This is a genomic window from Sphingomonas sp. GM_Shp_2 (assembly GCF_026540875.1).
GTDB classification, from domain to species: Bacteria; Pseudomonadota; Alphaproteobacteria; order Sphingomonadales; family Sphingomonadaceae; genus Sphingomonas; species Sphingomonas carotinifaciens.
Window position 1 is genome coordinate 114,254 of the sequence record NZ_JALNUQ010000001.1, and the last position, 56,191, is coordinate 170,444.

Genomic DNA, 56,191 nt, shown 5'->3' on the forward strand with positions numbered 1-56,191 from the left:
GAGGTTGTCGCCGAAAGTCTTCATGTCTTCGTCGGAAGCGAAGGTCAGTCGTCCGCCGGCGAAGATCACCGGTGTGCCCACTGGGGTACTCGCATCGCGGATCCGTTCACGGCGAGTCCGGAGAAAGGCCTGTCCGTCGATGATCGCCGAGGTGACGCCCAGCGAGATCCGATTGCCGGTCGACGGCACCCACGAGCGGCCCGTCTCGCGCATATAGTGCGATGCAGCGGTGTCGCGCATATGCTCGTAGCAGGTAGCCGCTTCCTCGATCTTCTTGGCGAGCTCGATCTTGTCCTCGAGATCGGTGCTGGAGACCTCGGAGCCGTCCTGCTCGGCAATCAGGAGGCGGATCTCATCGGTGAGACGATCGATCGTCGCGTGCTTCTTGGAGGCGGCACGGTGGAAGAGGTTCACCAAGCCCCAGCCCAGTTCTTCGATGTCGCGCTCGAGCGATGTGTTGAGGAGGGTTGCGAAAAGGTCGCTCCAGATGGCGGTAGTGGTCTGGTCAAGTGCTTCCGTTGAGGGTGGTGCCATTCCAGCCAGTTCGTCGGTCTTGGGTTCGAGATGCCCGAGCTCGAGAGCGGCAAGCGCTGCGGCGAGGGAAGTGGTCATGGGCGACAGCCTTTCATTGAAGGGCCGGCGGCCTTTCCGCCGGATGCGCACTCTCTGGGTCGCCGCATGAGATCGGCCCGCACCGACGCGTCAGCGGAGGGGAACCCGCGAAGTGCGGGGTGGAGCGGGCAGCCGCGGCACGCGGCAACTCGGCCCGGACTTCGGGGGTTGCGGGCGGATCGCGGCGGCCCATGTGCCGCATCCCTCTGGCGGAAGGTCCTGCTGGCCCGGCTTGTGAAATCGGCAGCGTAGATGACCATCCGACGCGTGATGTCGTAGCTTCGATGGATCGGAACCGTCAGACGACCTGCCCTGGCTTGGGGCACTTCGCCCGGTGGAAGCGCCAGAACGCACGATCATCCGATGGCTGAGCTGCAACTGGCAGCTGCACCGATCAGGTGAACTGAGGAAAAAGGCTGGTCGCCCTGCGACACATGCGGCGTGCGACAAAATGGTGCGTAGATGCTGGCGTCTCCTCCCGATCCATCCTAGCCTCCAACAGCCTGCCGAGACGCAGGTCGGGGCGTGGAAACCTCGAGTGTGAGGGTCGGTTGATCGATCGGATGGTCCGCGCCTGCGCTTGCCATGCCGGTGTTCCGCCGGCGTCGGATCGCGCGCCGTTTCCTGCGACCTCGTGCCTGAACCGAGATGTCGCGAGCCTGGCTCGCTGGCCATGTCTGGCTCATCGCCGGAATACGGAGAGATCGATGGACGAACCTGATAGCGCGGGTGCTCCAGCGACGGCGGCGACATGCAGTCGCTCTGCCGCGCGACGCCACATGGAGGCTGCGATGGCCTTGCTCGTCGAGGCCGGCGTGGCACCGCCGAGGATCTTTCTCGACCATGCGATCACGTCGCTCGACTGCGAATCCAGGACGAGCGGCAGCGCTGATGCAGATCCGAAGATCGTGGCGCCGCTCGACCCAGGTCTGGTTCGGGCAATAGGTGGCGGGTTTGCGATCATGGCGACGATCATGGCGCGGAGCGACCTCGTGTCGCTCGAGGAACTAGGTCGGCTGTTCGGCGAATTCGCAAGCATCTCGGCGCATGACGATGCGGCGATGGGCTCGATCATGGCGGGATGGGGCGGTATGATTCTCCACGCGGCCCGGGATGTCGAGGGCGCGGAGAGCGGTTGAGAGAAAGGCATGGCCGATTATGCCGACGACGTCCCGAAGAGCGTCGATTGCCAAAGCCTCTTCTATTTCCCGATTTTCCCAAAAGGTCGATCAGAGATCGAATTGCGGGGCGGCAGCTATGTTCAAGAATATCTTGGGGCTGCGACGGCCATTTGGCCGGCTATCTACGATTTGCTGGAATGCCGCGCTGGCGAACATCACTCTGATTGGGAATGGCGGCCCGAATCGACTGGACGGAACAAGCATCGGACTATGAAGATCGACGCGCGCGCGTAACGATGAGTGCCAAGCCAAGAATTTCGCTCATGGCTGAAGCTGTGCTGCAGCGCCACGTTCGTCATCGCGAAGCGCATCCGCAGCACGATTGAATTCTTCGAGCCAATAGCCGATCGGCGTCCTGTTCTCGACTGGTAGCGCGGCTTGAACCCTCTGGAACGCAAGAAGATCGAGCGGCGCGTCAGCGATGATCCGGTCAATCTCATCGGGCGGAAGCAGGCCGCGTTCACGAATGAATTCGGTGATGCTGCCGGGACGAGGGGTGGCGCCGCGACGTCCCAGCACCGGGCGGCGCCACAGGCCGTCGACATTCCGCAGCCTGGGCTTGGCTCGAGCTTCCATGAGGACGATCGTCCGGAGCTCGTCGGCCGCCAGCTCGATGACTTCGTCGGGTTTGATGCTGCCACAGAAGAAGCAGCTCGACTTCGGCGGCACAGGGAGCCCGGCATCCGCGATACGCTGTTCGCAGCGCGTACGATCCCAGCCCCACTCGCGCAGCGGGTAGCGATAGGCGAACCGCGGATCCTCGCAGCCGACGGCATGATGATAGCGCTGGGTATCCCGCGGTGAGGCGTCGTAGCCAATCAGTTTGACGACCCGGTCGCCGGCGTTCCAGCAACGCTGCGCCGGTTCCCACCCGGCCGTCCAGGTGTCCTGGGCGCTTGCCTTCCACTTCTGTGAGCAGGATCCGCGGTTGAAGACGATCGACGGCAGCGTCGCGTTCGTGAGCATGTTCTCGGCGATCGTCGCATAGGGTGGCCAATGTTTGAAGTTCCGGGGCTGGTACCGGACGATTTCCGAAGCGATCCCGCGATCGGCCATCCACCTGCGGAACACGGGAATGAAGGCGTAGGTGCCGCGCTTCTCGGAGCCCGGGTCGGCGAACAGCACCATATCGAGGGGCTCACCTCGATGTGCGAGTTCAACGATCATTGCGGTGGAATCAACGCCCGCGCCCCATGCTGCAATAACGGGTGCCCGCCTCACGGGAACGGTCTTCCCGTGACGGTGAAGGTGCAGCCATTTGCTTCCAGCGCGGCGTCGATCTGTTCGTCCGATGTTTGGTAATCATGCTCGCATTCAAGCTGACGATAGAGCCAGCGGGCGAGGTCCCGGAGGCATTCGATCAGGACGCTCTCGGCAGCTGGAGCCGGGGCTTGCCCAGTCGGACTGCACCGACCGACGGCGATCTGCATCGTGTATTCATGGCAATAGCGGCCTTGCTGACGGATCGCCGCGTCAAGCTGATAGATGTTGCGGCGCTGGATCGCGGAAAGCGCGTCGGCGATGCGGTGAAGTTCAAAGTCGGTTGGTGCATGGGCGCGCACTTTCGCCGCCGATCGACGTGCGTAGCGATAATTCCCCTCGAAGCTCGCACCATCGCCCTGGCTGGCGAATCCCGAGAAGTGGATCCTGGGTACCTGGCGAGTGCCCCCGCCGTACAGGCGCACCGACCGCGCCGCGAGATCGACGCCGATAATCGAGCATACCGTGGCGAAGTCATTGATGACCGGATCGAACCAGTCGTCGGAAACAATGTGTTGGCGCGCCCAATCACGAGCGGTGGCCTGGGCGGACGCGGCGAGTTCTTCAATGCGGAAAACTTGGGTGACGACGAAGTCAGGCATCTCGGCCTCCTGACGGGGGTGCGGACAACGAGGCGGGGGAGGGGAGGCGTCGATCAGGCGGCGACCCGAAGTGGCGTTCCGAGCACCCCGATCGTCATCGAGAGGCGTCGCAAAAATGCGGGTCCGTCGAGCAGCTCAGAGATCGGGGCGAGATGGATCTTGCTTGCCGGCTCGCCGCGTCGGCAACGATTGAAGCTGATCTCGCTGTCGGGGAGGAGGCCGCGGGGCCTGACACGGATGCCGATGTCAGGGTGGCGCAGTTCGCTTGTACCCTCCTCGTCGTCTCCGCCGAGGGCGCTGCCGATTTGCGTGTCCGCAGTTTCCAGCCCGATGGTCGTCGCAAGGTCGGCGAGGGCGCGACGAGCCTGGCGATGGAAGATGCGCTTCGCAGCGGGATCTCCATCGACATTGTGGCCAGCGATTTGCAGTAGCGCCGGTGACGCAAGAACGGATGAGCGGTCGGCGATACAGGCGAGGCGCAGATCGGCGGTAGCGGTGCGACGACCGGCGACGGTCGCCAGATTGCGAACCAGCAGGAGCACGGCGGGGTCGAGCGCAATTGGCTTGCCGGCGCGACGACAATCGTCGACGGCGGAAATCAAGGCGTGGAGTGCTGCAGGCAGCGTTTCGAGGCCCGATGGCGAAAGCGCCTGATCGTGACGGTAGATTGTGTCGTAGAGCATGATACAGCCTCCTCGGACGCAATCGCGCGCCCGATCAGGCCGAAGGCTTCCTCTCCTCTTTGCGTCAGCAGCGGGTCGGACCAGCTGGACCGCCGGTTCGTGCCGGTGCGGTCCGCTCCATCGCCGTTTAGCCGAACGGTGCGACAGGCGGGATGGTCATATCGATGCGCCGACGCGGAGCATTCCTTGTAAGGCCCGCCTCCGCACGTGAAGGTTGAAGCGGAGCTATCCATCGGATCGATCCGAGGGGGCTCGCGGGCCATGCGCTATTATGTCGGTCCGGCTGCGTCCCCGAATGCGCCCGCCGGAAGCATCCACGGATCCATTATGATGGGAAGATGCCAGGTTTCATCTCCGGCCTGCGCGAGTTCGTCGGGATGAGTCAGGGCGGCAGGATAGGGACGTCCACGATCTGCCCGCCGCGAGACGTCGAGGGCGCGGTGGATCGTCTTGCCGCTCACTTTCTCCCGATCACGGACAAGACCGAAGGCAGCTGGAAAAACGTGCCGGAGCGTCGCCCATTGGTCGGCCGATCCGAAAATGCAGGTACGGCAGGATAGACGCCCCCACCCGAGGACATAGGCCGGGTGGGGGCGGATCAGGCTCTCAGCGATAACTGCCCAGATCCTTTCTTCGGTCCAGTCGAGAACTGGCCGCCAGTGATCGACGATGCGCACGCGACTCGAGGTGCGATGGGGCTGAAAGGGCACGTAACGGGCACGCGCCGGACTTTCCTCGGCCCGCTCGCCGGTGACAACTAGGGTTGGACTGTCGTGGAAGCGGGCCTGATTGCGGATGGCGGCCGCGAGCACATCGATCTTGAGCGCTGCGCTGCACCAGCGCAATCGAAGATCGGCCGTTGTCTGGGGAAAGAGCCCGCGGGTACCCGCCGGACCGCTGCCGCCTGCCGTGCCGATGCCACCGGGCGTCTCGAACAATACCGGCGCCGTAGGTGACGAAGATCGTTCAAGTTCACGTGCGAAGCCGCCCTCCCGCCATGACAAGTAGAGCGGTACGCCGATGTGCGCGGCAAGCGCACGGACATAGCCTGCGGTGCAGGGCCAATCCATGAAGCTCGAACCGCGCCCGTCAACATCATGATGGTGAAGCTCTATGGCGTCCGCCGGGACGCCCAGCTCCAGGAGGTAGAGGAGGGCGGCAAGACTGTCCTTGCCGCCGCTGAACGCCACGACGAAGCGCCGGTAGGCGCCGAGGTCGGGGTAGGCGACCCCCGCGCTCATGCGGCTTCACGGATCGGCTCGTCGACGGCCGCAACCGGGCCGAGCCCGGTCGCGCGTAGCAGGAAGCTGGCTGCGGCCTCGGCCTTTGCGGCAGCGGTCATCAGCGCTCGGCTATCCGCCTTGAGGACCCGCAGCCATGAGTCGATATAGGCCGCATGGTCGTCGAGATGCGCAGTCGGAAGCTCGAGGTCTGCGCCCAGCAGCGCCGAGGTCATCTCTGCGCAAAGTTCTTCGAAGGCATAGGCGTCGTCTCCGAACCGCTTGCCGAACTGGCGATCAAGCCGATCGGGATGTCCCGTCCAATGTCCCGCCTCGTGCGCCAGCGTGGATGCCCAGTACGCTCGGCTCGAGAATTGCTCGGTAGCGGGCATGGTGATGCTATCCGCAACTCGGTCGTAATAGGCTCGATCGCCTCTGATATGTAGAGTGGCTGGCAACGCATCGACGAAGCGCGTCGCGCGCTCGGGAAGTTGGTCGATCGGAGACACGACGCGCAAGGGCGTCGGGCGGAAGCGGTCGGAGAGGCCGTCGATCTGATCAGCGTTGAAGACGGCATAGCTGCGCAGCACGCGGCGCAACTCGTCGGCAGGGGCGCCGGCGACGGTCGATGGGGCGGACTTGCTGTATGATTTGTAGAAGATCGCGATTTGCGAGCGCTCACCGGCCCGGACCTGGCCACCCAGCGCCTGAGCCTGCTTGTACGTCATCCAGGTGCGCGAGTTATAGCCGGCGCAGTCAGCAACGAGCCACAGCCAGAAGCAGTTGATGCCGCGGTAGGGCTCGCCCGTAATGCGGAGCGGTCGCCCGCCAAGGCCCGGTTGCCACGGCTTGACCCAGGGCCGCACCCCGGCCTCCAGGCGGTCGATGATGGCATCGGTGATGATGTCGGCGGGGGTGGGTTTGGGAGCGGTCGTGGCCACGGGTCTTCTCCTGACGGAATGAGGCGGACCAGCGCCGTCTCGGCATTGCGCCGTGCAGCGGGCTGGGTCACGACAAAGGGGGCGGCACTCCGCCGAGCGCCGCCCCAAGTCGCCTCGAACTTGATGTCAGGCGCTACGCCGCCTGTCTGGAATCCTCCTCACCGTCGGTCGATCGCTCGTCGTCGCCCCCCGCAGGCGCATCGGGCCCGGCCTCATCGTCTTCGGTTTCCGGATCCTCGACGGTCTCATCGTCGACGAACGTGGACCGCGTCGGGACGCGTTCGGGCTTTTCCACCGCGTCGAAGCGCATCGCCTCGGGCAGCCATGCGCTCGCCTTCTCGCGGATCTCGGCCTCCACGATGCCCTGCCCGTTACAGAGCGAGCCGCAGGTCGCGGCGAGTTCGCCCTTCTTGGCGTCCTTGTAACGACCACGCAGGATCGGGCCGCCGATCTCCTCCAGGGCATCGAGCATCACCCCCTTTTTCACCCGGCTGAAGTAGTTCTCCGCAGTGGGGCGCCACCAGTTGGCGACCTGGATCTCGAGAAGACGACCAAGATGGTCATGAAAGGCGTTCGCGCGACCGCCGTCGGGCACGTTGAGCGTTGCCTCGAGCGTATTTGCGATCGCGAACGCCGCCCACGCGCCCCGGGCATCGTCGGCGAGCGTACGAAACGCATCGAACCGAGCAGACATGGTCGTATGTCCGGCCCAGCTCGTATCGAGATGCTGACGCTGGTCCTCGATCGCCTGGGAGGCCATCGATCCCTCGTCACAAAACGCGAAAATCGGAAACGGGGCCGCTTCCGAACGCAGCGTCGAATGATTGCGGACGTAGCTGCTCGCGAAGACGACACTCTGCGCTATCAGGAAAATGGTCAGGTCCAGCGCGATCGCGGGATCACTCGCGACATGGGCAACGAGGATTTGTCGACGCTGGGTCGCCAGTTCCTCGGTCAGAGTTGCGCTGAGCCGCGGAGCAGGATCGACGTCGCCCCTGACATCCCCAGGCTCACCGTCCTCCTTGCCATCCGGGTCACCGGTGGTGACCCCCGACTTCGGATCGATCACAGGCTTTTCGCTGAACAGCCGCGTATGGACGCGGGGTTCGCCGTCACCACCGATGTAGACGAAGGTGCCCAGCTGCGCCTTCACTTCGGGATCGATGGCCTTGCGCGCTGCGTCGATCTCCTCCAGCTCACGCTCGATTGCGTCGAGCCGCTCGTTCGCCGCATCGGCTTCCGGAGTGCCGTCCGACAGCTCCGTCGCCAGCGCCTCGGCAAGGGCGTCGTTTTCGATCCCAAGCGCTTCCACACGGGCGGCCTCGTCGTCGCTCAGCATTCGGGCCGCGGCGTGGAATTCATGAAGCTGCCGCTCCATGTCATAGGGGACGTGCGTTGCAGCGATCGGCGTCACGAACGCGAGGCCCTCGGCTTGGGCGAGATCGGTTGCGGCCGCTTCCAGCTTCTTGGTGGCCAGCTCTTCGAGAAGGTCTACGTCGGTCCAGTTCTCGTCGCCGGTGTCTTGAGCGAAGAGGTCGCCATCGATGCGACCACCGGCGGCGATATAGGCCTCGCGGCCGACGAACCGGGCCTTCGCGTCGTTGGCCCTGACGGTCCCGTTGAGAATGGCGCGGCGAATATTATCCGGCTGCTTGCCATAGTAAGAGAGCTTCATCTGCTCGAAGACACGCGCCTGCCGGTCGACATCAGCGGTCACGGCATAGGCTTGTGCAACGCCCAGATCGATCTCGCCAGCGCCAAGCGCTTCGAAGATCGAGGGCGCGAGGTCGGCGAGCCGCAGCCGCTGTTCCACGAAGCGCGTCGTTACCGCCTGTTGGATCGCCACCGCCTCGACGGTCATGTCGTATTGATCGATGAGATGCTTGAATGCCAGGCAGTCATCGGCCGGATTCATCGGAACGCGCTGACGGTTTTCCGCCAGGCTGGCACCAACCGACGCGGCGCCATCGATCGCCAGGACGAGCACGGGCACCGCGTGGTCGGCCGGAAGCGTTCCCCGCTCGATCAGAAGCTGAAGGGCGCGCAGGCGTCGGCCGCCCGCCTTCACCGTGAAGGTTCCCGCCTTCTTCAGCGGGGTCACCACCAGGTTTTGCAAGAGGCCGTTCGCGGCGATGCTGGTGGCAAGTTCTTCGAGGCCGAATTCGAGGCCACGCTTGCGGACATTGTCGCTCGAGAGCGAGAGGTTGCTGACCTTCACAGACTTGATCATGGGTCTTCTCCGTTCGGAGTGGGCGCGCCATGTTCCACGGTCGCGCGAGCCTGTTCCCCAGGCCCACCAAGCCGAAGGCTTCCTCTCCTCTCCTTGGCGGCGCGTGTGCGCTTCCCATCGAGGAGAGCTGACTCACCTGCGCCAGTCTGGATGCGGCGCTTCCGGCGCTTCTCTCCTGACAGCCGGCGCTTCGGGCGTGAGGGACGTCGCGACACACACGACGCGGCGACCGGATACCGGGATATCCGGTCGGGTGCTCTCGCCACCTTCGCCGACGGCTGCCGCAAGTCGCAGGATATCCGACGGCACCTGGCGGGTAACCGTCGGCAGCGGAACACCATCGACGCCAGGCTCTCCCCTCGCGCGCAGGATCATTTTCGCCAGGGAGTCGGCAACTTCCTCGGGCTCAGGAACCGTGGCGACCCCGATATCCTGTCCGCGCATGAACATCATGAAGGATTGTTCGAAATCATCGGGGTCGGCGACCCGGCGAATCGAGGCCCAGGACGAAAAACAGAACATGCTGGTAAGCGGAAACATCAGGTCGTCCAGACGCTCCAGCGCCTTGAATTCGGCAGATCCCCGGCGCGGCTTGGAACGCCCCGCGGGTTGGGTACGCCTGCGCCATGCATCACGGCGACCCAGGACGATCCGTCGACGAACATCGTGCCCGTCGGCGAGCATCAGTCCCTTGATCCGACCGGATTTCTGAAAGATGTGTCCTGGGGTGTAGAAGGCGTAGAGCGGGTAGACGTCGCGCCCGGATCGCTCTGCTGCATGGGTGAGATCGCGGGCCTGAGTACCCTTGCGCCGTTTCTCGCCGGCGGCATGATCGAGCTCCTCGAAACGATGTCGCCGCCAATCGAGTTCGCACGCCGGACGCATGAGCACCTTGCCGCAATGCGACCTCTTGGCCTGGATGACGAAGCCGACACCGCGATCTCGTTTGGAGGACAGGAACCAGATCTCGAGATCGGCGCCAGTTTCCATTTCATCCGCGAGATCAACATGGAGGCCAAGCCCATTCAGGGCGACAAGCGAAGCAACCCACATGTCCGTGATGGTTTCCTCGCGCAGTCTGCGGCGAAGGCCCCATTCGTGGTCGAGGAACTTGCCCACGAATGTCGGAAAGGCATTGGCGAAGTCACACAGCATAGGGGTCCCATCATATCAGATAGCGGGCGGTCACGGACGAGGCGTGCCGGGCTTCTCACTGCGGACCTTACCCGGCAATCCTTTCAAGAATGGAGGTGGCCGAGCTGACCGGCACGAAGAGCCGGGTCTTGTGCTGGATGATCTCGGTAAAGCATCCCGCCGCCTTGAGTTCGGCGAGACGCGGATGGGGCCAATTGATCAGTTCGAGACGCTGTTGGCCGGCCACCAAGCTCCGCTTCAGGCAATAGTCACCGACCTTTGCCGTCTCGCCCGACTGGAGGACGTGCTTGGCCGTCTCCTCGCCCGAGACGGTGACCGTAGCGGCGATGCCGAAGGCAGCCGCGAGCTTGGGAACGATGGGGGCTGGTACGAGCCGACCGAGGAAGGACTGGCCATCATCCGTTGTCAGGCGCCAAACCTGAACATGGCCGTCGGGGAGGCGGTCCCAGACCGGGAGCAGCAGGCCTGCGACGAGGTAGATGGTGCTCGTGCGGGTCTTCCCCTGCATCTCGTCCACCTCGGACGACCAGAGGGCTGCAAACTCCGCTTCGCTGGCATCCTCCCACATCGTCTCGAGCAGCAGGTCCTGTCGCATGCGCTCGCGTCGGGTCGGCCGGACCAGCTCGAAGCGGCGAACGATCTCCCCATCGTCGTCAGTGAGCGAGTATGTGCTGCACCGGATCGCCGCCTTGCCGGACTTGCGGTTCACCATCGGGCGCGCATCCCCGCCGATCAACTGCAGGACCTTTTCGAGCGCGAGCGGCCTGTACCGTTCCTCGGTTTCGAGGCGGAGGATCTCCGTCTCGGCCCCGCTGACGGCATCGCGCCGGATGACCGTGCGGTCCAGGATCGTGATGCGTTCGGCGTTGATGCTCTCGACACCGATGTCGAGCGTGCCGGCCTCGCGGGCCGTTTCGATACGCGCCTCGATCAATCCGAGATATTCGTCGAAGATGGCATTCTGGAGGGAGATGCGCAGCGCGAGGATACGATTGAGCCACCGCTGTATCGAGGGCAGATCTTCCCTCAACCCGCCGCCCTCTCCCTCCAGTTCGAGGCCGGTGAGGCGCTGGAAGTCCGCGAACGTCGTTGAACGAAGCTTGCCGTCGGCGAGCAGACGGAACCATTGTTCGAGCGACTCCTTGGCATAGTCGCTTTCCAGATTGTCGCGCGGATCGAAAAGGCCTTGTCCGCCGGTCTGCCGCTGACCGCGCGTCAGAGCGCCGAGGCTGTCGAGGCGTCGTGCGATCGTGGAGATGAAGCGACGCTCGCCGCGACAGTCGGTAGAGACGGGACGGAACAAGGGCGCGCTTGCCTGATGGGTGCGGTGGGTGCGCCCAAGGCCTTGGATAGCGGCGTCAGCGCGCCACCCGGGCTCCAGCAGATAATGGTTGCGGCGCGACCGGTTGGCCGCTGTGAGGCTCGCATGGTAGCTGCGACCCGTGCCGCCGGCGTCGGAGAAGATCAGGATCTTCTTTTGACCGCGCATGAACGCGTCGGTTTCGGCGAGGTTGGTGCGGGACGATCGGCTCTCGACCCGCTGCCGCCCATGGGCGTCCATGATAATGCGCCTGCTGCGCCCGGTAACTTCGGCGACGGCTTCAGGACCGAAATGCCCAATGATGTGATCGAGCGCGGAGCCGATGACCGGGAGCGCGCAGAGTTGTTCGACCAGGTCGTCGCGCATAGCGAGCGCCTCTTGGCTAAGAACGGGACGGCCATCGGGGTGCGACATGGGTTCCGATCGCGTCTTGCCCGTGTCATCGACGAAGGTCTTCATTTGCCGCACGGGAAATGCTGCCATCAAGTAGGACATGAGGAACTCGCGAGGGGATAGCTCGATGTCGAGATTGGCACGTTCCTCGGCGCTGAGCGCTGCGAGCGCGCGGTTCAGCATCGCTTCGGATGTCGAAACGAGTTGGACGACGACGCTTTCGTCCCGGTCGATGTCCGCCCGGATCGCGGGGATCAACGCTGGGAGCTTCATGCCTAGCAGGAGCTGGCAAAAGAAGCGCTGCTTGGTGGATTCGAAGATCGACAATGCAGCCGCCTTGGCACCGCTGTTATAGGTGTCTTTGGAGAAGCTGTCGGTAACCCGGGTCGCATCCAGCGCGGCGCGCAGGTTCGCGTGGATGATGGCCCAGGCGTCCGCATAGGCGTCATACACCTCGATCTGATCGGTCGTCAGCTGATGCTCGAGAACGTCATACTCGACACCGGCGAAGCTAAGCGCACGCGCGACGTAGAGACCCTGCATCTTCAGATCGCGCGCGATCAGCTCCATTGCGGCGATACCGCCACGTCGCAGCGACTCCACGAACGCCCGCCGATCGGCGAACGCGGTGCCCGTACCCCAGAGGCCGAGCCGGGTGGCATAAGCGAGATTGTTGACGTCCGATGCGCCGGTGGCTGAGACGTACAGGACGCGGGCACGCGGCAACAGGTTCTGAAGCCGTACACCGGCAATGCCCTGATCCGAACCATCCTTGGTTCCAAATCGACCTTCGCCACCAGCGACGCCCGCCATTTCATGCGCCTCGTCGAACACGACCATGCCCTCATGGTTTTCACCGACCCAATCGAGGATCTGCTGGAGCCGCGTGCCCTTGTCGCCGCGGTTGGAGCGGAGCGTCGCATAGGTCAGGAACAGGATGCCTTCGCCGGCGCCGATTGGTGTTCCGAGCTTCCATTGGTTGAGGTGCTGGATATCGAGGGCGAGCCCGCCGACGGCAGTCCAGTCTCTGCGTGCGTCCTCGAGCAACGTCTCTGTCTTGGAAATCCAGATATGCTTGCGACGGCCACGCAGCCATTGGTCGAGAATGATGCTGGCGATCTGCCGCCCCTTGCCGACACCGGTTCCGTCTCCGAGGAAGAAGCCTGTGCGGTACGCTCGGCCTTCCGGATCCGGGATCACCGAAAGGCCTTCCTCGCTGGGACTGAAACGGCCGGCGGTGTCGCGTTCAAAGGCATCACCGGCGTAGATCAGCGTTTCGAGTTGTGCGTCGGAGAGCAGCTTTGCCTCGACGACCGTCTGCGAGAGGGTGGGGACATAGGTTGGACGAGGTGCCGTGATCGACCCCATCGCCATGGACTCGACAAGGGCGGTGGGATGCGCCGAGGCACAGGGGATCGCAACACGGCTCGGCCTGTAGGGAAGATACACGCCTTCGACCTCGCCGGTCGGTACAGGCTCAGCGAACACGGTATAGTCGATCGGTTGATGAGCCTGGCGGAGCGGTTTCGGCGCCGGTGCCTTCAGAACGGACTTGCTTCCCAGCGTGCCGAGCAGCGAGCGCGTTTCCGCGCGACGGGCGAGCCTCGTGGGCGCGCGAACGACCGACGCTGATGCTGGCGCTGGCGCTGGCGCTGGCGTGCATGCAGCGATCGCTACCAGGGCATCGGCAAGCGTTGTGCAGCGGATCAGCGGGGCTTCGCCGCCACGTCCCTTCTCCAGCACCATGATCTTCACAGGCTGGGCCGTGCCGTGCTTGGCATAGGCATTTGCGGGCAGCTCGAGGTGCAGGGTGAGGCTGCAACCCTCGGTCGCCTTTGCCCATGCGCGGCTTGAGGTATCGACGCGATCGGGCAGAATGGCGGCGCACCGGCCACCCGAACACAGTCGTGCCAGCGCGGCACGAAGGTGGCGAAAGGCGGCGAGCGGGTCTGCATGGCGGCCGATGCTGCGCGAAAAGGGCGGATTGATGAGCACGGCCGTCGGCTGGATCGCCGGCGCAAGCAGGTCGTGTATCAGTTCGGCGTCGTGGCGGGTGACGGCGACACCAGGGAAAGCCGCAGCCAGCATTGCTGCACGGGTTGGATCGATCTCGTTCAGGACAAGGCGCGCGCCCGCGCGATGGGCGAAGGTGGCCAGCAGGCCAGTACCTGCGGAGGGTTCGAGAACCAAGTCAGTGGGCGCGATCCGAGCTGCCAAAGTCGCAAGATAGGCGATCGGGGCAGGAGTGGAGAATTGTTGCAGCTCGATCTGTTCCTCGCTTCGCACGGTATGCGTCGGCAAGTTCGAAACCAGTTCGATCAATGCGCCGAGACAAGCGCCGGGCTGTGCGGGAAGATCGGCTTTTGCCAGGTGCAGGACCTGGGCGAGCTCGAGCATGTCATAGGCATCGCGCAGCGCCCAATGGCCATCCGCCGACGAGCCGCCATAGGCCTGTTCCATGACCCAGAGCAGCGTGTCGCGCTGGAGTGCGCCGTTTCGCGCGATCGCGTCGGCTACCGCTCGAGCTGCGGTGATAGAGGGCTCGGTGAAGTCGAGCTCGGGGGCTGCAAGGGTCGTGGTGGCGGCCGAAGTGCGCATCGCAATAGCTCCATTCTGTCATCCGATGCTCATCACCGGATCACGCGCCGCAGGCGTCCTCTCCTCCGCTTCATTGATGTGATCCGACCCGTCGCCGGTAAGCTCCCCTCCCGGAATGCGTTGTGGACGAAGCGGAATCTCGCTTGACCCAAAGGCGATCTTCACGGAACATAAAGGGAACAGTCAGAGTCTTGCCAGTATGTCCGTTCCCCTCACTCCCGCGCTCGCGAGCATCGCGACGCTCCGAAAGATCGTCGCGCCAGCAGCCGAATTCAGGGTGCTGCCCTTTGGCGTAGCAGCGCTCGACGCCCTTCTGGGGGCAGGGGGTTTACGGGCGGGCGCGTTGCACGAGGCGACTGCTCGCAGCACCTCCTTGGCCGACGATGCCGCGACGACCTTGTTCCTAGCGGGGATTGCGGCTCGCGAAGCGTCGGCGACGGGCGGACTCGTGCTGTGGGCAAGCTGTCGAGCGGACCTCTACGCACCCGCACTGGAGCAGGCCGGACTGCCGGCGGCGAGCGTTATCTATGCACAGCCACGGGACGACGCGGCGTTGCTGGCCGTGGTCGAGGATGCGGTGCGCGACGGTACACCGTGCGCGATCGTCGCCGAGGCGGCCAGGGTTCCAATGGTTGCCACACGGCGGTTCCAACTCGCGGCGGCGGAGGCCGAAATACCGGTACTGCTCCTGAGACGTGCGAGGAGACGCGACCAAGAGCCGGTCGCCGAGCCGTCGGCCGCCTGGACCCGCTGGCGCATCGGCGCGGTGCCATCCGAGCGACTGAGCGTCGCTGGTGTTGGGCGGCCGCGGTGGTCGGTGGAGTGCGTCCGCCAGCGGGGCGGTGAAGGCTTTTCCCTGATCATGGAGGGTAGCGATGAGACGGGTCGTCTCGCTGTTCCTGCCGTCATTGGCCGTGGAGCGGCTGAGACGGTTGGAACGGTTCGCTCCGCGGCAGCCTGATCGGACTGTCCTCGAGTTGCCCGTCGACGACGATCCTGGGGTATGTTCCGTACCCCGGGGCGGCGGATGGCGGCCGGGTGCACGCTGGGCTTCGAAAGGATCATCATCCCGGGCCGCGATCGACAACCAGGTCGCGGCGTTACCGGCTCACGCGAAACCACCCATGCGCGAGCTTGGCAGACGCTCGGAAGCAGCAAGCCACCCCTACAAGACCACGTCGCCAGCGGCCCCGGAGAGTGTTCTGGTGCCGAAGCTTCCTGATCGCGCGCCTATCGCACTGATCGGCAAGGTTGGCAGGCGCGAAGAGGTGATCGCCGCGTGTGCAGGCGCGCGAGCGCTTGGCGTGCATCCCGGAATGGCAGCCACGCACGCGCGCGCGCTTGTCTCTGATCTCGACTTCCGACCGGCAGAGCCGGAGGCTGACCTGGCGCTCCTCGATCGTCTGGTAGTGCTCGCGGTGAGACGTTGGTCGCCCGTCGCTGCAGTGACGCCATCGGACGGGATCTGGATCGATCTGAGTGGATGCGCCCACCTGCATGGTGGTGAGGAGCAATTTGGTCGACGGCTGCTTGTCTTCTGCCAACGTGCAGGCTTTACGGCCCGGGTCGCGATCGCAGATACCGCCGGCGCTGCGCACGCGCTCGCTCGCTACGGCCGCAATGCGCTGATCTGTGTCGAGCGGGGCGCGATCGCGGCTGCGATCGCACCGTTGCCCGTGGTTGCCTTACGTCTCGCTCCCAGCGCGATCAGCGCCTGTCGCCGCTTTGGCTTCGAAACCATCGCAGACCTCCTGCCGGTGGCACGAGGCCCGCTTGCCCGCCGGCTAGGCCTGCCCGCGGTCACCAGGCTTGATCAGGCGCTGGGGGCCGTGGCGGAACCGATTACACCTCGCGCCGACATCGACGTCCCCTCGGTGGAACGTCGGCTTCTCGAGCCGATCGGGTCTGCTGACGCGATCGAACAGGTCATGGGTGACCTGCTTGACGATCTCGGCGATCTTCTCCGCGAGCAGGGCCTCGGTGCCCGCTCGCTGCGTCTGACTGCGCTGCGGGTCGACGGCACCGAACAAATTGTCGCAATCGGGACCTCGCGACCAACGCGCGAGGTGGCGCACCTGCTGCGGCTGTTGAAGCTCAGGATCGAGCGGATCGATCCTGGCATGGGCATCGAGCAATTTTTGCTGCTGGCTCCCCATACCGAGCCGCTCGATGCGGTCGGTCTCGGCGCAGTCCTCGCAGGCGATTGCGTGGTGCGTGATCCGGCACGTCTGATCGACGTCATCGCAGGACGGATCGGCCCGCGCGCCATCTTCCGCGCAGTACCGGTCGAAAGCCATGTGCCGGAACGCGCCGTCGCACGCACCAGCCCGATCGGGACGCCCGGCAATTGGCCCGCCTGGGCACGTCCGATCCGACTCTTCGCCCGGCCCGAACCGCTGAGTGGTGTAATTGCGCTGCTGCCGGACCAGCCCCCACGCCGTTTCGAGTGGCGCGGTCGCGCGTACCGGATCGTTGCCGGCGACGGGCCGGAGCGCGTGCACGGCGAGTGGTGGCGGCGAGATGCCGAGGTGTGGGCGGTACGCGACTATTATCGCGTCGAGGACGAGGAGGGCGGTCGCTACTGGGTATTTCGCCGTGGTGACGGCATCGAGCACGGTACCGGCGATCTTTCCTGGTGGATCCACGGAGTCTTTGGATGACCCTTTATGTCGAACTACAGGTGCTGACCCACTTCTCGCTGTTGCGCGGTGCGTCGTCGCCCGAGGAGCTGTTCGCGGCCGCGGCGCTGCTCGGCTATCCCGCGCTCGGGATCAGCGACATCGGCACGGTGGGCGGGGTCGTGCGCGCATGGGAGGCGCAGAAGGCGACTGGGGTCCGTTCGATCGCAGGCGCACGGGTGGATACCTCGTGCGGCCGACGCTTGCTGCTCTATCCGACCAATCGTCCCGCGTGGTCGCGGATCACGCGGCTGCTCACGGTTGGCAAAAGGCGAGCAGGGAAGGGCGGTTGCCTGCTTCACTGGCACGACCTCGCGCCGTGGTCAGAGGGCGTTATCGCCATCCTCTTGCCGCAGGAGGCTGATGCTGAGAACCTGGCGGCGCTCGCGGACTTGAGGGCACTCTATGGTCGCCGCGGCTATATGGCGCTGTTTCAGCGTCGTCGGCCAGGCGATGCGGTTCGCATCGACGCGCTCGCCCGGCAGGCGGGCGGCGTCGGCGTGCGCGCGGTCGTCACCGGCGACGTCCTTTATCATGCGCCCGAGGCTCGCCTCCTGCAGGACGTTGTCACCGCGGTCCGCGAGAAATGCACGGTGGATGAGCTCGGATATCGGCGGGAGGTGAATGCGGATCGTGCGCTCAAGTCGCCGGACGAGATGGTCCGGCGCTTCCGCGCTTACCCCGATGCTCTGCAGGCAAGCGTCGACATTGCGGGGGCGTGCAGCTTCGATCTGGGCGAACTGGCGTATCAATATCCGCACGAGCGCGTGATCGAAGGTTTGACCGCACAGGAGGCTCTCGAGCGTCTCGCCGGCGAGGCGGCGGAGCGCATGTTCGCCAGCGGTGTTCCGCAGGCTTATCACGACCAGATCGCCCATGAACTGCGATTGATCGCCGACCTGGGGTACGCGCCCTATTTCCTAACCGTCCACGCGATCGTTTGCGAGGCTCGACGGCGAGGCATTCTATGCCAGGGTCGCGGCTCCGCAGCCAATTCCTGCGTCTGTTTCGTGCTCGGTATCACGTCGATCGATCCCATCCGCCACGAGTTGCTGTTCGAGCGCTTCGTGTCGGGCGAGAGGCGCGAGCCACCCGATATCGACGTCGACTTCGAGCATGAGCGGCGCGAGGAGATCATCCAATGGATCTATGAAACCTATGGACGTGATCGTGCAGCGCTGACCGCTGTCGTGACGCGCTACCGGGCACGAGGCGCCGTGCGCGACGTCGGCAAGGCAATGGGCCTACCCGAAGACCTGACATCCTCTCTTGCTGGGCTGGTCTGGGGCTGGTCGGCCGAAGGCGTCGGCGAGAAGCAGGTCGAGGAGTTGAACCTCGGCGGCGCCGATCGACGTCTGCGTCTGACGCTCGATCTTGCCCGCAAACTTATCGGTGTACCCCGCCACATGTCGCAGCATCCGGGCGGATTTGTGCTGACCCATGACCGGCTCGACGATCTTGTCCCAATCGAGCCTGCCGCGATGGACGATCGGCAGATCATCGAATGGGACAAGGATGACATCGACGCCCTCCGATTCATGAAGGTGGACGTTTTGGGTCTGGGCATGCTCGGCTGCATGAACCGCGCCTTCAACATGCTGGAAGAGGACAAGGGCGTCCGGGTCGGCTTGGCCGACCTGCAGGACGATGACCCCGGTGTCTACGCGATGATACAGAAGGCAGACACGCTCGGGACGTTCCAGATCGAAAGTCGCGCGCAGATGAGCATGTTGCCGCGAATGAAGCCACGGCGCTTCTACGATCTCGTCATCCAGGTAGCGATTGTGCGGCCAGGACCTATCCAGGGTGACATGGTCCATCCGTATCTTCGCCGGCGTGAGGGGCTTGAGCGGCCTGAATATCCGCGGCCCGAACTGCGTGCCGTACTCGAGAAAACGCTCGGTGTGCCGCTCTTCCAAGAGCAGGCAATGAAGGTCGCGATCGTCGGCGCGGGCTTTACAGCGGCCGAAGCGGACGCGCTACGACGCGCGATGGCCACCTTCAAGTTTACCGGGGGCGTTTCGCATTTTTCGGAGAAGCTGGTCGAGGGCATGGTGACGCGGGGCTACCCGCGAGAATTCGCCGAGCGCACCTTCCGGCAGCTCGAGGGCTTTGGCTCCTACGGGTTCCCTGAAAGCCACGCCGCCAGTTTCGCGAAGATCTCGTACGCCTCCTCGTGGCTGAAGCACCATCACCCCGACGTGTTTTGCGCGAGCTTGATGAACGCACAGCCGATGGGCTTCTACGCGCCCGCCCAGATCGTGCGCGATGCTCGTGAACATGGCGTCGAGGTTCGTCCGCCCTGCGTCAACAAGAGCCGATGGAACTGCACGCTCGAACCGACCGGCGGGCGCTACCTCGCCGTGCGCCTTGGTCTGAGGGTCATCCGCGGTCTGTCCAATGCCGATGGCGCGAAGATCGTCGGGGCACGTGCGACAGCCGATTACGAGAGCGTGGAGGATGTGTGGCGTCGGTCGGGTGCGCTGCGGGCGTCGATCGAGAAGCTGGCGGACGGCGATGCCTTCCACGGCTTCGGCGCCGATCGCCGACAGGGGCTCTGGAAGGTGCGCGGGTTGGGCGAGGCGCCACTGCCATTGTTCGCGGCTGCGGACGGTGCGGTCGGCAGGTCGAGCGCAGAAGGGGTCGAACCCGATGTGGTGCTACGACCACTTACCGACGGTCGCGAGGTGATCGAGGATTATAGAAACCTGCAGCTGTCGCTCCGTGCGCACCCCCTGTCGTTCGTGCGCGACGAGCTTGGCCGCCGGGGTGTTCGACGTTGTGCCGACCTCGCCGGCATCCGGGACGGCCGCCATGTCGAAGTCGCCGGCATTATCCTTGTTCGCCAAAAGCCCGGTTCTGCGAAGGGCGTGCTGTTCATCACGATCGAGGATGAGACCGGGATCGCAAATGGGATCTTGTGGCCCGATCGCTTCGAGGCCCAGCGCCGCACCGTAATGTCGGCGTCGATGGTGGGGTTGAAGGGGCGGGTGCAGAAGGAAGGAGAGGTGATCCACATCATCTGCGACCGGATCATCGATCATGGCGATCTGCTGACGAAGGTGGGTGACATGTCGTTTCCGCATCGCACTGGGCGCGGCGACGCTGCACAGCATCCCGGATCGCCTGACCGGGGCGATATCGCGGCCGAGGGGGCGAGTTGGCGGCCAGAGCCGCGCAACAGCTACTGGCCGCCGCACGCCGAAGGCATGGATCCCGAAGATGTGGTGCGCTTCAAGTCGCACGACTTTCATTGATCGATGTCGTCTCTCCCGCGACATCAGCGCGTAGTGATCGCGCTATCGTTGCATATCCTGCGTGCAGGGGTGGCGCGCTGCGCGGACGCGCGGATCGATGGCATCGAGGTGCGTTTGGCGCTGCGGTGTCTCCTCCCGCATTGCCCGGAGCGATGGCCCCTGGAACTTTACTGGGACGCGGCCAGCCAGGAAAACGAGATCGGGCGAGCGCAAGGCGTGACCGCTGCTTTCAACGGCATCGTTCGGCAGCTTCGCAAGGCTGGGAGGCATGAGGATGTCGCTCCCTTGTAATCATGGGCGATGCCGCGGCTGACCGACCGACGTCGCGTGGCGCATAGAGGACGCGAGGCGCAAGGCCTCCAGCGCTGCTCGCCCGAGAGGTCGCCCCTTCTCTTCCCGAGGGTGATCAGAACCTCTCCGTCTCGGCTTGGCAATCGACGCTCACCAGCTAGTATGTCGGCCAAAATAAGGAACACCTGATCCACAATGGCCGGCGACGTAACCGATCTCGACAGCTTCAAGGCTTTCCTGCGCGATCGCGCCCGTGAGACATGGGAGGAGCGTCAGATCCCCTATTATCTCAGTATCGTTGCGACCGACCTGAAGCGAAAAGGGGTCAACTATCACGACTTCACCGGATCACTCCGGCTTGCGCAATGGGCAGCAAAGGAGGCGGTCCCAGCGACGAAATTCGTAAGTCATCCGACGATCAAGGCGAAGGTCGGCTTTCTACCCGAAGAGGTTGAGTTCGACTTCGACAATCCCCCGGTCCCATCCCCCTCCGCGGCGAAGCCTCGATCCGCGTCAAAGCGCGGTCAGGCCCTGATCAAATTCGTTGAATCACTTGCTGTGATTCCGGAGACGGCGATGGCGGAACTGACGATACCAGCCAAGGTGCTTGTCAGCCTGCTGAAAGACTAATGCCTTTGATCATCGCCTTCGTTACAGGCGCCTCCAAGATCATAGAAACAGTGACCGAAAAGCGAGCCGCACTTCTCCCGGCAGACATTCGCGCGAACGGCTTTGCCGAGTTGGGAGGAGAGCCGGTCGTCACTGCTTTCGACACGACCCGCGCACGCACTGTCGACGCGCTTTTGGCGTGGTTGGACTGGCAGAGTGCGTCAGGCGTGCTGCTGCTGACCGACGACAGCCTGCCGGGCTTGGTCGACCTGCTGGGCGATCATTTCAGCGTCCACCGGTTCACCCCACCCGCTTACGGTGCAAAGACGGCCAACCAGTTGACGGCGACCTTATCCAAGTGTCTGCGGTCCTACAAATATCTTGCGAACCGCTTTGCCGATGCAAAATACCAGCAGATATTCCGGCTGCCGCTACGCAATTTCGACGCGCCGGAAATCGAACGAATGCGACTGCTGTGCCGCGACATGACGCAGCGAAACTATGGTCGTGAAATTGACGCGATGCTTCGCGACATGCGCGAACGGCAGCTGCCCAAGCGAGCGTCAGAGTATGACGATCTTTACTTCGTCGATGATGCTGGAAAGCATTTCGAGCTCGGGCCAGAACATCATGCGCAAGCGGACACCGCTATGCCGCCCCACAATCTGCTATGCATCATCGCGAACCGTTTTCGCTTCGGAAAATGGTTCGATGGTACGACCCATTACAACGTGAGCCGCGCAAAGGGCGCTTCGGTGGTCGGGACCTACCCCGACTGTCATGGGGCGCTCACAGCGCATAAGAAGCGCACCCACATCAACATGTTCACGAGCGACTTCTTCTGAAATGTGCATTGGGAAGTACAGTGTAGCTTCCCGATATGCCCCTTCGAGACGCTCTCACCGAAAGCGGTCTGGGTGGATCAAGGTCAAAACCTACTATTTCGACCCATCCGTACGATCGCGCGGTGCTTTCAGGCTCAGGGCTCTCAAAGCACATGTAGGCTCGTAAGGTATGTCTCAGATAGGCAAGCGCTTATCCGGAGTCAACCATCGACGAGGTCTAGCTGGCCCCGCGCGCGGGAGATCGACAGTTAGCGACCAGATCGGTTTCGGAAGATCGTCATGCTAGACAGGGGTCTGGCACTACGTCAGATTTCAGCATGTCTACCGCGTCCCAGCCTGCCACCGACGGCTTTGATGCCGCTTTCCATTATCCTCCCGACCTGTTTGAACAGCTCGTCGACACCATCCCGCTCCTCTGTCGAAGCAAGAACGCCGTGCTCTTGTTCTTCCAGGGCGCGGGCGTCCCGGCGGAAGATCTCGACGACATTCGCGGCGAGCTCAAGGCGGACGCTTCCGCGCACAACAAATATGGTATCACTCGGACGATCCTGACGCGACTGAACGAGCGTGGCGATAACGGCCTGCGCTCCCGGCGTGAGGTCGTGAAGCGCGTAGTCGAATTCGAGGACTTCGGGACAACGTGGGACAATGATCGGATGCGCGCGAAGGGTCAGGTCGCCAGTATCCGCGAGCGCGTCAACGTGCATGATGCTTTCACGCGAATGTCGATGGAGCGGGATCGGGAGGCTGCGCGGCACCGTGAGACGCATGAGCGCCAGCAGGAAGAGGTTCGATCACGCACGGCGGCGATCGATGGCGCGCGCGACAGGCTCTTTGCCTTGTTCGGCGAGCAGAATCCCCAGCGACGGGGCAAGCTGGCGGAAGCGGCGCTCAACGATATCTTCGCCGCATTCGGCATTTCCGTCCGGGAAGCGTTTGAGCTCCGAGGCGACGATGGGGAGGGCATCGTCGAGCAGATCGACGGTGTCGTCGACATCGACGGGACCATCTATCTGGTCGAAATGAAGTGGCTTTCCCAGACCGCCGGGACCGGGATCGTCGCGCAGCATCTCGTACGGGTGATGGGCCGATCAGGTGCTCGCGGGATGATCATCGCCAACCCTGGTTTTTCCGACGCTGCGGTGAAACAGGTGCGTGACGCCATGGGCCACATGACGGTCGTCCTCGTCACACTTGAAGAGATCGTCGGGGTGCTGAGCCGCGGCGACGACCTCACCAACATGCTGCGCACCAAAATTCAGGCGGCGGTGATCGATCGAGAGCCGTTCCGGCGGATCTAGCGGCCGATCGACGCAGCGGCGGACAATGGCGTTCGGATCCAGCGTTCGAATGCTGTCGGCCCCCGGGTGCCTCCGAAGATGGTAACTTTGATACTCATGAACGCGACGCAGGTCCCTAAAAGATCAGAAGATTCTCGCTCTCCACGCATCGTTCCAATCCTTGTGCACTTTGGGAACTTGTGGTATAAGTTCACGTCCGTTGCCGAGGAGGTGGTCGCGCGCTTTCTCGAGAAGTCGGTGGGCGGCAGGTCCCTGATCTGCGTAGACGATGATCCGACGAACCTTTTCGGGAATTGCCACGAAGGCGAGCCGCTCGACGCCGCCCAACGCCCAGGTGGGGGTGCCGAACCATGCTTTTGCCGAAAGCGCGTCTTCGATTCCCTCCGCGAGCCCCAATTCGTCAGTGGCCGGCGCGAGCCGGATCGCCGCCGTCCCAATTACCCCCAATGACACCTTTGGCTTGGCGATGGGCTTGCGGAGCACGTCAACCGGATCGAGGAACGTGCGCTGAACGGCGACGACACCGAGGTCGTTCTCCACGGCAGCGATCATGGCCGGCATCACCTGTTTGTTCGCGCCCGAACCGAGGATTGTCGCTGGGTTGAACCGTAACGAGCGCGGGTAGGGGCCGACCAGCCCGCGAGCGCGGAGGTAATCCTCTGCGAGAGTGCCGGCAATGGGAACACTGGCATTCCAGAGGCGCACGGCAAGCGCACTCATATCCCGTTCCGGCTTTGCGCTCGGCATGGCGAGAGAGGCGCGATCATGGAGGCGCATTCGCTGTAGTGCTCGCATGACTTCGGGCGTGGTGCAGCCAGCGAAGCAGTGGAACAGGATCGCAGTGTCGCCGAGGCGAACGGACAGGCTCGGCGTGGCGTCATTATGAGCAGGACAACGACACTCGCCGCGTGTTCCGCGCCAGACCCCGCCGAGGGTCTCGACGATCGATTTGGCGCGAAGCTCAGCGCTCAGCGGCAGTCGCGGCATCGGACCCGTCCATGCGTGTTGATAGACCGCGAACATTCCCAAGCTCTCCGGCAAAATCTGACCGAAGGCCCATCGGCATCCTCGCCTCCGGGAACGCTTGTTCGGAATGGTGCCGGGTTGGATGTACTGGCCTGCTGCAACGCCATCGACGAATGTGGTCAGTTGTTCGGCGTGTTAGCTGTAACGGCCGGTAAAGAGGTCGCCGAGCGCACGTCGTCGGAACGCATTCCACCATCGACGGCGCCGATGCTCCGCCGCATCGTGGATCATATGGCAGCGCGGGCATAGCGCGGCGAGATTGCGCCAGCGTGGGCCGCTGTCGCTTGGATCGTGGTTGAGGTGCGCCGTCGCAAGATAGACGGGCCTGCGCGTCAAACGGATTGCGTCGAGCGCTACGAAGGGGGGCGGTCGCCGGAGAACGCGACCGCGACCGTCGCGCCACAGACGCGCATCGCGATCCCACCACGCGCCGTCCAATCCGTCGAGTTGTACCGCCCGGCGTCCATGCGGCCGCTTGCAATGCTCGCATCGACCACCGGCACGCTGAAACCGCACGATGCGACTGATCTCCGGCCAGTCGATCGGATAGAGCCAACGATGTTCGGGACGTATCGGCATATGCCGCTGATGAGTCATTCCGAGACAGAACGAAAGGAGAAATTGAGTCGAACAGTAAGGGGGCAACCATCGCGAACCGTGCCTGGTGTTGAATAATGTGCGTTAAGGATCCCAGCCTTTCCTGTGCGGCAAGACCCTCTTGCAAGCTGCCGGACGCGCCGTTCATTCCCCGTCGCCACTGCCCTTGGCCAGGACAGAGAAAGTATCGGCTATCAACTCCGTGCGGTAAGTCGTTTCCACGCTTTCGCCGTGCCATCCTTCCCGCACCTTACCCGTGACGTGAACGAGGTCTCCTTTGCCGACATTCTCCAGGTGACTGGCGATATTCGCAAAGCAAACGACACTATTCCATATGGTGTCCTGTTTCCACTCGTCCCCGTCTCTCCGGTTGTAGTTTGCCGCGATGTTCACGTAGCTCACTTTTTCGCGCTTCGTGATCTTACCAACCCGACCGATGATACGGAATTCAGCTATATTTTGCGGCATACGCTTCCTCCTTTATTGTCGGCTATGCGCCATCGTGTTTCGCTCCCGCTCGGTCTTGCCGGCATGCCGAAAATAATACCTTTCGATATTCTTCGGCGTGGCGTAGATACGATAGGCGTCAATCCAGTTCGTCCTCATCGCATGCTGGGCGTCGGCAAGGGGCAATTGGCGCTCGCAGACCAGGCGCCACAGAACATAGGCGACAACGTTCTTGTCCTCCGCGTTCGCTTGTCCGGAGCGTGGTTGAAGCCAGAGATTGCTCGATCTCAATGGCGCGCCGTCGAGGGAGATCGGAATGAGGTGATCGAGCTCATAGGCCGACAAAGGTTCACCGGGATGCTGTTCTGTCATCATTCGACGCTTGAGCGGCGCAGTGACGGCGTAAGCGGGCCGCGCCGCCCGCGAATAGCCGGGCACGCAAACGGTCCCCTCAATGTTCACCTGCGTGACGGCATCGTCCACGGCACCTGGCACTTTGGAGGGCGGCAGCCGTCCGACCGCTGAGATTGCGCCGGGCTCCTGAATCTTTCTGGCCAAACCTCCCACCGCCTCGCATAGCGGACTGGCTGGAGTCCCAAGACAGCGTAGTCCGAGACCGATTTGATGCGCACTCCCGCGGGGCGACGGATGATGCCAAGCCACGATCAGGCTCAGCATCGCGGCCCCGCACAAGAGGGCGCGGCACCTCACCGGGCGCCGTCGTGAAGGGCATCCACCAGAGCATACCGATCTCGATCACATCGGAATGGCATAGTCCGGTTTTACCACAGAACGATATTGGACGCTATCCCGGCCTCAATGTGTGGCCATTCGCTCCGTACGGAAGCCCCAAAGGCTTTTTGCGAGATCAAGTTCGTCGCGCTTTGCCTTGCCGACCATGCCCGTGAAGTAGGCGCCAGGCGTTAACCGGATCTCCGACCGAGAGTGTCGCTCCGCGGTAATCATGATCGCGATCGCTGCAGCATCTGGTCCAAGCTTCTCCAGGGCGTCGACATAAACCCCAATCCGGATACCAAGATCGTGGCGAAGTCGAGACGCTGCGCGGTGGATATCGGACCAAGCCGGCTTCTTCCCACCAACATACATCGCGGTAGTGGGAAACATTTCCAACAGGTCCGCTGGTCGCGCCTTGAACTGACTGTTCGACGGAGAAGCTGGAAGCTCGGCTGTTGGGGAAACCTGACCGGCCGGATCAGAACTACACGCTCGAACAGCATGTACATCTTTGATGGGGGAGGGGTTGGTTTGTATATGTATGAAGGGCTCATTTTTTGACCCCGACCCTTCACTTTCTTCAGGAAACATGAACTGGTCAATCGTCAGCCCGACCCGCTCCTCGACGACAGCGAGACGGCCGATCGCAGACCGGAACGCTTCGCTATCTCGTCCGGCACGGGCAATGGCGGCCGCAGATGCGACGTGATCGATCGCTTCCTGAAGTGCGAGCCAGTGAGGACCGGTGAGCCGCAGATGCGCTGCCTGCGCCAGGGCCTGGCTTACGATCCGGCGTACGCGTGCGATCTCCTGCCGGCCTTCCTTGAACAGCCGCGACTGCGCCGAATACGCCTCGGCCAGTTCGCGCAACTCCTCGAAGCGGATGCGCAAAGGAGAGAGGTCGACGCCAAACGCGGTAGAGATCGCCCCGCTGTCGTCCCGCCGTCCGGTTCGACGGCCATGACCGCTGTCGCGCGCGAGGATCAAGCCCAGCGCGCGAAGCTGGCGCAAACGAGCCTTGATCGCGCTGACTGTTTTTCCGGCGACTTCCGCAAGGGTCAGATTGCTCGGCCAGGCGACGGGCGTTCGACCGGCCTTCCAGTCATCGGCATGAGTGTAGCTGATGAGATGCTCGAGGGTTTGCAGCGCTCCAATCCCGATGCCGAGTGCTGGCGCTGCGCGCTTTACGACGGCGAACACCGCTTTGCGCTCGACTTCGGCGGGCGCATCAGCGAGCTTTGACTCCAGCTCACGCGCGATCCGGCGCGAAAAGGCGGTGATAGGCCGGGCACCTGTGCCCCCGGTGAAGGCCGATTGGGTGTATGTCATCGTTCGTCCCCTCGTTGGAGAGGCCGTCAGCAGGCAAAACAGAGGCGTGGCGCGAAGCGCGCTCCCTTGAACCGAGGTTCGAAAATCGCTACGCAGAAGATCTACGAGTGACCGGTCAGCGTTTGGCGACGCTGCCACGTTGCGATTTCTGGGTGCCCGGCCTTCGTGCCGGGCATTCGTTTATGTGCTCACGGCCACCCTTTCTGTTCGCTCCGCACGGACCCGTCGCCAATTGCGGAGAACACAAGGGGACGATGCCAGCACACCGCCTCACTCGGAAGTCGGCATGACTCGTGCTTTCGCGGACCGAAGCGGCAAAAATTTCGTGCTTTGACGGACCTGCGTCCGCGTAGTTCGTGCTTTGACGGACGCGGACTCGTGCTTTCACGGACGCCGCAAATGATGTTCGACAGCGAATTTTCGTGCTTTGCCGGACCAAAGCGAATCGGAGCCTACCTCGATTCGCGGTGCGACTATTCAGGTGTTAGCTTAGTGCTCTTCGGGATGAGCGTGACAAGAGTCGGCGCTGCAACCCGACGCTTTGGCCCGGCTGCGGCAGGAATATCTGGCTCATTCAGCATAATGCTGTAGCCCGGAATCGCATCGGCCTCCGCAATGCCTCGCAGCGCGTGACGAAAATGCTTAAGCGAGTTCTGATAACCCAACTGCAGACGTAGATCGTCGAGTCCAACTTGGACCGGCCCATCGATACATGTCGAGCGAGCGACTTCGTACAGCCGTCGCTCGACTGGCCCGAGCTGGAAATAGTCTGGTGAGTATTCTAGGACGCGACGGTCCTTCAAAATCGCGCGGTAAAGCCAGTCACAAAGCCGGACCTGAACCCCCTTCATACGAGGCTCGCCAACACGGGTTTTGGTGTATTTGATCGTGGCCTCGGAAAGCCAAGAGAAGAAGCCTGTCTGTCCTTCTCCTCCAGCTTCGATGTTTGTCTTAATCTGGGTACCTTGTAATCGCTCCAACGCGTCTGCCAGCCGAGTATAAGACCTTGCGGAACCGTTAACCCCAGTTACACGAAAAAGATCGTGCGCGGTAAAGTAAAAGTCTTGGGCAACACGCTCTCCAGCATCCATCTTTGAAACAAGCAAGCTTGCTATATAAAGAAGAATTTCCTTATCGTAGATCGTGGCGACACCCCTCGGTCCGGGACCTATTTCAATAGAGACGGTATCGGTTTTATATATTAGCGGCTTCTTCCACCCGCTCTTGGCTAGTGCGAAGAAGGGATACGCCATTAGCGAATGTTCGCCGCGAACTTCCGTCAGCAGTGGGCTATCAAGAACGAACAGATCGCCTTGGCTTGGGGTGGGGCCAGTCATCGCCTCCCCCCCTCGGTCCGCAAAAGCACGAAGCGGCGCATTGAACGGTCCTCGAAAGCACGAAGGGAAGGTGCTTCCACGAGGGCAACCAGCGAACTGAAGCGAGTTTTGGAGCGATATTCGTGCTTTTGCGGACCGACCTCACGCGGGGCGCCGAGCGCGGGGCGTTCGATAAGGGACGTGCAGATAGAGCTCGGGTTCATGGCCCGATGCTTATCAGGTCAGGAGTCCATATCCCAGTCCATGATAATGCTGCTGACGCTTGGCGCTGTCCATCCAGCGCGTCCGGCACCGGACGATCCGCTCGGTCTACAAATGCGGGCGTTGGATCTCCGCGACAAAGGCAAGTTCGCCATCTACCTCAGCGTTTCCTGAACGGTCGTGCGCGAGGCGCTCGCGCACCTAGCATCTAACGGCATCACCGAAGCGCGGCGCGGCGCATGCAGCTTCGTCGTGCAACTGCCAACGGCACTAGGGGCGTACGAGGTTTGTTTCGCGCGGGAGCCCAAGGCGGCGCGCCTTGCTGCAAGTCGCAGGTCGCATGACGACGTGCTGTCGATTGATCGCGTGCGTCCGGCATTGCGGTCGAAGGGCCGTGCCAATGTCGGGGACAGGTCGCTGCATCGATTGCTCTGAACGCCGCCGGATATCGGTCATTCGTCGCTACGTTCTATACCCGATAATCGATCTCGAAGCGGTGATGGAAGCCGGGATCAATATTTTGCGGGCACGACCACTGGAGGCGATCGCCACTACGATCGATGAGTTTGGACAATTCGTCAATGCATTTTGCCTGAGGGTTGGGATCGGGCAGCTGACCATGCGATGGCATCTGCGGCAAGGCCAACCGCGCTTACGCCGTACCAATATGTCATTGTGTTATAACCTTTAAACCGAGAGTCAAGGACTCTAAGAGCAACGGCACATGGAAGCCACATACCAGGATGAAGCTTCGGCGATTTACCGCGACCACGGTACGTAAAATCCATCTAGTTGCAGTTCTTAATTATCTTTTTAAATCTCCGATAACCTACAGCTCGCGCGCTTAGCTTGCCTCCTCCGCCATCGAGCAACACCCACGGCACGATCGATAAAATACCTTTTACATTCAGGTATTTATATGCCCTAGCCACAATGGTGACTTTGATATTTTCCAGATTTCCGGACGACTGTAAGGTCACCCGGAAAATATTCCGCTAAATCAAGGATATGTGCGTAATTCCCTAAGACGGCAAAGGCCCGACATCTAGTCGACTGGTGTCCATTGATAAACCTTATGCCTAAGCGGCCGCGTGCTTAAACTGATTTTAATAAGGCGCTGCGAGTAATCCCTCAGCTTGAAGGGGTCTACTATATGCTATCTACGTTTGCGCTGCCGCCGGACCTAACGATGACGTCGGTCGGTGTGGTCGCCGAGACCTCGCGTGACTTGGCGCTAGATAGCGACATCGTACTCAACGCGTCCGGCCTGACCGCCCCCGATCTCAGCGTCCTGCAACTCATCGAAAGCCTGCGCGCCGAAGCGCGGCTGCACGGTGGCGACATCCGTCTGGCGGCGCCTGCCGACGACATACTGAGCGCCCTTCTTCGCCGCGCCGGCTTCACTGAAGCAATGACCCCGGATGACAATGCCTTCTGGTTCCACGGAGTCCCGCTGCAATGACCGCTTCCATTCTCGCCGTCGACGATTCCGCCAGCCTGCGCATGGCGATCCGCATCGCCCTGACGGGTGCAGGCTATAGCGTGACCGAGGCAGGCGACGGCGTCGAAGGGCTGGCCAAGGCGAATGCCGCCAAGTTCGACATGATCGTGACCGACCTGAACATGCCGAACATGGACGGGCTGTCGATGATCCGCGAACTGCGCAAGCAGCCGGCGCAGGCGGGTGTCCCGATCATCTTCCTGACCACCGAATCCGATCCCGAGATGAAGAACCAGGCCAAGGCCGCCGGTGCGACCGGCTGGCTGGTCAAGCCGTTCGTCCCCGATCAGCTGGTCAAGGTCGCACGCAAGGTGCTGGGCCGGTGATCGACGATCCCGTCGCCGCTTTCCGCGTCGAGGCGGGCGAGGTTCTGGACCAGGTCGAGCAGGGATTGCTCGACCTCGGCCACCGCCTCGACGATATCGACCTGGTTAACGCCGTGTTCCGCGGGCTGCACACGCTCAAGGGATCGGGCGCGATGTTCGGCTTCGACGCGCTGGCGGGCTTCACCCACCACTGCGAAACCGCGTTCGACCGCGTTCGCAAGGGGCAGGTGCCGGCCACCGCCGCGCTGGTCGCGGTGATCCTGTCGGCGCAGGACCATATGCGCGCGCTGGTCGATGGCGATGCGCCGAAAGCGGAGGGCGATGCGATCCTCGTCCGACTGCAGGCGGCGATCGAGGAAGCATCGGGCACCGCCCCCGCCGCACCGGCTGCTGCCGCGCGCGCTGGCTGGAAGGTGTCGTTCAAGCTGCCGGTCGACGCGATGGCCAACGGCACCAATCCGCTGATGCTGCTCGACGAGCTTCGCGAGCTGGGTGACTGCACCATCGTCGCACGCACCGACACCGTGCCGCCGCTGTCGCAGCTGGTGCCGACCGAATGTCATATCGGCTGGGACGTCACGCTGGTCGGCGACATCAAGCGCGACGATATCGAGGATGTGTTCATCTTCGTGATGGACGACATGGAACTGACCATCGAACCGCTCGCGGTCGACGGGGAAGTGGCCGCCGAACCGGCCCGGATCGAGGAAGAGCCGATCGTCGCCCTGCAGGCGGCCACCCCCGACAGCCCAGCCGCCCGCGCGACCGCCAAGGCCGAGGAAAGCGTGCGCGTGCCGGCCGGGCGGCTAGACGCGCTGATGGACCGCGTCGGCGAACTGGTGATTGCGCAGAGCCGCCTGTCGCAGCTCGCCGATCGCGGGCAGGACCTCGTGCTGCGCTCGGTATCGGAAGAGATCGAACGGCTGGCCGGTGAATTGCGCGAAACCATGATGGTGCTGCGCATGGTGCCCGTAGGATCGCTGTTCTCGCGCTTCCGCCGCCTGATCCACGATCTGGCGCGCGACACCGGCAAGGCGATCGAGTTCGAAACCGAAGGAGAAGCGACCGAAGTCGACAAGACCGTGATCGAGCGGTTGTTCGACCCGATGGTCCACCTGATCCGCAACAGCTGCGACCACGGCCTCGAAACGGCGGACGATCGCGCCGCCGCGGGCAAGCCCAGCGCGGGCACCGTCCGCCTTGCCGCGCATCAGGCCGGGGGCGAGGTGGTCATCACCATCCGCGACGACGGCCGCGGCATCAACCGCGCCCGCGTCCGTGCCAAGGCGGAGGCGAACGGCCTGATCCAGCCCGATCAGGCGCTCAGTGACCACGACCTGTTGCAGATGATCTTCGCCCCCGGTTTCTCGACCGCGGCGACCGTCACCAACCTGTCGGGACGCGGCGTGGGCATGGACGTGGTCAAGCGCACGATCGAAGGCCTCCGCGGATCGATCGACGTGCAGTCGACCGAGGGTGAAGGCTCGCTGATCGCACTGCGCATTCCGCTGACCCTCGCCATCATCGACGGGCTGCTGGTCCGGGTCGGTACCGGTCGCTTCGTCATTCCGCTGACCGCGGTGGAGGAATGCATCGAACTCTCGCTGGAGGACGATATGCGCCACCGGGGCCGCAGCCTCATCACGCTGCGTGAAAAGCTCGTGCCGTTCCTGCGCCTGCGCGACCTGTTCGCCACCGACACCCGTCCAGACCCGTTCCAGAAGATCGTGGTCGTCGCCACACCGCTGGGCCGCGTGGGCCTCGTCGTCGACCAGATCATCGGCAACCATCAGACGGTCATCAAGCCGATGTCGGCGCTGCACCGCGACGCCGCCACCTTTGCGGGCGCGACGATCCTCGGCGACGGTGAGGTCGCGCTGATCCTCGACATCGCCCAGCTGATCGCGCTCGGCCAACCGCATGAGGAGACGCTGCGTGCAGCCGGATAACGTGCAACCGACCACCGTGCCGTGGAACCCGGATCATCAGCTGGAGGTGCTGGTCTTCGACCTCGGCGGGCAGAGCTTCGCACTGGAAGCCGTGCTCGTCCGCGAAATCCTCGACATGATGCCCGAAACGCGCGTGCCCGGCGCACCGCCGCTGGTCAGTCATGTCGTCAATTTCCGGGGGCGGATCATTCCGCTCGCCAACCTCCACCTTGCCTTCGGCATGCAGGTCCCCGGAACGACACCCGACAGCCGGATCGTCGTGATCGAAATCGATCTGGACGGCGAGCCGACGATGATCGGGCTGCGCACCGACAAGGTGCATGAAGTCGCAACGTTCGACGCCGCCACCAGCGAGGGGGCGCCGGTCGTCGGCCTGCGCTGGCCGCGGGACCATGTCCGGACGTTGGTCAGGCATGACGACGATATCGTCGTGCTGCCCGATCTTGATGCCATCTTTAAAAACATAGCGCGCCGCGATCTCGCGGCCGCTGCCACCAACTGATCATCCCGGGGGGGGATTGCTATATGCGTGCTACGATCAAGGCCAAACTGGCCGCTACCTTTGCCACTCTCATTATTCTGCTGGCCATCGTGGTTGGTGTAGGCATCACGCGCATGAGCGCGTTGAACACTGCAATCACGAACGTCATCGCCGGTCCGGCCAAGTCGCTAGACATCGCGCTTACCATTGATGGCGAAGCGGGTCGGGTCGTTCGCAACGAAAAGAACATGGCAGCGACCACCGACGATGCCACAACCAAGAGTTTTGACGAACGCATGATGACGCAACGCGCGCATGTCGAGTCGTTGCTGAACGAAGGAACTGCCCTGGCATCTCCCCAGGAATTGCCGACCTGGCGTGCCGCAAGGGATCGATGGAACGCCTTCAAGGCGGTCAACGATCGGGTTCGGTCCTACGCTCTAGCCAACCGTAACGCCGAGGCGATGGCGCTCTCGATGGGCGAGAGCCGCGCCCAAGTTATGTCGATGAGCAAGAGTATTGAGGATCTTGCCGAAATGCAGCGTCGACAGATGAAGCAGTCGGATAACGATACGAGCGCGCTCTACGCCGAATCTCGTACGGTCCTATTTACCACCGCCATCATCGCGATCCTGTTCGGCACTTGTGGGGCGATCTGGATCAGTATGATTGTGTCGCGCGGTCTGAAGCGGGTCAGCGTTGCACTGGATGCCGTCGCGATTGGCGACCTTGATCAGGAAGTAACGGCCACTAGCAACGATGAGATCAAGGACCTGGTCGACACGGTCAACCGCATGACGCTGGCGCTGCGCCAGTCGGCGGCACTCGCCGACAAGATCGCGCAGGGCGATCTAACCGTCGACCACACGCCGCTGTCGGACAAGGACAAGCTGGGCCATTCGCTGGTGTCGATGGTGGAACGCCTGCGCAGCGTCGTGGGTGACGCATCGGCCGCGGCGGACAATGTCGCCGGCGGCAGTCAGGAACTGTCGGCCTCGTCGGAACAGGTGTCGCAGGGCGCAACCGAACAGGCTGCGTCGGCGGAGGAGGCCTCGGCATCGATGGAAGAGATGGCGGCCAACATCAAACAGAACGCCGACAATGCCGCACAGACCGAAAAGATCGCGCGTCAGTCGTCGAAGGATGCCGAAGCCAGCGGCGTCGCCGTCGACCGCGCGGCCAAGGCGATGCGCACCATCGCCGAAAAGATCGGCATCGTGCAGGAAATCGCGCGCCAGACCGACCTGCTCGCGCTGAACGCCGCAGTCGAGGCGGCACGTGCCGGCGAACATGGCCGCGGCTTCGCAGTCGTTGCCTCCGAAGTACGCAAGCTGGCCGAACGCAGCCAGACCGCGGCGGCCGAAATCAGCGCCGTGTCGAGCGACACGGTGCAGGCGGCGGCACAGGCCGGCGAGATGCTGACCAAGCTGGTCCCCGACATCCGCCGGACTGCCGAACTGGTGTCGGAAATCAGCGCGGCGTGCCGTGAACAGGATATCGGCGCGAGCCAGATCAACCAGGCGCTGCAGCAGCTCGACCAGGTAACGCAGCAGAACGCGTCGGCGTCCGAACAGATCACCTCGACCTCCGAGGAACTGGCCGGACAGGCGAACGAGTTGCAGCAGAGCATCGCCTTCTTCCGTGTCGAGGGCACTGCCCCGGCACGCCGTCCGGTCGCCCGCAAGCCCGCGGCTCCGGCAAAGACCGCGGCTTCCAAGGCCAAGCCGAACTCGGTTGCCGACCAGCAGGCCCGCGCCCGCGGCTTCGCACTCGACCTGTCGCAGGGGGGCCCGGACAGCGACGACGCCGCATTCGGACGCGCGGCATGACGGGACCCGGCGTCGTGCAGGTCGTGACCTTCGGGCTTGGCGATGAAGTCTTCGCCGTACCCGTGGCGATGGTCCGCGAAATCCTCGACTACCGGCCCGCCTTCCGTGTGCCGGGGGGGCCGCAATGGATGCTGGGCATCACCGACGTGCGCGGTCAGGGCGTGCCGATGATCGACCTGCGCCTTCGCCTTGGGCTTGCCCCGGTCGAAGAGACGCTGGCCACACGCGTGCTCATCGTCGACCTGACGCTCGCCGACCGCACGCTCTCACTAGGCCTGGTCGTCGACCGCGTGATCACGGTTGCCAGCTTCGAGGCCGAACGGCTGGAGGCGGCGCCCGATATCGGGCTGCGCTGGCGGTCGGACTATATCGCCGGGGTCGTGCGCGAACCCGACGGGTTCGTCGTCATCGTCGATGCCGCCAAGGTCTTCTCCGACGACGACGTTGCCGTCTCGGCGATCGCCGCTGCCGCCTGAACTCCGGATACGCCGCATCCTGTTTCGGATGCGGCGTACGCCCCCGCCCTGAGCGACGCCGCACCCTGTGCGGCGCCGTCCGATGGAAGCCACCCGCATGTCCGCACTACCTGCCCTTGCCCCGGCGACCGATCGCCTCAGCCCGCATCGGTTCGCCAAGCTGTCGACGCTGATCTTCGACCAGACCGGCATCAAGATGCCGCCGACCAAGGTGACGATGCTGCAAGGCCGGCTGCAACGGCGGCTGCGCGATACCGGCATGGCGACGCTGGACGAATATTGCGATCACCTGTTTGATGGCAGTGCCGCGCCGGAGGAAATGGTCAACCTGATCAACGCGGTCACAACCAACAAGACCGACTTCTTCCGCGAACCCGGTCATTTCGATTTCATGACCAAGACCGCGTTGCCGACGCTGGTCGACAATGGCCGCCGCCGCATCCGGGCGTGGAGCGCCGCCTGCTCGACCGGGGCCGAACCCTATACGATGGCGATGATCCTCGATCAGTTCGCGGAGAGCGGCGGCCCGGAATATGGCATCCTCGCGACCGACATCGACACCGCCGTGCTGGAAACGGCACGACGCGGCATCTATCCGGCCGACCTCGTCGACCCGGTCCCGGCGACCCTGCGCCAGCGCTACGTCGTCAACGCCCTTGATCGCAAGGCGAACAAGGTGCGGATCGTACCCGCGCTACGCTCCGCGATCGGCTTCGCCCGGCTCAACCTGATCGATGCCAGCTATCCGGTGGGCGAACCGATGGACATCATCTTCTGTCGCAACGTGCTGATCTATTTCGACAAGCCGACACAGGAAAAGGTCGTGCAGCGGCTGTGCGACTGCCTGGTGCCCGGCGGCTATCTGTTCCTCGGCCATTCGGAATCGATCGCCGGCATGAACCTGCCGGTCACGACCGCATCCTACACCGTGTTTCGAAAGGTCTGACATGGGCAAGATCCGCGTCCTCGTCATCGACGACAGCGCCAGCGTCCGCCAGGCGATGACCAGCATCCTGAACGAAGACCCGGCGATCGAGGTGATTGCCGCCGCTGCCGATCCCTTCGCCGCGGCGCGCTACATCCAGGAAGAGATTCCCGACGTCATCACCCTCGACGTCGAAATGCCGCGGATGGATGGCGTCACCTTCCTGCGCAAGCTCATGAGCCAGCGCCCGATCCCGGTCGTGATGTGTTCGTCGCTGGTCGAGGAAGGATCGGAAACGCTGTTGCAGGCGCTGGAGGCGGGCGCGGTCGACGTGATTCTCAAGCCCCGCGTGGGCGTCGCCGACCATCTGAACGACGCCAAGATGCGCATTCGCGAAACGGTGAAGGGTGCCGCACGGGCACGGGTACGCGCTCGATCCGCGATGGAACGCCCCGCCACGCCGCCCAAGCTGACTGCCGATGCCGTCCTCCCGCCACCGACCGGCCGGGCGATGAGTCGCACGACCGAGATGGTGGTATGCATCGGCGCCTCGACCGGTGGGACCGAGGCGCTGCGCGAGGTGCTGGAGGCGCTGCCCGCCAACTCGCCCGGCATCGTCATCGTCCAGCATATGCCCGAAAGCTTCACCCGCGCCTTTGCCAAGCGGCTGAACGGCCTGTGTCAGGTCGGAGTCAAGGAAGCCGAGGACGGCGATACCGTCATGCGCGGCCATGTGCTGATCGCGCCGGGCGGGCTGCGCCACATGATGCTCGAACGGCAGGGCGCGCGCTATGTCGTGGCGGTCAAGGAAGGGCCGTTGGTGTCGCGGCATCGGCCCTCGGTCGACGTGCTGTTCCGCTCCGCCGCACGCAATGCCGGGTCGAACGCGGTCGGCATCATCATGACCGGTATGGGCGACGACGGCGCGCGCGGGCTGCTGGAGATGAAGCAGGCCGGCGCCTTCACCTTCGCGCAGGACGAAGCCACGTCGGTCGTGTTCGGCATGCCCAAGGAAGCGATCGCCCGCGGCGCAGCGGACCGGGTCGTGCCGCTCCACGCGATTGCCCGCGAATTGTTGCAGGCGACGGTCCGATGACCGCCGTCCGCCCCCTCCTCCCTGCCAGCCAGGACTGAAGCCATGCAGCATATCCGGATCGACACCCACGATGCGCAGGCGATCGACCTGTCCGACCTGAAACGAAAACTGGCACTGGTCGCCGCGGGCATGGACGCGCGCTTCGTCCGCGCCGGCACGACGCTCGCCACCGCGATCGAGACGATCGATCGCATCATCCACTCGATCGAAGGGGTGACCGGCGCGCTCGACGAAAGCGTCGCGGGCATTGCGGTGTCGAGCCTGACCGACGTCGCCGGCCAGCTGGAGGCACTGCCCGCCGTGCAGGCCGAACGCGATCAGGACATGGCCCGGATCGGCGCCGCTTCGCGCGTGCTGCGCGACCATGTGATGGACATGCGCGAGGCGCTAAGGGTGCTGCACATCTATGGCATGAACATCAAGATCGCAGCGTCGGGTGAAGCCGCTTTCGTGGGCTTCGTCAACGACATGGGGCAACGTCTTGCCACCGGGGAAGAACATCTCGAAGGTTTCCTTGCCAAGCTGAAGGAGCTGTCGGGCAGCGTCGGCAGCGTGCAGCAGACCGGACGTCTGCTCGCCGCCGAAGCGACCAAGATCCTGCCGGCGGTACCCCGGCGGCTGGTCCACGATGCGGGGGCGCTCAACGCGCACCTCGGCGATGTCGCGGCGATGGCGCGGCAGGTCGCGGATATCGCGCGGACGGTGCAGGGCCGCGTCGCGACGATGCTCGGTGCGCTGCAGGTCGGCGACAGCACGCGCCAGCGGCTGGAGCATGTCGTCTCCGCGCTGCAACTACTCGACACCAGCCTTCTCGACGTGCCCGACGTCTCGGCGCAGGTCGAGGTAAGGGCGGTGATCCACCACCTGCTGGCCGCGCTGCTCGAAACCAGCGCCGCCGATTTCGATCGCGATACGGCACTGCTCGTCGCCTCGCTCAAGGCGTTGCAGCCCGATACCGCCGCGTTGCTCGATCTGATCGACAACGATGCCGGGCGCGGCGGTCGCCCGTTCCTGATCCAGATCGAGCACGCGGTCGGCGAGGTCGCGGTGATCACCGTGCAGTTGCAGGAGGCGGACCAGCGCTCGGCATCAATGCTGTGCCTCATTACCGATACCGTCAACGAACTCACCCGCCGGCTGGCGCTGCTACAACGCGTCCAGTTCGACGTGCAGGACATCGCTACCAACACCCGGCTGCTGTGCCGCCGGCACGGTGATTTGGGCAAGGCGGTGTCCGTCGTCGCTCAGGAGGTCGACATCTACGCCCATTCGCTGGGCAATGCGATGCGCGGGATCGGTCGCCCCATCGCCGAGCTGGCCGAAACCAACGACGCGCTGGCGGCCAAGCGTGCCGAAGCCGGCGACGGCGACATGGGCGGCAAGCTGGCGCAGGCGCTGCTGGTGATCCGCGAGGGGTGCCAGCGCACCGACATGGCGGTCCGCGAGGGCGGCGACGATGCGCGACAGCTGATCGAGCTGCTGGCGATCGCCGGCGACGAGATCGGCGCTGAGCTGCAACTCGGCGCGACGATGCGACAGGCGGCGATCGTGCTGTCGACGACCTCGCCGGTTAATGCCCTGTCGGACGCGGCGACGATGGCGCTGGGCATGCTGCTGCCGCAGATCGGCGCACTCTACACGATGGCGCAGGAACGCGACGCCCATGCCGCCAACGTGCCAACTAGCTTCGCCGTGGTCAGCGCGGTCGTCGAGGAAGACGAGGACGATGACGGACTTTTTTAGACCTCAGATCACGGAGATGCATATGGTACCACTCTCACGGAAGATGAGGACGGCATTTCTGATGAGAGCGTCTTACGGTTGGGCGCGCGTCAAAGCACCATGCCAAACGTAGGAATTGGGTGCCCGATTAGCGCCCTCAATCTTGCGAATGGCGCTTAGGACACGCCAAGATTAAATCCATCCGCGCATCGCACAGCTCGGATGAGACCATGCGGAACTAAGGGGTAAGGAGCGAGAGCATGAAGCGCCGGTAGCTGTGCTTTTTGGGCATGCTATGGATCCGCATCAGCACGAGCCCGGACCCAACGTCGACGGTGTGCAGTCATACTTGCTTAATTAGGACAAGGCACAGTCGCTCTTAAGATGACTGGGTGAAATTCTGCGCATCGATGTCAAATACAAGCCCGCGCCCGGTGATATCTATACCACGGTTAAGACACGGAGGACAGCACCCGGCCCAAAATTTAAAGCTAAACGTCAACGCGAGCCGTTGGGGCTAACAATCGAAACGGCTGCGATATGAAGTGCGGAAGTCAGCCCGCAAGGCGGCGACGAGATCAACCTCATCCAGCGCAGCGCAAACTATCAGTGGCCGCCTGTTGCCTATGGCATCAACGATGACGGCAGCGCGCTCCTTGACGACCGCTCCCGATTTGGAGACATCGAACTGCCCCGTTGTAACTGGGACTCGGTGATCGCTCAGGTGACATGGCCGTCTTCTACGGTAATCTTTATGCGGAATGGAAAGGCGCTGGGTTAAGAACATCTTGCTCGGTTGGTTGTGACGGCAACACCCCAGTTATGTTCCACTCAACCGTCAGCCGTTAAGTAGCGCTGTGATCTGCATGGCCGGTTCCTGCCAAGCGATTTTCCGTACATGCAGCCATTCGTCGTCGTAATAGCTCGCCGCATACCGATCACCCCCGTCGCATAGCAGGGTGACCAGGCTCCCGCCTTCGCCGGCCTGCACCATCTCTTCGATGAGCGTGGCGCAAGCCCATAGATTGGTGCCAGTCGAGCCGCCGACGCGACGCCCGAGCCGGTCCGACAGCGCTCGCATAGCACCGATGCTGGCTGCGTCGTCGACGGCGACCATCCGGTCGATGACGCTCGGCATGAAACTCGGCTCGATCCGTGGACGGCCGATCCCCTCGATCAGTGAGCAGCGCGGCGCGGTAGCTTCGGTGATTTCGGGGTCGGCATGGTGACGGTGGAAGACGGAATCGGTCGGATCGGCGACGCACAGCCGCGTGGCGTGCTGACGGTAGCGGAGGAAGCGGCCAATCGTGGCCGACGTGCCGCCCGTGCCCGCGCCGCAGACAATCCAGCGCGGCACCGGATGATCCTCGGCCGCCAGTTGCGCGAACATGCTCTCGGCTATGTTGTTGTTGCCGCGCCAGTCGGTCGCGCGCTCGGCGTTGGTGAACTGATCCATGAAATGGCCGCCGGTTTCCGCTGCCAGCCGGTGCGCGGTGGAGCAGACCTCGCGCGGATCGTTCACTATGTGGATGTCGCCGCCATGGAAGCGGATCGCGTCGATCTTGGGACGCGCTGTGCCGGCGGGCACCACCGCGATGAACTTCAGCCCCAGCAATCGAGCAAAATACGCCTCGCTTACAGCGGTCGAGCCCGAAGAAGCCTCGATGACGTGGGTATCAGGCCCGATTAACCCATTGCACAGCGCGTACAAGAACAGCGACCGCGCCAGCCGATGCTTGAGGCTGCCGGTCGGGTGCGAGCTCTCATCCTTGAGGTATAGTGTAATTGCGGGCTCCCCGGGCAAATCCAGTCGGATGAGATGGGTGTCGGACGATCGAGTCGCGTCTGCCTCGATCTGCCGGACGGCCTGGTCCTGCCATAGCCGCACAGCTTCGGTTGCCATGCGGCAATCCGGCTCGGCGAAGTGTGACAGGGCGGCGGTCTCAAGCATCGTTGTTCCATGTGGCCGGTGATAGGCGTAAACTTAGCGCGGTTGGTGGCCTCGTGGTGTGCAAAGATTGACGGAGTCCTGCTAATTACCGCATGTCGCGTGCGTCTCAGTTGGATATTGCGCTCTTTACGTGTGACGCTTTGAAATGGCCGAAAAACAATCCGACCCACCGTTGATCGATGCACGCGACGTCGCCTGTCTCGCCATGCTGCAAGAAGATGCCGAATTGCCAATTCAGGCAATAGCGGAACGGATTGCGCTGTCGCCATCCGCCACCTCGCGTCGCGTCACCCAGCTCAGACAGGCAGGGTTCGTGCGTCGCGTGGTGGCGCTGCTTGATCGGCGTCGATTGGGCGTGTCCACCACCGTCTTCCTGACCGTGCGCGCCGTACACAGCGAGGATTGGACGCGCCGCTTTCGGGAGACGATCGCCGATGTGCCCGAGATCGTCGAGGCACACCGGCTCGCGGGCAACCTCGACTATGTCCTGCGTGTCGTTATCCCAAGCGTTGAGGCGTATGACACGATCTACAAAAGGCTGATTGCGGCGGTGCCAATCATGGAAGTCAGCGCTTATTTTTCGATGGAAACGCTTAAGGAAGAAACTGCGCTACCACTTAACCACATGCGCAGGAGCTAGGCGCCCACGGATCAGAATATTTCTCGAGTCACCTCTGCTTTGGAAATGTTCAGGGTTCAAGATCGTCGGCATGGCCGGTAAGGCTGTTGGGCGCGAATGATGACTGCAAAAGTGCGCCGAGGATCGACGAATGGAGGTCGGTGCTGACCGTCGGTTGATTGCGCCTCGTCGCGCAAGATCATAGAAACTTCTCGCCCGCATGCTCACGGAACAGTTCGCGACTGCGAACATAGGCGGCGAGCACCTGAACCGATTTGTGTCGACTGACCTCCTGCATCTTGAAGATGCTTGCGCCATTCGCCTCTGCTTCGGTCAGAAAGCCGGCACGCAGGCTGTGACCTGCAAATTCCTCCGGTGCGTAACCCGCCGCGGCTGCGTGCTTCTGGACGAGGCGCGCGATGGCTCGGTCCGACATTGGCCGATCGGTCAAACGATCAGCTGGCGTAAGCTTCCGGAACAAGGGACCTTCGCGATGCGCCGCTGCCTCCATCCAGGCAAGAAGCAGCGCCTTGGGTTTGATGCGGCGACCTTCGGGGACGGCGATGACGGCACCTACGCGCTCCTGGTCTGTCTTCGAGCCGCGGACGATCACCTTTAAGCCCTGCGGTACCAGTTCGATGTCGTCGAGCGTCAGCGCAACAATCTCCGATCGCCGCAACGCAGCCGCCATGCCGAGCGCAAGGACAGCTCGGTCCCGTGCGCTTCGCAGCCCTTCCCCCTGGATCGCTCGAAGCATATCGCGAAGCGCGTCACCATCAGCAGCGCGCTTGCGCTGCGGTCGGACACCTTTGGTTCGCCGGATGCCGCCTAGCACCTGGCTGATGACTGCCGAGCCCTCTCGTGCCTGAGGTGGCTGGAACCCGGCTTGTTTATGAAAATAGCCAATGGCTGCCAGACGGCGACCGATGGTGGCGGGCTTCGCACCAAGATCGGCTTCTGCCGCCAAGAAGGTGGCAACCGCGCGCGGATCCGCAGGAAGAGGCTCGATCGACCGCTCATCGCACCAAGCTAAGAAGATCCTCCAGTCAGACGCGTAAACACGCTGCGTTGAGCTCGCCCGCGACGCCTTTGCATAAGCGGCAGCGCTCTCGATTTCTGCGATGAGCAGCCCAGGCAAGGGGGGGGCAAGGTCTGCTTCATCGCTCAATGTTAGCGACGTATCTCGTGGCTCCATCATGCCGAGGTTTCTTTCGTGCTCGTGGTGCGAGGAGAAGTTCCTGCCTTCTTCAACCCCGGTGCTAGCTTGGTCGGCGTCATACCTGCCTTCTTCCCTGCGGCGGGCCCGGCGGCCTTCGCCGGCTTCGGTTTACGCCTTTCGGGCGCGGAGGCGTCGAGCACCACAATGTCTGTCTTGGCGCGGAGGTTCGGCGGAAGGTCTGCGGCAAGCAGCTCCTCCAACTCGGCAGCGGAGGCCGGCACCGCGCCGTCCGTCCGCGCTGGCAGCGGCTCAAGGTCGCCGTACCAGAACACGAGCAGTATCCCGTAGCCATCTGCGCCCTCATCGGCGGCATAGCCCTGAAGCTGCCCAGCAGCCGCGTCCCAGAGGTCGGCATGATAATGACGCTTTGCCTCCACTGGTAGATTGCGGCCAGCGCCGCTCACCACCAAGATATCGGCGCGCGTCCCCTCGGCACGGCGCGCTTCGCTCGCGGTGACGGCAATCTGGTACTTGGCCAAGCGATCCTGGAGGCGATTGAGGGTGAGGTCGCGGGCGACGTTTTCCACTTTGGGGTCCGTCGCCTTCTCGTACTTGTCCGTGTTCCAATAATCCTTCCACGGACTGTTTGGCCCGGTACGCAGCTCACGGCCGAACCGCCTCAGTTCCGCTGTCACGATAGCGCGAAGATCCGCTGCGTTGACGGGTGCCTTCCCTTCCAGAAGTTCGCACAAGGCAGCGGCAGATGGCGGAAGAAACTCCCGATCGCGCCGCGAACGAGCCTGTTGCTCAGCGGTGTGGCGCAAGTCGGGCTCCCATGCCGGATAGCGGGCAAGGTCGGTATGCAGCCTAGCAATGGCGTCCGTCGCATCGGGCGATCCGTCATTCGCCAGTCTGGTCAGCATGGCCGTTGCGCAGGTACCGATGCGTGACGCGTCTTGGTCCGACCGATCGATGGCGGGGCCGGCCTCCGGTGCAAGCGTCGCGAACATCATGCTGGCAAGCGCGATCTGTTCGGCTTTGCTCCCGGTTCCAAATGCGTCGAGTAGGACGCTGCCAGTGAGGTCCTTGAAGAGCGCGAACAGGTGAATGCCGTGGTCATCAAGCCTTTGACTTTGCGTTAGCGGATCCGTTGCGAAGGCCACGAGCGACCAGATCGCACGCGGCTCATCGGGCAGGGTTTCCGTAAGAGCAACGGCCGCCAATCGAATGATTTCGTCGCGCGAGAGGTGTCTCCCGGCGGCTGCCAGCATCGGCAACAGCACCTTTGAAGACATGGAGGGATGTCGTTCCAAGAACTGCTTGAGAGCCTTCGCCGCGGCAGCGCCAGCGGGGGCACTGCCGAGCTGATGCCAGGCGTTGCTGTCGACATACCCCGCCTTCAGGATCGCCTCCCAATAGGCAACGAGAGCTAGCGCGCCCGCTTCGGGATCGACGTCAAGTCGTTCCCAAGCCCAGTTTTCGATCCTGCCCGAACGGTCGGTCAACTTGACGATCCAGCCTGTGCGCAAGACGATGATGGCCAAGGTCAACGGCAGCGCGGCCGGCTCTGGGGGAACGGCCGTATCGAGCATCCGGTGTAGACCGGCGATCGCTGCATATTCTGAATAGTAATGGGTTCTGGCCGCTTCGACCTCGCCCAGCGCCATCGGCGTTATCCCGGAAATGTCCGTGCTGGCATGATAATGCCACCCGGCGAGAACTGCATCCAGAACGGCCGGATCGGTGGCGGCGCTGAGCCGCTCGATCGGGGTTAAGGCTTCCTCGTGCTTGTCGCGCGGATGGAAATAGATGTTCGCCGCCCATTCAAGCGCCCTGCTGTTGGCACCTGCCGCCATCGACGGCGCGAGCTGGCGAAGCGTGTCGAGTTCCTTGCCCCTTTTACGTGTACGCTCCTCGATATTGTGCCGTTCGGCCCTTGCCTGTTTGAGACGCCAATCCTCCACTTCGACAGTCGAAAGCGCCGCAACACGTAGCTCTGCATCGGGCATCGATTCGAGATAAGCGTATAGCCGCCAATAGGCATCCGCACCGACAGGCGACCGACGCCCGATAGATGTCGCAATAGCGAGCAACCGATCTTGGCGTTCCTCCTTTTCGGCTTGGGCAAGGTCGGTTAATCGGTCGAGTATGGCGCCGTTGGGTTCCCCGCCGATCATCCCATAATAGGTCCCAGCCATCCACGGCCCCTCATTGGGATCGTCCTCGGCCAACATCGCTTCGAACAGCGCGACATCGCGGCCCGGTTCAGCCTCGCGCCAGGCCTTTACCGCAGCCCGCGTCAACTCACCGACACCATCCAGTCGATCCTCCCGCGAGTTGGCAAGCCAGCCCCACAGACGTTCGGCGCATACGTCAGGCGTTGCCCGTATTGCTGCCGCGAGGGCGTGGTCGACGAAGTCAAGGACGTCGTAGCTATGTCGCCGTGCGCCCTCGGGCGGGAGCCAATCGAACGGCGCATCAAAGAGTTCGGACCGCGGGTTATCCTCGAGCGCCAACCTAAGCCCAAAGAGACGCAGGATGGTGCTGTCGCCAGGCGCCGTGGCAAAAGCGGCAACAACCGACTGGATATCCTCGATCGTCACCAGATCAGCGGGCAGTCCAGCGAGCAACTCGGCGCGCATGGATTCGCGAGCACCCGACGGCGTCTCGCTGCCGAGCGCGTCGAATAGTTCGCGCCGACGAGCATTCACATCGCCTCCGCCGCTGAGCCAAGCGGTCATGGCGCGGACCCGTTGCCACTCCTCGCGCGATGGATCGAGCGCGATCTCTCGAAGCATGGGCTGAAGGGAGAGTACCGGGGATCCGGCGGTCAGGACTTCGAACACCGTTAACATGCGGTGCGTCCCGTCGCCCTTCTGGAGCGCATCGGCCAATTCGGTGGCCAACGCCTCACAGGCAAGCCCGCCTACCGCGGTCACGCCCACCTCGGCTGCGCGGAAATATGGTCCATGCCGATCGAGGTTGGCCAGCAACTCTCGTTTCGTCTCGAGGTTGAATTCGGCTGCATCACCGTAGACGAGAACGCTGACTGCGTCCGCCTCGACCAGCCGCCGCGCGTCCCGCGCTTCGCCCAGGCGTGCCAGATGCGCCGCGAACCATGCATAGAGTCCGCGCAAGTCCGTCGGGGCACGACCGTCGTTGGCGGTGATGGCTGCAAGCGCGCGCCCTAGCGGAAGCGCAGCCGAACCTGGCTTACCTCGAACAGCCACGGCGAGCGCGCGGCTTCCCAGAAACTCCGCCACCGTTCGATGAACCGGCTCGAACGCTTCCCCTTCACCGCGAAAGAGGGAAGATCCAAGCACATCATCAATAAGTGCCCGGTCAATACCCAAGGTAGCGGCATTTAGATACGCTCGGGCATCCCCGCTTGGGGGCAGCGCGCCGGATCGCCACACAAATCTTCCACCGCTTGCCAGCAGAACAAGGCAGATTTTCGCTGCCGCATCGAGGATCGACTCTGCGGATGCGCGACTACGATCCAGACGATGGGTGTCATTGTCTTCATGCGCCAAGGCGAACGTCGAACTCTCGAAGAGATCGTATCTGGTTTTCGGCCAGGCTCCACCTCCGATGACTGAAGTATGCAATAGCTTGAGGCTTAGGGGACTCTCCAGAAGGCCGGTAGCCCCCAAGGCATGCGCCTTTGAAACAAAAGCGTCGGGATCGCCGACGCCAAGCCCTTCCAGTACCTCTAGCTGCTCGTCCAGATCGAGCGGCAAAACCTGGGCAACGGTAACGGGTGCTCCGCCTGTGCTGCGCTTGATCGCTGCGATATCGGCAGCCTTCTTCCAATCCTCCGCTCGGCATGTCAGGCGCCAGCGAACACTTCCGCTTCGCTGAATGGCCCTGACCAGTTCGTCCACTTTGGCGAGGTCGGACGCGCCCATGCGAAATTCATCGAGGCCATCGAGAAAGAGCGTAGCGGTCGAAGCCGTCACGGTTTCGTTGATGAGTTCGCGAACCTTGATGACGGCTGCGCCCGCGACCGCGGCCTCGCCTTCAAGAACGGTCGTTTTTCCGATGCCGGGTTCGCCGAGCAGAACGAGGTGCGCGATGTCCCGCAACGCGGATACGGTGGTGATCGGCTGCTGCCCGCGGGCACCCTCGAGAATCTGAACGTGACGATCGATCATGGCGGCGCCGATTTACACCCGATTTAGCGACCCGCCAAGCGCTGTCCGAGAATCGACTTTATCGGACAGCGCTGGACTGACCTGCTGCCGGGTTTTGGACCGCTTTGAGCTGGGAAATTTCAGTTACGAATTAGGGTCAGGGAATCGGAGTGAGCGATGAAGCGATCGAAGTTTGTGGAAGCGCAGATCGCCTTCGTGCTGAAACAGGCGAAAGATGGTACAAGCGTCGGCGAGTTGTGTCGAAGAACGGGGATCAGCGAGGCGACCTTCTACGCGTGGCGCAAGAAGTATGCGGGCCTGATGCCGTCGGGAATGCGGTGGCTGCGCCAGCTTGAAGAGGAGAACGCCAAGCTGAAGCGGTTGGTCACTGACCTGAGCCTCGATAAGGCGATGTTGCAGGATGTCGTCTCGCGAAAACTCTGAGACCTGACCGGCGCCGGCAACTTGTCGACGCCGTCAGGAGCACATGGCAGGTCAGCATCAGGCGGGGCCTGTGAAGTGCTTCGGGCGGAGCGGTCGAGCTACCACTATCGAGGGTGTCGCGCGGATCAGGCCGACATGAAGAAGCGGATGAAGGAGATCGCCGAGACGTGGGTGCGTTACGGCTATCGCCGCATTCATGTGCTGCTCCGTCGGGAAGGCTAGGAAGTGAATGCGAAGCGGATATACCGGCTTTACAAGGAAATGGGGCTGCAGCTGCGACACAAACCGCCGAAGCGTCGGGTGAAGGCGAAGCTGAGAGAAGGAAGCTGCGCGGCGTTTTGTTCGAATGAGGTGTGGGCCATAGACTTCGTCCATGACGAGCTCGTGACGAGGCCGAAGCTGCGCATCCTGACGGTTGTAGACGCCTTCAGCCGGTTCTCGCCGGCGGTGGTGCCGCGGTTCAGCTTCCGGGCACCGGACGTAGTGGAGGTGCCCGAACGGGTGTGCAGCGAGGTGGGCTATCCGGCGTCGATCCGGGTCGACGAGGGAAGCCAGTTCATCTCGCGCGAGTTGGACCTGTGAGCGTACACCCGCAACGTCACGCTCGACTTTAGCCGCCCTGACAAGCCGACAAACAACGTGTTCATCGAGTCCTTCAACGGCAAGTTTTGGGTGGAGCGTCTGAACCAGCACTGGTTCATGATCCTCAATAGCGGGTCCCGGAAACGCGCGGCGTAGCGCAGACGCTGCAACGAGGCGCGGCCGCAGAACACGACTAGCAAAGAGGCACCTTTATCGCTGGTTTGTCGATCAGCGACGCATGGCTCACCGCTGTCGGTACAAGATACCTCCCACCAAGATGTTCTTAAAGCTGGTATTTTCACAGGAGGGCTGTTTCGTGCCCCCAGTGCACGCCCGTGAAGCGACGGGAAGTTCGATGCCAGGGTTTGCGCGAGTTTCATCACCATAATCGGACGTACCGTGCACGTCGCATCTGGCACGATCTTCTGGTCGAAAGCTTGCCACGCGGGCTTGATTGTATTGTGCGGATGGAACCCTTCCCGCCAGCAAGCACCAAGTAGAAACTGGTAATTCGATATTCGGTCGGATAGTGGAATGTGAGGCCGCCCGGTGGGTGTGTCGCAATCACGTTGCAAACCATGTCGTCCGCCCTCGTTGTCGGTCGGAGGCAAGACCTTGAAGGAAATGTGAAATGCGGGAAGGCTCAATGGACCGGAGAAGCGTCATGGCAGCGACCATGTTAGGGGCACTATCGGTGGGTGCTCGGAAGGCTTTCGCTCAGAAGCGAGGCAACTTGCCGAAAGGCTTTTTGTGGGGAGCTGCTACGGCAGGCCATCAGGTAGAAGGCAACAACACCGGAAGCGATATCTGGCTTTTGGAGCGCGTAAAGCCCACTATTTTCTCCGAACCATCGGGATCTGCCGCCGACAGCTACAATCGGTACGTCGAGGACATAAATATCGTAGCGGAATTGGGACTAAATTGCTACCGGTTCAGCGCCGAGTGGGCGCGGATTGAAACAGAGAAGGGACAGTTTTCCCAATCTGCACTTGATCATTACAGCCGTATGGTCGATCAATGCTTGGCAAAGGGGTTGGCACCCGTTTTGACCTATAGCCATTTTTCAACACCACGTTGGTTCGCTGCGTTGGGCGGCTTCGAGGAGAAGGACAGCGCGGAAATGTTTGCCCGCTATGCCGACCGACTGACTCGGACAGTTGGCGATCGACTGGCGCTTGCGATTACGTTCAATGAGCCGAACATCGCGCGGCAACTTGCGGCGATGCCGGCCTTTGGTGAGCTCCGGAAAGCGGCTGGGCAGATGTTCGCATCAGCCGCACGCGAAGCAGGATCCAACCACTTCAGCTCGTCGCTGTTCGTAGACCCGGACAGGACTGAGTCTAACATGCTCGCTGCCCATCGGGCCGGGTATCAGGCGATCAAGGCCGGCCCCGGTTCGTTCCTCGTCGGCCCAAGCCTCGCAATTGCCGATGAGCAGGGAGTTGGAGACGTCAATCAAGCAGAGGAGAAGCGCCGCACCCTTTATGGAGCATGGCTAGAGGCGGCTCGCGGTAGCGACTTCGTTGGCGTGCAGACGTATACGCGCAACCTAGTCGGTCCTGACGGGGACCTTCCGATACCTGAAAATGCGGAGCGAACTCAGATGGAGTCGGAATTTTACCCCTCGGCTGTGGGCGGAACTATCCGCTATGCGGCGGCGATCACCGGTAAGCCAGTCTACGTCACTGAAAATGGCGTTGCAACGGAGGATGATACGCGCCGCGTGGCATATATCGACGGCGCGCTTCGGGAGGTGCGGCGTTGCATTGACGACGGCATCGATGTGCGCGGTTATATTCACTGGTCTCTCTTGGACAATTTCGAATGGGTCTTGGGGTATCGTCCAAAGTTTGGGTTGGTTAGCGTCGACAGGGGCACGTTCCGTCGCACGCCGAAGCCCAGTGCCCTGCATCTGGGTCGCTACGCGCGTTCCAACCGGATCTGACCTGTACGCATTCGGCTCCCAGACGCGCCCGGACGAATCAAAATTGCGCAGATCGCCTCGGCATGCGCATCTATAGATGCGGGCTCATTCACATCGATATTGAACAGATGACGCGCTTCCGCAGCCAAGGCGAAGATGGTCTGTGAGGCAGCCGTCCAGATATATATAAGCGATGGAAGAGGAGCATTTGCTAGAATGCCTTCTTCCATCGCCCGCTTCAGCAGCGCGTAAATCGGACCTTGGGTTGGTCTCACATGCTGCTCGACCAACCAGCGTACCCGGTCGCTCTCTCTTAGCGACTCATGCATCATGATCCGCACATGCTCCGTATGCCGGGCGCAATATCGAACATAATCGTGGATGAGGATTTGCAGATCGCTTGTTGTCAGCTGGTCATGGTTGTGCCATTTACGGAGATCAAGCTCCATGCGCTGGCGCTCGAACATCATGTCGATAGCCGCGCGCCAAAGCTCTTCCTTTCCCCCGAAGTGTAACCGGATCACCCCATGCGTGACTTCCGATCCAGCCGCGATGTCTCGCAGTGAAGCTGCTTCGAAGCCGCGCTCACTGAAATGCTGAAGCGCGCACTCCAAGATACGACTACGCGTGGCACGCTTCTGCTCGTCCCGGCTCGCCGATCGATAGTGGCGACGTCTGGGTGTGACGAACTCCTCTGCACCGCTACTAAACGTTGGTGTCTCGCCTTCCATAGTGAGCACACTACGCCGTCACCCTGACGGTCGCAAGGTGGCCTAGCGGATATCTAGAGGCCGCTTCTTCAATATGTCTTGCGTAACTAACGCCTTAACGGGTGTGAACTGCGCCGGGTTTGCCGGGGGCCGCTGGATGGGAGTCACCCTGCCATATCGACGATGTTCGCGGCAGCATAGTATTGCTCTTCAGCCTCGGCGAGCGGAATGTTGCCGATAGGCTCGAGCAGCAGTCGGGCAACGGTGCAACGAGCGACTTCGAACCCTTCGCGCCGCAGCTGCCGCCAGACCTTGCGCACGCCGTAGACGTGGAAGTTCTTCTCGAACACGCGGCGCACTTCCGGTCCGAGCGCATCGTGACGCTAAAACCGAGCCGACCGTCTGGTCGGCTCAATCCTCCTGGCTGCATGAGCATGATAGGTGGACGGGGCGATCGGCAGAACCCGGCAGATCGGCTCGACCCCGTACACCTTGCGACGCGCGTCGATGAACGGCACCATCACTTCGCTCGGCGGTCGAGCTCCGCCATCGCGAAATACGCCGACGCCTTACGCAGGATCTCGTTGGCCTGGCGCAGCTCGCGGTTCTCGCGTTCCAGCGCCTTTATCCGATCGGCAACATCGCTCGGCACCCCGGCGCGGACGCCACTGTCGACCTCGGCCTTCTTCACCCACTCGTGCAGCGTCGGCCTCGCGCATCTGATCTTCGCCGCGAGCTACACCACCGCGGCCCAACGCGGCGGATGATCCTTCTTATGGTCCAGAACCATCCGCACCGCACGCGCGCGCACCGTAGGCGAAAACTTGTTCGTCGTCTTGCTCGTCATAGCCCCTTCCTCTCAGGAGTTGGGGTCTCCGACAAGCCCGGCGCGGTTCAGACCTGCCGCAGCCAAGCGGCGACAATGTCGCTTAGGTGACAAGCGGTTCGGTCGATCTGGCGCTAGGGGTGTTCGAGAACCTGCCCGCCAGCCTCTTTCGGCGGGTCCTGTATGAGGAGGATTATGCCTGCCTGGTCCGTCGCGACCATCCCGCTACGATTCAGCCCCCAACACCTGCCAGCTTTGCGGCCATGTGTCATATCACGGTCCAGATTTCCGGCATGGGCGAGAGCGCCGTCGATCTCGCATTATCAGGCGCCGGATTGTGTCCGCGGATCGCGGCGCGCATGCCGCACTTTGTGAGCGCAGTCGCCATCGTCGCTGAGAGCGACATGGTGATCTCGCTACCCGAGCGGCTCGCACGTCGGTTCGCGGCAACGTGACCGGTATCGTGCATCCCGATGCCGCTTCTACTTTCGCGGATCACTACGACGATGATCTGGCACGAGCGGCGGCAGGATGATCCGCTTCATCGATGGTTACGCGATCAGGTTGTTCGTGCTGCCGGTTCGCTGACACGCTGAAGCTGGCAGAGCGCCCACCGCGTATCTCGTATTCGATCGAGTCTCGAGATACTGCCGTTATGGCTTGCAAGCGACGACGGTCTGCATACGACCGATGGGGGCATCAACCTCGATCACATAGCCTGCCCCCCGCAGCATTTCCGCGACCCACGACGGCGATAGCCGGAGCTTTCGGTAATTGCTCTTTTGAAGCTGCCATCCGGCATCGGTTCGTAGATGGATGAGGTCTGTCACAACGACATGATCGGCTTCGTACTCCAGCACGCAGGTCATGATGCGCTGATCGTCCGACCGTACCGGAATGAATCGATCGGTTCCGGTCAGTTCCGATGAGAAATCCCGGTAGGTCAGTGCGAGCCGCCCGCCGGAGCGCAAAGCGCGGTAGGCATCTTCCAGCAACCTCGACACGTCGTCGCGGTGGTCGAGATGCGTGATCGTGTCTCCCATACACACGATCGCATCCGCCGCTCCCTCGCCGACATGGCTTCCAATGTCACGAAGATCGGCGAGAACGGCGTTGATAGACTGGTCTTGGCTGGCAGAACGTAACTCGTTGAGCAGGGCTTCGCTGGTGTCGAGTGCGATCACGTTGCCGTAGCCAAGCTCGCTCAGCGCCATTGCCTGATAGCCTGGGCCGCATCCCAAGTCGACCGCGCATCCCCGATCACCGTCCGCAAACCCAAAATTATTGAGAAGGTTACGTTGCTCGGCTACCTTATCTGCAAAGGTGATCCCGCTCATCCACGAATAATGAGCGGCTAATAGATCATCGTAATGTTGCTGAACGTTGCTCACAATTGCCCCCTTCGGATAGCGACGGTTTATTCGTTTGCTCCCCGCTGCGCCAGATCGATCGGCAACGACTCGCGACCTCCCCGATCGGGGCCGCCAGCCCGACGGTTGGGCATTCCCATTGGAATGGTGTCTCGGGAAGCCCTCATGAGGAACTGCGGATCGCTACCCGTTCCAAAACCTCGACGAGCGCATCGGCGTCGCCCGCAGTGGTGAAGACATAAGGCGCGATCCGAATCACGCTGGTTAACCCCCGCGCATCCATGTCCAGCGGCGCATAGACGCGGCCGGGACTGCTGACGGTGATACCGGCGCGCGCCAGCGCGGCAAAGGTCTTGGGTACGTCCAGACCAGTCACCGTCACGAAACCCGCAAGGTCATCCCCCTGTTCGACGATCACCGCCCCCTGCACCTCCACGATGCGGGTGCGAAGCCTATCCGCGATGTCGGAGAGCTGGCGCGCGATCGCGTCCACGCCGATCAATTGCGCGGCGCGCAACGCGACGGACAAGCCGACGCGACCGGCCACGTTCGACCCCCTGTCTCATAGCGACGCGCATCGGTTCGACCCTGACCGAATTGGTCGGCCATGAATGCCTGGGTGGTGGTCAGATATTCCCGCGATGCATAGAGCATTGCAGTGCCACGCGGCCCTCTCAGCCACTTGCGTCCGCTCGCGGCGAGGCCGTGGCAGCGCAGATTGCGGACGTCGATCGAGCGTTGACCCGCCACCTGGCACGCATCGACGATGTAGAACGCGCCCAAATCCCGAGCGAGCAAGCCCACCGCTTCCGCAGGATTGAAGATCGCGCAGGTGGCGGGGCACCATGTCAGCACGACGAGCCTAGTCGCAGGGTGAGCCTGCGCCTTGGCCGCATCCACATCGACCCGGCCATGTTGGTCAACCGGCATCACGTCGACGATGACGCCGGGATAGCTGGACAACATATGGAGTGTGCCGCCCCAGCACGTGCGGTCGACCAGCACGTGATCGCCTGGCTGAAGAGCGGCGGATTGGATCAACGCCGCGAGCGCCCGGTTGCCGCTTTCAACAAAAGCCACTTCATCCACTTCAGCTCCGATCAGATCGGCTGCTGCGGCATAGCCCGCCGCGATGGCGTCCGAAGCTTCCGCCGCGGCGGGAACTGCGCCGATCGCGGCCTCGCGGCGAAGATGCTCAACCGTCGCTTCGACGACATCGGACATCATCACGCCGGCCGCCGCATTCGCGAAGTATGATGATGCCTTCGGCTGAACTGGTCGATCGTCCGTCACGTGTTCGCTCCCTGCTCTTTTGGAGACGACGCGTATCACGGTCCGTTTCGTTGCCGGCTCGGCCACATCCTCCTCGCGGAGAGCCACCTTGCCCGGATTGGCAGGTTGGCGTTGGGCGTCGCCCCAACTCTTGATGCATGGTCACTTTACGTCGCCTGTCCCAGCGCCCGCAGGTTCGGGATAAAACGTGCCGGCACTCAGCTGTCCATTGAGGTCGCCTCTTCCCGATTGGGATCCTGAAACGAGAACTTGAAACCGATCATCCGCCACCCGATCAGTTGAGACCCATGTCTCAAGTCCTGACCCTTTCGGCCCTTTCCGCCGCGACGCCCGATGGCCGTTTGCTCTTTCGTGACCTGTCGCTGTCGCAGGGGACGGAGCGCGTCGGCGTGGTCGGGCGCAACGGGTCGGGTAAGTCGACGCTGCTGGACATCGTTCAGGGCTGCGCTTCGCCGATCGCGGGCACGATCCATCGAAACGGCACAGTCGGTCGACTGGCCCAGCATTGGCCGGATGACCAGGGTATCGCATACGCGCTCGGCGTGGCTGATGCGTTGGCGATGCTGGCACGGATCGAGGCGGGGGCTGGTACGGCCGAAGATTTCGATGCGGCCGATTGGGCACTCCCAGCCAAGATCGGAAGCGCGCTAGACGAACTCGGTCTGGGTGGCATCGATATGGATGCCCCAATGGGCGCGCTATCCGGGGGCGAGCGGACCCGGATCGGCATCGCCCGGCTGATGATCGAACGGCCCGATCTGCTGCTCCTTGATGAGCCGACCAATAATCTTGACCATGCCGGCCGCGTCGTGATTGAGCGTCTGGTCGCGCGCTGGCATGGTGGCGTGCTGGTCGCCAGCCACGACCGCGCGCTGCTTGAAGCGATGGACCGCATCGTCGAGCTTAGGCCAGTCGGCGTCCGTATCGTCGGCGGAGGGTGGTCCGCATTCGTTGCTGTGCGCGACGCCGAGCGCGAACAGGCCGAGGTTCAGCGCGACCGTGCCGACGCGGCGTTGCGACGGACCCGGCAGGCCGCACAAGCCGCCCAGGAAGCGAAGGACCGACGGGACAAGGCCGGCCGCGCTTTCGCCGACAAGGGATCGGAGCCGCGGATCTTGCTGGGTGCGCGTGCAGAACGCGCCGAAAATAGCGGCGGGACCGCCCGCCACCTCGCCGAGCGCCAGATCGGCGAAGCGACCGCCGCGAGCGAAGCTGCCCGCGCGCAGGTCGAGGTGTTGACGCCCCTGACCATCGATCTGCCGCCGACCGGCCTACCGAGCCAGACCGAAGTGCTGGCGATGCAGGATGCGACCGTCGATCTGGGCGAGCGTCGGTTCGGCCCTTGGACGTTCGCGATACGCGGCGCCGAACGCATCGCCGTCGCCGGCCCGAACGGGGCCGGTAAGTCCACGCTGCTGCGGCTCGCGATCGGCGACATCTCTCCCTCCGGCGGTACGATACGGCACCGGCGCGAGCGGATGGCGATGCTCGACCAGCATGTCGGGCTGCTCGACCCGACCGACACGATCATCGGCAACCTTCGTCGCCTCCATCCGACGCTGGACGCAGAAGCGGTCCATGCCGCCTGCGCACGCTTCGCATTTCGCAAGCGCGACGCGCAGCGGATTGTCGGCAGCCTGTCGGGCGGCGAGCGTCTACGCGCCGGACTCGCCGCAGCGCTGTCGGGACCCCAACCGCCTTGGCTGCTGATCCTCGACGAGCCGACCAATCATCTCGATCTGGACTCGATCGATGTGCTTGAGCGGGGTTTACGGGGGTTCGACGGTGCGCTGCTGGTCGTCAGCCACGATACACGCTTCCTTGATGCGATCGGTGTCCTACGGACGTTGCGTATCGGTGACGAGGTGAACAATTCGGCGACGGCGTGATCGACGATTGAGCTATTTTTCGATTGGGAACGGCCGTGGAAATGGCCGAGGCATTCCCACTGGGATCGAGAAAAGAGAATCTTCGCCCATCAGCTCACGGGCGGTGCGTAAGGCCTCTTTAACCATCGTAGCCCTAT

At 62.9% G+C, this 56,191-nt stretch carries 45 protein-coding genes, 2 pseudogenes, 1 riboswitch and 1 other annotated feature (1 of these 49 only partly in view); of the genes and pseudogenes, 25 read left to right on the forward strand and 22 right to left on the reverse strand.

Annotation, left to right across the window (positions count from 1 at the left end):
- Positions 1-612: the 5' portion of a DUF2493 domain-containing protein gene (locus OXR08_RS00515; protein ID WP_267347109.1), read on the reverse strand. The gene continues 333 nt to the left of window position 1, outside the view; the window shows 612 of its 945 coding nt (coding positions 1-612); its start codon is at positions 610-612; its stop codon lies beyond the left edge, outside the window.
- 791 nt (positions 613-1,403) lie between these two features.
- On the opposite strand from OXR08_RS00515, the gene OXR08_RS00520 reads away from it, so the two are divergent.
- Positions 1,404-1,751, forward strand: a complete 348-nt coding sequence (locus OXR08_RS00520) for a hypothetical protein (RefSeq protein WP_267347110.1) — start codon at positions 1,404-1,406, stop codon at positions 1,749-1,751.
- Positions 1,752-1,760: 9 nt separating this feature from the next.
- Positions 1,761-2,027 (forward strand): hypothetical protein, encoded by a 267-nt coding sequence (locus tag OXR08_RS00525; protein ID WP_267347111.1) that lies wholly within the window; start codon positions 1,761-1,763, stop codon positions 2,025-2,027.
- Between the two features lie 27 nt (positions 2,028-2,054).
- Here the strand turns inward: OXR08_RS00525 and OXR08_RS00530 are convergent, their stop codons facing one another.
- From OXR08_RS00530 to OXR08_RS00565, 8 genes are all read right to left on the reverse strand, one after another.
- Positions 2,055-2,960, reverse strand: coding sequence for a hypothetical protein (locus OXR08_RS00530; RefSeq protein ID WP_276589266.1), 906 nt, complete (start codon positions 2,958-2,960; stop codon positions 2,055-2,057).
- 50 nt (positions 2,961-3,010) lie between these two features.
- Positions 3,011-3,655: an antitoxin of toxin-antitoxin stability system gene (locus tag OXR08_RS00535; protein WP_267347113.1), complete on the reverse strand. Its 645-nt coding sequence runs from the start codon at positions 3,653-3,655 to the stop codon at positions 3,011-3,013.
- A 53-nt stretch (positions 3,656-3,708) separates the two neighbouring features.
- Entirely contained in the window at positions 3,709-4,338 is a 630-nt protein-coding gene (locus tag OXR08_RS00540) for a hypothetical protein (RefSeq protein ID WP_267347114.1), read from the reverse strand.
- A 269-nt stretch (positions 4,339-4,607) separates the two neighbouring features.
- A complete protein-coding gene (locus OXR08_RS00545; RefSeq protein ID WP_267347115.1) occupies positions 4,608-5,579 on the reverse strand; it encodes a phosphoadenosine phosphosulfate reductase family protein in 972 nt (323 codons plus the stop codon).
- Positions 5,576-6,499: a zincin-like metallopeptidase domain-containing protein gene (locus tag OXR08_RS00550; protein ID WP_267347116.1), complete on the reverse strand. Its 924-nt coding sequence runs from the start codon at positions 6,497-6,499 to the stop codon at positions 5,576-5,578. Before OXR08_RS00550 ends, OXR08_RS00545 begins: the two co-directional genes overlap by 4 nt.
- A 133-nt stretch (positions 6,500-6,632) precedes the next feature.
- Positions 6,633-8,729, reverse strand: a complete 2,097-nt coding sequence (locus tag OXR08_RS00555; protein WP_267347117.1) for a ParB/RepB/Spo0J family partition protein — start codon at positions 8,727-8,729, stop codon at positions 6,633-6,635.
- A gap of 132 nt (positions 8,730-8,861) precedes the next feature.
- On the reverse strand, positions 8,862-9,884 hold the full coding sequence (locus OXR08_RS00560) for a DUF6615 family protein (protein WP_267347118.1): 1,023 nt from the start codon (positions 9,882-9,884) through the stop codon (positions 8,862-8,864).
- 67 nt (positions 9,885-9,951) lie between these two features.
- Complete coding sequence (locus tag OXR08_RS00565) at positions 9,952-14,196, reverse strand: strawberry notch-like NTP hydrolase domain-containing protein (RefSeq protein ID WP_267347119.1); 4,245 nt, start codon at positions 14,194-14,196, stop codon at positions 9,952-9,954.
- A 199-nt stretch (positions 14,197-14,395) separates the two neighbouring features.
- On the opposite strand from OXR08_RS00565, the gene OXR08_RS00570 reads away from it, so the two are divergent.
- The 6 genes from OXR08_RS00570 (at position 14,396) to OXR08_RS00595 (ending at position 23,177) form a co-directional block, all read left to right on the forward strand.
- Positions 14,396-15,157, forward strand: a complete 762-nt coding sequence (locus OXR08_RS00570; protein WP_267347120.1) for a protein ImuA — start codon at positions 14,396-14,398, stop codon at positions 15,155-15,157.
- Positions 15,158-15,320: 163 nt separating this feature from the next.
- Complete coding sequence (locus OXR08_RS00575) at positions 15,321-16,856, forward strand: DNA polymerase Y family protein (protein ID WP_267347121.1); 1,536 nt, start codon at positions 15,321-15,323, stop codon at positions 16,854-16,856.
- Positions 16,853-20,131 (forward strand): error-prone DNA polymerase, encoded by a 3,279-nt coding sequence (locus OXR08_RS00580; RefSeq protein ID WP_267347122.1) that lies wholly within the window; start codon positions 16,853-16,855, stop codon positions 20,129-20,131. Before OXR08_RS00575 ends, OXR08_RS00580 begins: the two co-directional genes overlap by 4 nt.
- Before the next feature lie 486 nt (positions 20,132-20,617).
- Positions 20,618-21,052: a hypothetical protein gene (locus OXR08_RS00585; protein WP_267347123.1), complete on the forward strand. Its 435-nt coding sequence runs from the start codon at positions 20,618-20,620 to the stop codon at positions 21,050-21,052.
- Between the two features lie 5 nt (positions 21,053-21,057).
- On the forward strand, positions 21,058-21,876 hold the full coding sequence (locus OXR08_RS00590; RefSeq protein WP_267347124.1) for a hypothetical protein: 819 nt from the start codon (positions 21,058-21,060) through the stop codon (positions 21,874-21,876).
- A gap of 317 nt (positions 21,877-22,193) precedes the next feature.
- Positions 22,194-23,177 (forward strand): restriction endonuclease, encoded by a 984-nt coding sequence (locus OXR08_RS00595; RefSeq protein ID WP_267347125.1) that lies wholly within the window; start codon positions 22,194-22,196, stop codon positions 23,175-23,177.
- A gap of 123 nt (positions 23,178-23,300) precedes the next feature.
- Here the strand turns inward: OXR08_RS00595 and OXR08_RS00600 are convergent, their stop codons facing one another.
- The gene (locus tag OXR08_RS00600; RefSeq protein ID WP_267347127.1) at positions 23,301-24,200 is read right to left on the reverse strand and encodes a toprim domain-containing protein; all 900 of its coding nucleotides are present in this window, start codon (positions 24,198-24,200) and stop codon (positions 23,301-23,303) included.
- 81 nt (positions 24,201-24,281) lie between these two features.
- Here OXR08_RS00600 and OXR08_RS00605 point away from each other — a divergent pair, with 81 nt between their 5' ends.
- Positions 24,282-24,452 (forward strand): hypothetical protein, encoded by a 171-nt coding sequence (locus OXR08_RS00605; RefSeq protein WP_267347129.1) that lies wholly within the window; start codon positions 24,282-24,284, stop codon positions 24,450-24,452.
- 492 nt (positions 24,453-24,944) lie between these two features.
- Here the strand turns inward: OXR08_RS00605 and OXR08_RS00610 are convergent, their stop codons facing one another.
- From OXR08_RS00610 to OXR08_RS00625, 4 genes are all read right to left on the reverse strand, one after another.
- A complete protein-coding gene (locus tag OXR08_RS00610) occupies positions 24,945-25,268 on the reverse strand; it encodes a single-stranded DNA-binding protein (RefSeq protein WP_267347131.1) in 324 nt (107 codons plus the stop codon).
- 12 nt (positions 25,269-25,280) lie between these two features.
- Positions 25,281-25,730, reverse strand: a complete 450-nt coding sequence (locus OXR08_RS00615; protein WP_267347133.1) for a hypothetical protein — start codon at positions 25,728-25,730, stop codon at positions 25,281-25,283.
- Positions 25,731-26,063: 333 nt separating this feature from the next.
- Positions 26,064-27,311 carry a plasmid replication protein RepC gene (gene repC / locus OXR08_RS00620; RefSeq protein ID WP_267347135.1) on the reverse strand — a complete coding sequence of 416 codons (1,248 nt, stop codon included), beginning with the start codon at positions 27,309-27,311 and terminating at the stop codon, positions 26,064-26,066.
- 473 nt (positions 27,312-27,784) lie between these two features.
- On the reverse strand, positions 27,785-28,648 hold the full coding sequence (locus tag OXR08_RS00625; protein WP_267347137.1) for a replication initiator protein A: 864 nt from the start codon (positions 28,646-28,648) through the stop codon (positions 27,785-27,787).
- 249 nt (positions 28,649-28,897) lie between these two features.
- Between OXR08_RS00625 and OXR08_RS00630 the strand changes: the two genes are divergently transcribed.
- From OXR08_RS00630 to OXR08_RS00680, 11 genes are all read left to right on the forward strand, one after another.
- Positions 28,898-29,023, forward strand: a complete 126-nt coding sequence (locus OXR08_RS00630) for a hypothetical protein (protein ID WP_267347138.1) — start codon at positions 28,898-28,900, stop codon at positions 29,021-29,023.
- A gap of 6 nt (positions 29,024-29,029) precedes the next feature.
- Positions 29,030-29,284 carry a hypothetical protein gene (locus OXR08_RS00635; RefSeq protein WP_267347139.1) on the forward strand — a complete coding sequence of 85 codons (255 nt, stop codon included), beginning with the start codon at positions 29,030-29,032 and terminating at the stop codon, positions 29,282-29,284.
- 718 nt (positions 29,285-30,002) lie between these two features.
- The gene (locus OXR08_RS00640; RefSeq protein WP_267347140.1) at positions 30,003-30,311 is read left to right on the forward strand and encodes an STAS domain-containing protein; all 309 of its coding nucleotides are present in this window, start codon (positions 30,003-30,005) and stop codon (positions 30,309-30,311) included.
- Positions 30,308-30,676, forward strand: coding sequence for a response regulator (locus tag OXR08_RS00645; protein ID WP_242192539.1), 369 nt, complete (start codon positions 30,308-30,310; stop codon positions 30,674-30,676). The genes OXR08_RS00640 and OXR08_RS00645 overlap by 4 nt, the downstream gene beginning before the upstream one ends.
- On the forward strand, positions 30,673-32,625 hold the full coding sequence (locus OXR08_RS00650; RefSeq protein WP_267347141.1) for a chemotaxis protein CheA: 1,953 nt from the start codon (positions 30,673-30,675) through the stop codon (positions 32,623-32,625). Before OXR08_RS00645 ends, OXR08_RS00650 begins: the two co-directional genes overlap by 4 nt.
- Entirely contained in the window at positions 32,612-33,127 is a 516-nt protein-coding gene (locus tag OXR08_RS00655) for a chemotaxis protein CheW (RefSeq protein WP_267347143.1), read from the forward strand. The genes OXR08_RS00650 and OXR08_RS00655 overlap by 14 nt, the downstream gene beginning before the upstream one ends.
- A 23-nt stretch (positions 33,128-33,150) precedes the next feature.
- Positions 33,151-34,935, forward strand: a complete 1,785-nt coding sequence (locus OXR08_RS00660) for a methyl-accepting chemotaxis protein (protein ID WP_267347144.1) — start codon at positions 33,151-33,153, stop codon at positions 34,933-34,935.
- The gene (locus OXR08_RS00665; protein WP_267347146.1) at positions 34,932-35,411 is read left to right on the forward strand and encodes a chemotaxis protein CheW; all 480 of its coding nucleotides are present in this window, start codon (positions 34,932-34,934) and stop codon (positions 35,409-35,411) included. Before OXR08_RS00660 ends, OXR08_RS00665 begins: the two co-directional genes overlap by 4 nt.
- Before the next feature lie 97 nt (positions 35,412-35,508).
- Complete coding sequence (locus OXR08_RS00670) at positions 35,509-36,357, forward strand: CheR family methyltransferase (RefSeq protein ID WP_267347148.1); 849 nt, start codon at positions 35,509-35,511, stop codon at positions 36,355-36,357.
- 1 nt (position 36,358) lies between these two features.
- A complete protein-coding gene (locus OXR08_RS00675; RefSeq protein ID WP_267347150.1) occupies positions 36,359-37,432 on the forward strand; it encodes a chemotaxis response regulator protein-glutamate methylesterase in 1,074 nt (357 codons plus the stop codon).
- A gap of 42 nt (positions 37,433-37,474) precedes the next feature.
- Positions 37,475-39,175: a hypothetical protein gene (locus OXR08_RS00680; protein ID WP_267347151.1), complete on the forward strand. Its 1,701-nt coding sequence runs from the start codon at positions 37,475-37,477 to the stop codon at positions 39,173-39,175.
- 817 nt (positions 39,176-39,992) lie between these two features.
- On the opposite strand, the gene OXR08_RS00685 is transcribed toward OXR08_RS00680, so the two are convergent.
- Positions 39,993-41,057 carry a PLP-dependent cysteine synthase family protein gene (locus OXR08_RS00685; RefSeq protein ID WP_267347175.1) on the reverse strand — a complete coding sequence of 355 codons (1,065 nt, stop codon included), beginning with the start codon at positions 41,055-41,057 and terminating at the stop codon, positions 39,993-39,995.
- Between the two features lie 193 nt (positions 41,058-41,250).
- On the opposite strand from OXR08_RS00685, the gene OXR08_RS00690 reads away from it, so the two are divergent.
- Positions 41,251-41,745, forward strand: coding sequence for an Lrp/AsnC family transcriptional regulator (locus OXR08_RS00690; protein WP_267347153.1), 495 nt, complete (start codon positions 41,251-41,253; stop codon positions 41,743-41,745).
- Between the two features lie 178 nt (positions 41,746-41,923).
- On the opposite strand, the gene OXR08_RS00695 is transcribed toward OXR08_RS00690, so the two are convergent.
- Together OXR08_RS00695 and OXR08_RS00700 are read right to left on the reverse strand one after the other, a co-directional pair.
- On the reverse strand, positions 41,924-42,922 hold the full coding sequence (locus tag OXR08_RS00695; protein ID WP_267347155.1) for a site-specific integrase: 999 nt from the start codon (positions 42,920-42,922) through the stop codon (positions 41,924-41,926).
- On the reverse strand, positions 42,919-47,037 hold the full coding sequence (locus OXR08_RS00700; protein WP_267347156.1) for a hypothetical protein: 4,119 nt from the start codon (positions 47,035-47,037) through the stop codon (positions 42,919-42,921). Before OXR08_RS00700 ends, OXR08_RS00695 begins: the two co-directional genes overlap by 4 nt.
- A gap of 156 nt (positions 47,038-47,193) precedes the next feature.
- On the opposite strand from OXR08_RS00700, the pseudogene OXR08_RS00705 reads away from it, so the two are divergent.
- Together OXR08_RS00705 and OXR08_RS00710 are read left to right on the forward strand one after the other, a co-directional pair.
- Positions 47,194-48,168, forward strand: a pseudogene (locus OXR08_RS00705) (IS3 family transposase); the annotation flags it as partial.
- A 538-nt stretch (positions 48,169-48,706) separates the two neighbouring features.
- Complete coding sequence (locus tag OXR08_RS00710; RefSeq protein ID WP_267347158.1) at positions 48,707-49,987, forward strand: family 1 glycosylhydrolase; 1,281 nt, start codon at positions 48,707-48,709, stop codon at positions 49,985-49,987.
- Here OXR08_RS00710 and OXR08_RS00715 read toward each other — a convergent pair.
- Together OXR08_RS00715 and OXR08_RS00720 are read right to left on the reverse strand one after the other, a co-directional pair.
- Positions 49,963-50,697: a TetR/AcrR family transcriptional regulator gene (locus OXR08_RS00715; protein WP_267347160.1), complete on the reverse strand. Its 735-nt coding sequence runs from the start codon at positions 50,695-50,697 to the stop codon at positions 49,963-49,965. The genes OXR08_RS00710 and OXR08_RS00715 overlap by 25 nt on opposite strands.
- A gap of 227 nt (positions 50,698-50,924) precedes the next feature.
- Positions 50,925-51,367 (reverse strand): annotated as a pseudogene (locus OXR08_RS00720) (IS3 family transposase); the annotation flags it as partial.
- Positions 51,123-51,239, reverse strand: a sequence feature (AL1L pseudoknot). Its footprint overlaps the pseudogene before it by 117 nt.
- A gap of 242 nt (positions 51,368-51,609) precedes the next feature.
- Here OXR08_RS00720 and OXR08_RS00725 point away from each other — a divergent pair.
- Entirely contained in the window at positions 51,610-51,957 is a 348-nt protein-coding gene (locus OXR08_RS00725) for a LysR substrate-binding domain-containing protein (protein ID WP_267347161.1), read from the forward strand.
- A 198-nt stretch (positions 51,958-52,155) separates the two neighbouring features.
- On the opposite strand, the gene OXR08_RS00730 is transcribed toward OXR08_RS00725, so the two are convergent.
- From OXR08_RS00730 to OXR08_RS00740, 3 genes are all read right to left on the reverse strand, one after another.
- Positions 52,156-52,893: a class I SAM-dependent methyltransferase gene (locus OXR08_RS00730; RefSeq protein ID WP_267347162.1), complete on the reverse strand. Its 738-nt coding sequence runs from the start codon at positions 52,891-52,893 to the stop codon at positions 52,156-52,158.
- 142 nt (positions 52,894-53,035) lie between these two features.
- Positions 53,036-53,389 (reverse strand): hypothetical protein, encoded by a 354-nt coding sequence (locus OXR08_RS00735; RefSeq protein WP_267347163.1) that lies wholly within the window; start codon positions 53,387-53,389, stop codon positions 53,036-53,038.
- Positions 53,371-54,165 carry an aminotransferase class V-fold PLP-dependent enzyme gene (locus tag OXR08_RS00740; RefSeq protein WP_267347165.1) on the reverse strand — a complete coding sequence of 265 codons (795 nt, stop codon included), beginning with the start codon at positions 54,163-54,165 and terminating at the stop codon, positions 53,371-53,373. Before OXR08_RS00740 ends, OXR08_RS00735 begins: the two co-directional genes overlap by 19 nt.
- A gap of 36 nt (positions 54,166-54,201) precedes the next feature.
- Positions 54,202-54,307: riboswitch (SAM-I-IV-variant riboswitch) on the reverse strand.
- 145 nt (positions 54,308-54,452) lie between these two features.
- On the opposite strand from OXR08_RS00740, the gene OXR08_RS00745 reads away from it, so the two are divergent.
- Positions 54,453-56,054, forward strand: coding sequence for an ABC-F family ATP-binding cassette domain-containing protein (locus OXR08_RS00745; RefSeq protein ID WP_267347167.1), 1,602 nt, complete (start codon positions 54,453-54,455; stop codon positions 56,052-56,054).
- Positions 56,055-56,191 lie beyond the last annotated feature (137 nt).

Bases quoted from the DNA above. Each gene is read 5' to 3' on its own strand.
- OXR08_RS00520 (WP_267347110.1), top strand. From the start codon at position 1,404: ATGGCCTTGCTCGTCGAGGCCGGCGTGGCACCGCCGAGGATCTTTCTC.
- OXR08_RS00525 (WP_267347111.1), top strand. From the start codon at position 1,761: ATGGCCGATTATGCCGACGACGTCCCGAAGAGCGTCGATTGCCAAAGC.
- OXR08_RS00530 (WP_276589266.1), bottom strand. From the start codon at position 2,960: ATGATCGTTGAACTCGCACATCGAGGTGAGCCCCTCGATATGGTGCTG.
- OXR08_RS00535 (WP_267347113.1), bottom strand. From the start codon at position 3,655: ATGCCTGACTTCGTCGTCACCCAAGTTTTCCGCATTGAAGAACTCGCC.
- OXR08_RS00540 (WP_267347114.1), bottom strand. From the start codon at position 4,338: ATGCTCTACGACACAATCTACCGTCACGATCAGGCGCTTTCGCCATCG.
- OXR08_RS00545 (WP_267347115.1), bottom strand. From the start codon at position 5,579: ATGAGCGCGGGGGTCGCCTACCCCGACCTCGGCGCCTACCGGCGCTTC.
- OXR08_RS00555 (WP_267347117.1), bottom strand. From the start codon at position 8,729: ATGATCAAGTCTGTGAAGGTCAGCAACCTCTCGCTCTCGAGCGACAAT.
- OXR08_RS00560 (WP_267347118.1), bottom strand. From the start codon at position 9,884: ATGCTGTGTGACTTCGCCAATGCCTTTCCGACATTCGTGGGCAAGTTC.
- OXR08_RS00565 (WP_267347119.1), bottom strand. From the start codon at position 14,196: ATGCGCACTTCGGCCGCCACCACGACCCTTGCAGCCCCCGAGCTCGAC.
- OXR08_RS00570 (WP_267347120.1), top strand. From the start codon at position 14,396: ATGTCCGTTCCCCTCACTCCCGCGCTCGCGAGCATCGCGACGCTCCGA.
- OXR08_RS00575 (WP_267347121.1), top strand. From the start codon at position 15,321: ATGCGCGAGCTTGGCAGACGCTCGGAAGCAGCAAGCCACCCCTACAAG.
- OXR08_RS00580 (WP_267347122.1), top strand. From the start codon at position 16,853: ATGACCCTTTATGTCGAACTACAGGTGCTGACCCACTTCTCGCTGTTG.
- OXR08_RS00585 (WP_267347123.1), top strand. From the start codon at position 20,618: ATGGCCGGCGACGTAACCGATCTCGACAGCTTCAAGGCTTTCCTGCGC.
- OXR08_RS00595 (WP_267347125.1), top strand. From the start codon at position 22,194: ATGTCTACCGCGTCCCAGCCTGCCACCGACGGCTTTGATGCCGCTTTC.
- OXR08_RS00600 (WP_267347127.1), bottom strand. From the start codon at position 24,200: ATGTTCGCGGTCTATCAACACGCATGGACGGGTCCGATGCCGCGACTG.
- OXR08_RS00610 (WP_267347131.1), bottom strand. From the start codon at position 25,268: ATGCCGCAAAATATAGCTGAATTCCGTATCATCGGTCGGGTTGGTAAG.
- repC (WP_267347135.1), bottom strand. From the start codon at position 27,311: ATGACATACACCCAATCGGCCTTCACCGGGGGCACAGGTGCCCGGCCT.
- OXR08_RS00625 (WP_267347137.1), bottom strand. From the start codon at position 28,648: ATGACTGGCCCCACCCCAAGCCAAGGCGATCTGTTCGTTCTTGATAGC.
- OXR08_RS00630 (WP_267347138.1), top strand. From the start codon at position 28,898: ATGCTGCTGACGCTTGGCGCTGTCCATCCAGCGCGTCCGGCACCGGAC.
- OXR08_RS00640 (WP_267347140.1), top strand. From the start codon at position 30,003: ATGCTATCTACGTTTGCGCTGCCGCCGGACCTAACGATGACGTCGGTC.
- OXR08_RS00645 (WP_242192539.1), top strand. From the start codon at position 30,308: ATGACCGCTTCCATTCTCGCCGTCGACGATTCCGCCAGCCTGCGCATG.
- OXR08_RS00660 (WP_267347144.1), top strand. From the start codon at position 33,151: ATGCGTGCTACGATCAAGGCCAAACTGGCCGCTACCTTTGCCACTCTC.
- OXR08_RS00665 (WP_267347146.1), top strand. From the start codon at position 34,932: ATGACGGGACCCGGCGTCGTGCAGGTCGTGACCTTCGGGCTTGGCGAT.
- OXR08_RS00670 (WP_267347148.1), top strand. From the start codon at position 35,509: ATGTCCGCACTACCTGCCCTTGCCCCGGCGACCGATCGCCTCAGCCCG.
- OXR08_RS00675 (WP_267347150.1), top strand. From the start codon at position 36,359: ATGGGCAAGATCCGCGTCCTCGTCATCGACGACAGCGCCAGCGTCCGC.
- OXR08_RS00680 (WP_267347151.1), top strand. From the start codon at position 37,475: ATGCAGCATATCCGGATCGACACCCACGATGCGCAGGCGATCGACCTG.
- OXR08_RS00685 (WP_267347175.1), bottom strand. From the start codon at position 41,057: ATGGCAACCGAAGCTGTGCGGCTATGGCAGGACCAGGCCGTCCGGCAG.
- OXR08_RS00690 (WP_267347153.1), top strand. From the start codon at position 41,251: ATGGCCGAAAAACAATCCGACCCACCGTTGATCGATGCACGCGACGTC.
- OXR08_RS00695 (WP_267347155.1), bottom strand. From the start codon at position 42,922: ATGATGGAGCCACGAGATACGTCGCTAACATTGAGCGATGAAGCAGAC.
- OXR08_RS00700 (WP_267347156.1), bottom strand. From the start codon at position 47,037: ATGATCGATCGTCACGTTCAGATTCTCGAGGGTGCCCGCGGGCAGCAG.
- OXR08_RS00710 (WP_267347158.1), top strand. From the start codon at position 48,707: ATGGCAGCGACCATGTTAGGGGCACTATCGGTGGGTGCTCGGAAGGCT.
- OXR08_RS00715 (WP_267347160.1), bottom strand. From the start codon at position 50,697: ATGGAAGGCGAGACACCAACGTTTAGTAGCGGTGCAGAGGAGTTCGTC.
- OXR08_RS00745 (WP_267347167.1), top strand. From the start codon at position 54,453: ATGTCTCAAGTCCTGACCCTTTCGGCCCTTTCCGCCGCGACGCCCGAT.